General features: G+C 61.2%; 63 protein-coding genes, 1 tRNA gene and 2 pseudogenes (1 of these 66 running past the window's edge). 40 read left to right on the top strand and 26 right to left on the bottom strand.

From position 1 onward, the window contains the following. Positions 1–277: the final stretch of a phosphoribosylformylglycinamidine synthase I gene (gene purQ / locus AArcS_RS05870; protein ID WP_238479551.1), read on the top strand. The gene continues 404 nt to the left of window position 1, outside the view; only the last 277 of its 681 coding nucleotides appear in the window; its start codon lies beyond the left edge, outside the window; the stop codon is at positions 275–277. 18 nt (positions 278–295) lie between these two features. Here the strand turns inward: purQ and AArcS_RS05865 are convergent, their stop codons facing one another. The 7 genes from AArcS_RS05865 to AArcS_RS05835 all read right to left on the bottom strand — a co-directional run bounded on the left by AArcS_RS05865 (position 296) and on the right by AArcS_RS05835 (position 7206). Further along, positions 296–688 carry an SHOCT domain-containing protein gene (locus AArcS_RS05865; RefSeq protein WP_238479550.1) on the bottom strand — a complete coding sequence of 131 codons (393 nt, stop codon included), beginning with the start codon at positions 686–688 and terminating at the stop codon, positions 296–298. Between the two features lie 50 nt (positions 689–738). Then, on the bottom strand, positions 739–930 hold the full coding sequence (locus AArcS_RS05860; RefSeq protein ID WP_238479549.1) for a hypothetical protein: 192 nt from the start codon (positions 928–930) through the stop codon (positions 739–741). A gap of 80 nt (positions 931–1010) precedes the next feature. After that, on the bottom strand, positions 1011–2387 hold the full coding sequence (locus tag AArcS_RS05855; protein WP_238479548.1) for an ABC transporter ATP-binding protein: 1377 nt from the start codon (positions 2385–2387) through the stop codon (positions 1011–1013). Continuing rightward, complete coding sequence (locus AArcS_RS05850) at positions 2384–3601, bottom strand: ABC transporter ATP-binding protein (protein ID WP_238479547.1); 1218 nt, start codon at positions 3599–3601, stop codon at positions 2384–2386. The genes AArcS_RS05855 and AArcS_RS05850 overlap by 4 nt, the downstream gene beginning before the upstream one ends. Next, positions 3598–4584, bottom strand: coding sequence for an ABC transporter permease (locus AArcS_RS05845; protein WP_238479546.1), 987 nt, complete (start codon positions 4582–4584; stop codon positions 3598–3600). The genes AArcS_RS05850 and AArcS_RS05845 overlap by 4 nt, the downstream gene beginning before the upstream one ends. Then, on the bottom strand, positions 4581–5570 hold the full coding sequence (locus tag AArcS_RS05840) for an ABC transporter permease (protein WP_238479545.1): 990 nt from the start codon (positions 5568–5570) through the stop codon (positions 4581–4583). The genes AArcS_RS05845 and AArcS_RS05840 overlap by 4 nt, the downstream gene beginning before the upstream one ends. Before the next feature lie 61 nt (positions 5571–5631). Continuing rightward, the gene (locus AArcS_RS05835; protein WP_238479544.1) at positions 5632–7206 is read right to left on the bottom strand and encodes an ABC transporter substrate-binding protein; all 1575 of its coding nucleotides are present in this window, start codon (positions 7204–7206) and stop codon (positions 5632–5634) included. Positions 7207–7371: 165 nt separating this feature from the next. On the opposite strand from AArcS_RS05835, the gene AArcS_RS05830 reads away from it, so the two are divergent. Next, positions 7372–9636: a PAS domain-containing sensor histidine kinase gene (locus tag AArcS_RS05830; protein WP_238479543.1), complete on the top strand. Its 2265-nt coding sequence runs from the start codon at positions 7372–7374 to the stop codon at positions 9634–9636. 2 nt (positions 9637–9638) lie between these two features. Here the strand turns inward: AArcS_RS05830 and AArcS_RS15850 are convergent, their stop codons facing one another. Beyond that, entirely contained in the window at positions 9639–9770 is a 132-nt protein-coding gene (locus tag AArcS_RS15850) for a hypothetical protein (RefSeq protein ID WP_259372678.1), read from the bottom strand. A gap of 136 nt (positions 9771–9906) precedes the next feature. Next, positions 9907–10977 carry an archaeosine biosynthesis radical SAM protein RaSEA gene (locus tag AArcS_RS05825; RefSeq protein ID WP_238479542.1) on the bottom strand — a complete coding sequence of 357 codons (1071 nt, stop codon included), beginning with the start codon at positions 10975–10977 and terminating at the stop codon, positions 9907–9909. Positions 10978–11263: 286 nt separating this feature from the next. Here AArcS_RS05825 and AArcS_RS05820 point away from each other — a divergent pair, with 286 nt between their 5' ends. The 4 genes from AArcS_RS05820 to AArcS_RS05805 all read left to right on the top strand — a co-directional run bounded on the left by AArcS_RS05820 (position 11264) and on the right by AArcS_RS05805 (position 14552). Continuing rightward, positions 11264–11416, top strand: coding sequence for a C2H2-type zinc finger protein (locus tag AArcS_RS05820; protein WP_238479541.1), 153 nt, complete (start codon positions 11264–11266; stop codon positions 11414–11416). A gap of 89 nt (positions 11417–11505) precedes the next feature. Continuing rightward, the gene (locus AArcS_RS05815) at positions 11506–12789 is read left to right on the top strand and encodes a glycoside hydrolase family 68 protein (RefSeq protein WP_238479540.1); all 1284 of its coding nucleotides are present in this window, start codon (positions 11506–11508) and stop codon (positions 12787–12789) included. Positions 12790–12861: 72 nt separating this feature from the next. Continuing rightward, on the top strand, positions 12862–13767 hold the full coding sequence (locus AArcS_RS05810; protein WP_238479539.1) for an ABC transporter ATP-binding protein: 906 nt from the start codon (positions 12862–12864) through the stop codon (positions 13765–13767). Continuing rightward, the gene (locus AArcS_RS05805; protein WP_238479538.1) at positions 13767–14552 is read left to right on the top strand and encodes an ABC transporter permease subunit; all 786 of its coding nucleotides are present in this window, start codon (positions 13767–13769) and stop codon (positions 14550–14552) included. Before AArcS_RS05810 ends, AArcS_RS05805 begins: the two co-directional genes overlap by 1 nt. Here AArcS_RS05805 and AArcS_RS05800 read toward each other — a convergent pair. From AArcS_RS05800 to AArcS_RS05770, 7 genes are all read right to left on the bottom strand, one after another. After that, positions 14549–16732 carry a GH32 C-terminal domain-containing protein gene (locus tag AArcS_RS05800; RefSeq protein WP_238479537.1) on the bottom strand — a complete coding sequence of 728 codons (2184 nt, stop codon included), beginning with the start codon at positions 16730–16732 and terminating at the stop codon, positions 14549–14551. The genes AArcS_RS05805 and AArcS_RS05800 overlap by 4 nt on opposite strands. A 359-nt stretch (positions 16733–17091) precedes the next feature. After that, positions 17092–18843 carry an archaeosine synthase subunit alpha gene (gene arcS, locus AArcS_RS05795; RefSeq protein ID WP_238479536.1) on the bottom strand — a complete coding sequence of 584 codons (1752 nt, stop codon included), beginning with the start codon at positions 18841–18843 and terminating at the stop codon, positions 17092–17094. 218 nt (positions 18844–19061) lie between these two features. Further along, positions 19062–20531 carry a tRNA guanosine(15) transglycosylase TgtA gene (tgtA, locus tag AArcS_RS05790; RefSeq protein ID WP_238479535.1) on the bottom strand — a complete coding sequence of 490 codons (1470 nt, stop codon included), beginning with the start codon at positions 20529–20531 and terminating at the stop codon, positions 19062–19064. A 25-nt stretch (positions 20532–20556) separates the two neighbouring features. Further along, positions 20557–21114, bottom strand: a complete 558-nt coding sequence (locus tag AArcS_RS05785) for an NUDIX hydrolase (RefSeq protein ID WP_238479534.1) — start codon at positions 21112–21114, stop codon at positions 20557–20559. 66 nt (positions 21115–21180) lie between these two features. Next, entirely contained in the window at positions 21181–22377 is a 1197-nt protein-coding gene (locus AArcS_RS05780; RefSeq protein ID WP_238479533.1) for a carboxylate--amine ligase, read from the bottom strand. Between the two features lie 479 nt (positions 22378–22856). Further along, positions 22857–22927: transfer RNA gene (locus tag AArcS_RS05775), tRNA-Gly, on the bottom strand. A gap of 140 nt (positions 22928–23067) precedes the next feature. Further along, positions 23068–23472: a YccF domain-containing protein gene (locus AArcS_RS05770; RefSeq protein ID WP_238479532.1), complete on the bottom strand. Its 405-nt coding sequence runs from the start codon at positions 23470–23472 to the stop codon at positions 23068–23070. Positions 23473–23698: 226 nt separating this feature from the next. Here AArcS_RS05770 and AArcS_RS05765 point away from each other — a divergent pair, with 226 nt between their 5' ends. The 25 genes and pseudogenes from AArcS_RS05765 (at position 23699) to secY (ending at position 38115) form a co-directional block, all read left to right on the top strand. Then, entirely contained in the window at positions 23699–24604 is a 906-nt protein-coding gene (locus AArcS_RS05765; RefSeq protein WP_238479531.1) for a putative RNA uridine N3 methyltransferase, read from the top strand. A 7-nt stretch (positions 24605–24611) separates the two neighbouring features. Further along, the gene (locus AArcS_RS05760; RefSeq protein ID WP_238479530.1) at positions 24612–25625 is read left to right on the top strand and encodes a 50S ribosomal protein L3; all 1014 of its coding nucleotides are present in this window, start codon (positions 24612–24614) and stop codon (positions 25623–25625) included. Between the two features lie 3 nt (positions 25626–25628). Then, on the top strand, positions 25629–26381 hold the full coding sequence (rpl4p, locus tag AArcS_RS05755; protein ID WP_238479529.1) for a 50S ribosomal protein L4: 753 nt from the start codon (positions 25629–25631) through the stop codon (positions 26379–26381). After that, complete coding sequence (locus AArcS_RS05750) at positions 26378–26641, top strand: 50S ribosomal protein L23 (RefSeq protein ID WP_238479528.1); 264 nt, start codon at positions 26378–26380, stop codon at positions 26639–26641. The genes rpl4p and AArcS_RS05750 overlap by 4 nt, the downstream gene beginning before the upstream one ends. Before the next feature lie 2 nt (positions 26642–26643). Then, positions 26644–27366, top strand: coding sequence for a 50S ribosomal protein L2 (locus AArcS_RS05745; RefSeq protein ID WP_238479527.1), 723 nt, complete (start codon positions 26644–26646; stop codon positions 27364–27366). Beyond that, complete coding sequence (locus AArcS_RS05740; protein WP_238479526.1) at positions 27363–27788, top strand: 30S ribosomal protein S19; 426 nt, start codon at positions 27363–27365, stop codon at positions 27786–27788. The genes AArcS_RS05745 and AArcS_RS05740 overlap by 4 nt, the downstream gene beginning before the upstream one ends. A gap of 3 nt (positions 27789–27791) precedes the next feature. Beyond that, a complete protein-coding gene (locus AArcS_RS05735) occupies positions 27792–28265 on the top strand; it encodes a 50S ribosomal protein L22 (protein ID WP_238479525.1) in 474 nt (157 codons plus the stop codon). Beyond that, a complete protein-coding gene (locus AArcS_RS05730; protein WP_238479524.1) occupies positions 28265–29185 on the top strand; it encodes a 30S ribosomal protein S3 in 921 nt (306 codons plus the stop codon). The genes AArcS_RS05735 and AArcS_RS05730 overlap by 1 nt, the downstream gene beginning before the upstream one ends. Beyond that, a complete protein-coding gene (rpmC, locus tag AArcS_RS05725) occupies positions 29185–29400 on the top strand; it encodes a 50S ribosomal protein L29 (RefSeq protein ID WP_238479523.1) in 216 nt (71 codons plus the stop codon). Before AArcS_RS05730 ends, rpmC begins: the two co-directional genes overlap by 1 nt. Positions 29401–29402: 2 nt before the next feature. After that, positions 29403–29837: a ribonuclease P protein component 1 gene (locus AArcS_RS05720; RefSeq protein WP_238479522.1), complete on the top strand. Its 435-nt coding sequence runs from the start codon at positions 29403–29405 to the stop codon at positions 29835–29837. Then, positions 29822–30169, top strand: a pseudogene (locus AArcS_RS05715) (30S ribosomal protein S17); the annotation flags it as partial. The gene AArcS_RS05720 and the pseudogene AArcS_RS05715, both read left to right, overlap by 16 nt. 20 nt (positions 30170–30189) lie before the next feature. Further along, on the top strand, positions 30190–30588 hold the full coding sequence (locus AArcS_RS05710; RefSeq protein WP_238479520.1) for a 50S ribosomal protein L14: 399 nt from the start codon (positions 30190–30192) through the stop codon (positions 30586–30588). Between the two features lies 1 nt (position 30589). Then, positions 30590–30946 (top strand): 50S ribosomal protein L24, encoded by a 357-nt coding sequence (gene rplX / locus AArcS_RS05705; RefSeq protein WP_238479519.1) that lies wholly within the window; start codon positions 30590–30592, stop codon positions 30944–30946. After that, complete coding sequence (locus AArcS_RS05700) at positions 30943–31701, top strand: 30S ribosomal protein S4e (RefSeq protein ID WP_238479518.1); 759 nt, start codon at positions 30943–30945, stop codon at positions 31699–31701. The genes rplX and AArcS_RS05700 overlap by 4 nt, the downstream gene beginning before the upstream one ends. Next, complete coding sequence (locus tag AArcS_RS05695; RefSeq protein WP_238479517.1) at positions 31694–32218, top strand: 50S ribosomal protein L5; 525 nt, start codon at positions 31694–31696, stop codon at positions 32216–32218. Before AArcS_RS05700 ends, AArcS_RS05695 begins: the two co-directional genes overlap by 8 nt. Then, positions 32215–32391, top strand: a complete 177-nt coding sequence (locus AArcS_RS05690; protein ID WP_238479516.1) for a 30S ribosomal protein S14 — start codon at positions 32215–32217, stop codon at positions 32389–32391. The genes AArcS_RS05695 and AArcS_RS05690 overlap by 4 nt, the downstream gene beginning before the upstream one ends. 1 nt (position 32392) lies before the next feature. After that, entirely contained in the window at positions 32393–32785 is a 393-nt protein-coding gene (locus tag AArcS_RS05685) for a 30S ribosomal protein S8 (RefSeq protein ID WP_238479515.1), read from the top strand. Next, on the top strand, positions 32785–33321 hold the full coding sequence (locus AArcS_RS05680; RefSeq protein ID WP_238479514.1) for a 50S ribosomal protein L6: 537 nt from the start codon (positions 32785–32787) through the stop codon (positions 33319–33321). The genes AArcS_RS05685 and AArcS_RS05680 overlap by 1 nt, the downstream gene beginning before the upstream one ends. Before the next feature lie 3 nt (positions 33322–33324). Then, on the top strand, positions 33325–34029 hold the full coding sequence (locus AArcS_RS05675; protein WP_238479513.1) for a 50S ribosomal protein L32e: 705 nt from the start codon (positions 33325–33327) through the stop codon (positions 34027–34029). Beyond that, on the top strand, positions 34026–34496 hold the full coding sequence (locus AArcS_RS05670; RefSeq protein ID WP_238479512.1) for a 50S ribosomal protein L19e: 471 nt from the start codon (positions 34026–34028) through the stop codon (positions 34494–34496). Before AArcS_RS05675 ends, AArcS_RS05670 begins: the two co-directional genes overlap by 4 nt. After that, positions 34496–35047 carry a 50S ribosomal protein L18 gene (locus AArcS_RS05665; RefSeq protein WP_238479511.1) on the top strand — a complete coding sequence of 184 codons (552 nt, stop codon included), beginning with the start codon at positions 34496–34498 and terminating at the stop codon, positions 35045–35047. The genes AArcS_RS05670 and AArcS_RS05665 overlap by 1 nt, the downstream gene beginning before the upstream one ends. Then, complete coding sequence (locus AArcS_RS05660) at positions 35044–35691, top strand: 30S ribosomal protein S5 (RefSeq protein WP_238479510.1); 648 nt, start codon at positions 35044–35046, stop codon at positions 35689–35691. Before AArcS_RS05665 ends, AArcS_RS05660 begins: the two co-directional genes overlap by 4 nt. Continuing rightward, positions 35688–36155 carry a 50S ribosomal protein L30 gene (gene rpmD / locus AArcS_RS05655; protein WP_238479509.1) on the top strand — a complete coding sequence of 156 codons (468 nt, stop codon included), beginning with the start codon at positions 35688–35690 and terminating at the stop codon, positions 36153–36155. The genes AArcS_RS05660 and rpmD overlap by 4 nt, the downstream gene beginning before the upstream one ends. A 4-nt stretch (positions 36156–36159) precedes the next feature. After that, a complete protein-coding gene (locus AArcS_RS05650) occupies positions 36160–36657 on the top strand; it encodes an uL15m family ribosomal protein (RefSeq protein ID WP_238479508.1) in 498 nt (165 codons plus the stop codon). Between the two features lie 3 nt (positions 36658–36660). Beyond that, on the top strand, positions 36661–38115 hold the full coding sequence (secY, locus tag AArcS_RS05645) for a preprotein translocase subunit SecY (protein ID WP_238479507.1): 1455 nt from the start codon (positions 36661–36663) through the stop codon (positions 38113–38115). Positions 38116–38250: 135 nt separating this feature from the next. Here secY and AArcS_RS15915 read toward each other — a convergent pair. The 4 genes and pseudogenes from AArcS_RS15915 to AArcS_RS05630 form a co-directional block, all read right to left on the bottom strand. Continuing rightward, a pseudogene (locus AArcS_RS15915) lies at positions 38251–38352 on the bottom strand (helix-turn-helix transcriptional regulator); the annotation flags it as partial. A gap of 93 nt (positions 38353–38445) precedes the next feature. Beyond that, positions 38446–39102 carry a class I SAM-dependent methyltransferase gene (locus AArcS_RS05640; protein WP_238479506.1) on the bottom strand — a complete coding sequence of 219 codons (657 nt, stop codon included), beginning with the start codon at positions 39100–39102 and terminating at the stop codon, positions 38446–38448. 74 nt (positions 39103–39176) lie between these two features. Then, positions 39177–41459, bottom strand: coding sequence for a heavy metal translocating P-type ATPase (locus tag AArcS_RS05635; protein ID WP_238479505.1), 2283 nt, complete (start codon positions 41457–41459; stop codon positions 39177–39179). A 230-nt stretch (positions 41460–41689) separates the two neighbouring features. Beyond that, on the bottom strand, positions 41690–42283 hold the full coding sequence (locus AArcS_RS05630; protein ID WP_238479504.1) for an AsnC family transcriptional regulator: 594 nt from the start codon (positions 42281–42283) through the stop codon (positions 41690–41692). Positions 42284–42412: 129 nt separating this feature from the next. Here AArcS_RS05630 and AArcS_RS05625 point away from each other — a divergent pair, with 129 nt between their 5' ends. Next, entirely contained in the window at positions 42413–42613 is a 201-nt protein-coding gene (locus tag AArcS_RS05625; protein WP_238479503.1) for a heavy-metal-associated domain-containing protein, read from the top strand. A 45-nt stretch (positions 42614–42658) separates the two neighbouring features. On the opposite strand, the gene AArcS_RS05620 is transcribed toward AArcS_RS05625, so the two are convergent. From AArcS_RS05620 to AArcS_RS05610, 3 genes are all read right to left on the bottom strand, one after another. Then, entirely contained in the window at positions 42659–43006 is a 348-nt protein-coding gene (locus AArcS_RS05620; protein WP_238479502.1) for a hypothetical protein, read from the bottom strand. A 90-nt stretch (positions 43007–43096) separates the two neighbouring features. Then, a complete protein-coding gene (locus tag AArcS_RS05615) occupies positions 43097–43633 on the bottom strand; it encodes a hypothetical protein (protein WP_238479501.1) in 537 nt (178 codons plus the stop codon). Further along, positions 43630–44109 carry a DUF411 domain-containing protein gene (locus AArcS_RS05610; protein ID WP_238479500.1) on the bottom strand — a complete coding sequence of 160 codons (480 nt, stop codon included), beginning with the start codon at positions 44107–44109 and terminating at the stop codon, positions 43630–43632. Before AArcS_RS05610 ends, AArcS_RS05615 begins: the two co-directional genes overlap by 4 nt. 354 nt (positions 44110–44463) lie before the next feature. Here AArcS_RS05610 and AArcS_RS05605 point away from each other — a divergent pair, with 354 nt between their 5' ends. Both AArcS_RS05605 and AArcS_RS05600 read left to right on the top strand, forming a co-directional pair. After that, positions 44464–45960, top strand: a complete 1497-nt coding sequence (locus AArcS_RS05605; protein WP_238479499.1) for a ribonuclease H-like domain-containing protein — start codon at positions 44464–44466, stop codon at positions 45958–45960. Positions 45961–45983: 23 nt separating this feature from the next. Then, positions 45984–48653 carry a DEAD/DEAH box helicase gene (locus AArcS_RS05600; protein ID WP_238479498.1) on the top strand — a complete coding sequence of 890 codons (2670 nt, stop codon included), beginning with the start codon at positions 45984–45986 and terminating at the stop codon, positions 48651–48653. A gap of 7 nt (positions 48654–48660) precedes the next feature. On the opposite strand, the gene AArcS_RS05595 is transcribed toward AArcS_RS05600, so the two are convergent. After that, positions 48661–49077: a VOC family protein gene (locus tag AArcS_RS05595; RefSeq protein ID WP_238479497.1), complete on the bottom strand. Its 417-nt coding sequence runs from the start codon at positions 49075–49077 to the stop codon at positions 48661–48663. A gap of 66 nt (positions 49078–49143) precedes the next feature. Beyond that, entirely contained in the window at positions 49144–49539 is a 396-nt protein-coding gene (locus AArcS_RS05590; RefSeq protein ID WP_238479496.1) for a DUF7975 family protein, read from the bottom strand. Positions 49540–49616: 77 nt separating this feature from the next. On the opposite strand from AArcS_RS05590, the gene AArcS_RS05585 reads away from it, so the two are divergent. From AArcS_RS05585 to AArcS_RS05560, 6 genes are all read left to right on the top strand, one after another. After that, positions 49617–50252, top strand: coding sequence for an adenylate kinase (locus AArcS_RS05585; RefSeq protein WP_238479495.1), 636 nt, complete (start codon positions 49617–49619; stop codon positions 50250–50252). Positions 50253–50339: 87 nt separating this feature from the next. Further along, a complete protein-coding gene (locus AArcS_RS05580) occupies positions 50340–51242 on the top strand; it encodes a DUF106 domain-containing protein (RefSeq protein ID WP_238479494.1) in 903 nt (300 codons plus the stop codon). A 61-nt stretch (positions 51243–51303) separates the two neighbouring features. Continuing rightward, positions 51304–51879: a (d)CMP kinase gene (gene cmk / locus AArcS_RS05575; protein ID WP_238479493.1), complete on the top strand. Its 576-nt coding sequence runs from the start codon at positions 51304–51306 to the stop codon at positions 51877–51879. Positions 51880–51882: 3 nt separating this feature from the next. Continuing rightward, the gene (locus AArcS_RS05570; RefSeq protein ID WP_238479492.1) at positions 51883–52785 is read left to right on the top strand and encodes an RNA-guided pseudouridylation complex pseudouridine synthase subunit Cbf5; all 903 of its coding nucleotides are present in this window, start codon (positions 51883–51885) and stop codon (positions 52783–52785) included. 85 nt (positions 52786–52870) lie between these two features. After that, positions 52871–53593, top strand: a complete 723-nt coding sequence (locus tag AArcS_RS05565) for a YqjF family protein (protein ID WP_238479491.1) — start codon at positions 52871–52873, stop codon at positions 53591–53593. A 42-nt stretch (positions 53594–53635) separates the two neighbouring features. After that, positions 53636–54412 carry an endonuclease/exonuclease/phosphatase family protein gene (locus AArcS_RS05560; RefSeq protein ID WP_238479490.1) on the top strand — a complete coding sequence of 259 codons (777 nt, stop codon included), beginning with the start codon at positions 53636–53638 and terminating at the stop codon, positions 54410–54412. Here the strand turns inward: AArcS_RS05560 and AArcS_RS05555 are convergent, their stop codons facing one another. Continuing rightward, complete coding sequence (locus AArcS_RS05555) at positions 54413–54643, bottom strand: DUF7573 domain-containing protein (protein ID WP_238479489.1); 231 nt, start codon at positions 54641–54643, stop codon at positions 54413–54415. Positions 54644–54754 lie beyond the last annotated feature (111 nt).

The raw sequence follows: 54754 nt of genomic DNA, 5'->3' as shown, positions 1-54754 counted from the left end.
CGAAATCCCCATCGCCCACGGCGAAGGGCGCTTCGAGATCACTGACGAGAAACTCGCGGAACTGCGTGACAGCGACCGCGTGCTCTTCCGGTACTGTGACGCCGAGGGGAACGTGACGAACGAAGCGAATCCGAACGGCTCGAAGGACAACGTTGCGGGGATTCTCGGTGAAAACGACCACGTCGCCGTGCTGATGCCCCACCCCGAGCGCGCGACGCTTCCGGACGTCGGCGCGACCGAGGGCCAGGGCGTGCTCGAAGGGTTTGCCGCGGAGTAGTCGGTTCGAGCGAAGGGGTTAGTGCTCGGACCCACCGGCTGACTGCTCGCGTTGTCCCCGCTCCGTGACCTCGTCCCGACCGACGGCGTCGCCTGCGTTCTGATCGTCTATCACGGTCTCCAGTTTCGTTTCGAACTCGTCTTCGGTGAGCTCGCCGCTTGCGTACCTGCCTTTGAGTTCCTTCACGGGGTCTGCCTCGGTCGTCTCGGCCGTCCTAAGCGCCCACCACCGGTAGCCGATCCAGGCGGCGTACCAGCCGACGATTAGTACTGTACCGCCGAGAAACGCGGTAAACGGGACGAATCCGGCGATCCAGAATACTCCAAGGAGCAGGATGATGTCGAACCCGAACGCGACCATCAGCCCGAGCATCAGATCGGTGACGAGGCCTTCGTCGGGATCCGCGACCATGCGCCATCGTTCGGGTGTCCGGCGCAAACTTGTTTCGGACTGGGGAACCGTCAGCGAACGTCGTCGAGGGCGACTGCGGTACGTACGTCAGCCGTGATCCACTCCGTTGCGATGCTGTCGTCGCCGGGCGTGAACAGCGTCACCTCGTTCGGGTCGACTCGGTCATCATGCAGAAACTCGACTGATTGATCCTCCATGCCGTTCGAGCGCCCCGATTCCGCGTCGTGTTCCGTCGTACTCATGCATGTTACAGAGACTCACTGGTAGATAAGCGTTCTGTCCTTATATCCATATATTCCTAAAATATTCCGCCGGCAGTATATTAATCACTATCAGGCTTCGCCCCCTCGTAGAGATGACAGGCGACGGGATGCCGTTCGGCCTGTAACTGCGGGGTCGTCGTCTCGCAGACACTCTCGTAGTGCTCGCGCAGCAGCGTCTCGGCAGCCTCCCACTCCTCGTCGGCGATGTGAGAGAAGGTCTCCTCGACGCGCGAGCGGTGTGGTTCCGACAGCGACGTGTCGAGCAGGCGATCGGCGAGGCGATCAAGGAACTCGGCCCGATGCCGGTCGCGGGAGGCTTCGTCCTCGTTCGCATCCCCATCACTGACTTGCTCCCAGAGCTCCTCGATCTCAACCGAGCGACTCTCAACCCGCTCGCGGACGTTCATGATTGCCCGGAACTCCGCTTGCTCGATGTCGACGTCGTCCGGCGGGATGACCTGCGGACACCGTGTACGGAAACGACAGCCACTCGGCGGGTTTCGTGGTGATGGGACGTCTCCCTTGAGCGTCCGGATATCGCGTTCTTGCTCGTCAGTGCTGGCTCGTGGAACGCTCTCCAGCAGCGCTTGCGTGTACGGATGTTTCGGGTCCTCGAAGATCTGTTCGGCGGGTCCGACCTCGACGAGTTCGCCGAGATACATCACCGCGACCCGGTCGGAAACGTGCCGTATCACCGAGAGGTCGTGGGAGACGAGCAGATAGGTAAGATCGAAGTCATCCTGCAGGTCGTCGAGCAGGTTCAGCACCTGCGCCTGCACCGAGACGTCGAGGGCGCTTGTCGGCTCGTCCAGCACGAGGAAGTCGGGTTCGAGTGCAAGTGAACGAGCGATTCCGATACGCTGGCGCTGGCCACCGGAGAACTCGTGGGGGTAGCGATCCAGTTGGTCGGCCGACAGGCCCACTCGCTCCAGCAGGTCACGGACCCGCTCGCGGCGCTCGTCGGCGGTCCCGACCTCGTGGATGTCGAGGGGCTCCCGGACAGTATCACCGATCGTCATTCGCGGATCGAGACTGGAGAAGGGGTCCTGAAAGACGATCTGTGCGTCCTGTCGGAACGCATCGAGGTTCTCACCCGAGAGTTCGTAGACGTTCTCGCCCGCGAACTCGACGCGACCGTCGCTCGGCTCCTGAAGCCGGAGCAACGTCTCGCCGGTAGTCGATTTCCCACAGCCGGACTCGCCGACCAGCCCGAGAGTCTCGCCGCGGTAGACGTCGAAATCGATGCCGTCGACGGCACGAACCGGCACCGGTTCGTCGCCGAACAGTCGGTCCAGCAGGGAGTCTTGCTCCCAGAAGTACTTGGTGAGGTTTCGGACCCGGACGAGCGGTTCCGGTACCTGATCGTCGGCCGCGGAGGCCGCGTTGAGGGTGTCGGTCTCGGCGGACACAGAGGGGTCGGCATCGTCGGAACTCATTCGTCAGCCTCCATCTGTACGGGGTCGTCCGTATCTCCGGTGGCATCGAAGTAGTCCTGTGGTAGTGCATCAGCCTCGTCGTAGTCCCGTGTGGCGAGGACACATCGAGCAGTGTGGTAATCGGCACCCTCAGCGTCGTATTCGGGCGGGTGTGAGAGACAGTCGTCCATTGCCTTCGGACACCGGTCCGCGAAGTGGCAGCGGTCGGCCATCTCGGCATCGAGCAGGCTCGGGACGTTCCCCTCAATCGGGGTCAGCGCCCCGCCTGCCGAGTCGAGTTCGGGGACACTCCCGAGCAGGCCAGCAGTGTAGGGATGGATGTGCCCGTCGAAGACGTCTTCGAGCGTCCCCCGCTCAACGATCTCCCCAGCGTACATCACGCCCACCCGGTCACACATCCGGGCTATCACGCCCAGATCGTGGGTGATTAGCAGAATAGTCATCCCAGTTTCGGCCTGGAGATCGTCGAGCAGGTTCAGCACCTGCGCCTGAATCGTCACGTCGAGTGCGGTCGTTGGCTCGTCGGCGATCAACACGTCGGGCTCGCCCGCGATGGCCTGTGCGATCATCGCGCGCTGGAGCATCCCGCCGGAGTACTCGTGGGGGTACTCCTCGGCGCGTTTGCCCGGATCAGGGATCCCGACCAGCTCCAGTAACTCGACGGCACGGTCGTGACTCTCGGGGGAGACGTACCGTTTCGACGGCATCACGGTCGACAGCGCGTACGACCCCAGCGAGTACTCCGCCGATTTCGTTCGGGCACGCGTGGATCGGGGATTCGGGCTCGCTCGGCGCTGGACCTCGACCGCCTCCGCGAGCTGTTCGCCCACGGTCAGGCTCGGGTTGAAACTGCTCTCGGGGTCCTGAAAGATCATGCTAAACGACGTCCCACGCAGGGAGTCTCTAATCCCCTCGGGGATCCCCCGAAGGTCGACGAACGAACCATCAACTGCGTCGGGGTGGTCCCCTCGAACCCCATCCGCGAGGTCGTCGTTACGGTACCAGATCTCACCCCCGGTAATCCGTCCGGGCGGATTGATCAGGTCGACGAGCGAACGGGCGGTGACGCTTTTCCCGCTCCCGCTCTCGCCGACGATCCCGAATACCTCGCCGCCCTCGATCCGTAGATCGAGATCCGAGACGGCGTTTACCTGTCCCTCCTGTGTGAAATACCGCGTCGAGAGGTCGGAGACGCGAAGCAGATCTCGTGTCAATGTCCTTCACCTTCGATGTTCGGGTCCAGCGCGTCGCGGAACCAGTCGCCGAGCAGATTAACGCTAATGACCGCCAGTACGATCCCGATTCCGGGGAACATCGCGACCCACGGACGGGTTCGGAGGACGTCCTGCCCGCGTTCGATCTCGTAGCCCCACGAGAGCGTCGTGCCCGAGAAGCCGAGATATGCGAGCGAAGCCTCCAGTAGGATGATCACTGCGACCTGGATCGTCGCGAGGACGATGATCGGCGTGAGGCTGTTTGGCAGGACGTGATCGATCAGTATCCGCCGGTTGCTAGCGCCGAAACTCCGTGCAGCTTTCACATAGCCTTCGGACCGGATCGACATCGCTTCGCCGCGCGCAACGCGAGCGAACCACACCCAGATGACGAGCGCGGCGACAATCGTCACTGTCCCGGGTATCGGTATCGATTCGGGCATCCCCGGAGCCAGACCGGCGACTACGATCGGATCGGGCACCCATATCGGGGATTCGCCGAAGATTCCGATCAGCGCCAGCGCAAGCACGAGTGCGGGGAACGCGAGCATCGTGTCCGCAACCCGCATCAGCACGTCGTCGACGCGGCCGCCGTAGTAGCCTGCGACGAGCCCGACCGGTACGCCGATAAAGAGGGCAAGCACCGTCGCCGTAAACCCGACCAGCAACGAGACGCGCGCGCCGTAGACGAACCGCGAGTAGACGTCCTGTCCGGCAGTGTTCGTCCCCAGATAGTGCTCACTCGTCGGTTCGACCTCAATCTCACCGTCCTGTGAGATCTGGGTGGTGTAGTCGAACCCCGGCGGCGGGTACGGCGCGCCCTGATCGCTGTAGTGGCCGGTCCGCGTCGGGTCGTGGGTCGCCAGCATCGGTGCGAACACCGCCATGAGGACGATCGAAACCAGCAACAGGAGTCCGAGCTTGGGGAGCAGGCTCTCCGAAAACGTCGATGTGAGGTTCGATCGAACACGATCGGAGATCATTCGTCTCCCACCCGTGGATCCAGCGACGCGTAGATGGCGTCGACGAAGATGTTGATCGAGACGAACGCGATCGCAATAAACACCACGATCCCCTGCATGAGTGGCCAGTCGCGGATGCGCAAGGCGTCGATGAGTCGGAGTCCCAGTCCCGGCCAGTTGAAGACGGTCTCGGTAATGACCGCCCCGCCCATCAGCGTCCCGAGCTGGAGGCCGAGGACGGTGATGATCGGAATCATCGTGTTCCGTAACACGTGTTTGTACCGGACCAGCACGTTGGGGAGTCCCTTCGCCCGACTGGCCGTGACGTAGGGTTTGCCCAGTTCGTCGACCATCCCGCTCCGCGTGAGCCGGGTGATAAGCGCCGTAAAGTAGGTTCCAAGTGTAATCGCCGGAAGCGTGATGTATCTAACCCAGGTGACCAGATCACCCGCGTACCCGTACTGGACGAACGTCATGATCGCCTCGGCGAGGCCGACGGGTCGGCGACCGGTCGGAAGGATACCGGCCCAGACGCCGAGGACGAGGATCAGCATCAACCCGAGCCAGAAGTTCGGCGTCGAGATACCGAGCAACGAGAACAGCGTCGCACCGTAGTCTGCCGGCTCATTACGGCGCGTCGCCGAGATCACGCCGAGCGGGATGGCGATGACGATCGCCACGATCGTCGCGGCGACTGCCAGTTCCAGCGTCGCCGGGATCCGCTCGATGACCATGGCTTCGACCTCCCTGTTCGAGCGCCACGAGTAGCCAAAGTCGCCGACGAGTAGTCCCTGTACGTAATCGAAGTACTGGACGTAGATCGGCTGGTCAAGCCCCTCCTCCTGTCGGACCTGCTGGATGAGGGCATCGCTGGCACCCTCTGCGAGCATCAGGTTCGCCGGATCGCCGGGCGACACGGCCCGTAGTCCGAACATGATCGTCACCACTCCCCAGATGACGACGATACCCTGCAGTAGCCGTCGGACGAGGAACTTCGCGCTCGTCATGGGTACACCGCTGGTGCTGTCATTGCGGGAACGGGATGTCGATGTGGGAACGCCGCGTCACTTACTGCTCCATCTCCCAGAGGTAGACAGTCTCGTCCTCGCGGGGATCCCACTGGATCTCCTCTTTGATGCCGTAGATACTCTCCTGTGTGTGGAGATACACGAACGGCGCTTTCTCGTGTGCGAGTCGGTTGACCTCCTCGAGCTGGGCGCGACGCTCGTCCGGATCGTCGATCTGCTGGCTCTCCAGAATCGCGTCGCTCAGTTCTTCGTCTTCGAAGGTCCGGTTGGGGTTGTCCGGGATCCTGAAGAATCCCTGCACTCCGTAATCGGTGTCGCCCGTGATGACGCCCCAGCCGATCATGTAGAACGGGATCTCGAACTCGTCAGGATCGACGCCCGCCTGATTCGCGTCGGAGACGACCTCGAAGTCGCCGATGTTCACGTCACAGCTAACGTTGTCGAGCTGGTCGATCTGGTCGGCGACCTGTTCGGCGATCTGGGCGTCGTTGAGATAGCGACCCTGTGGTGCCTGAAGCTCGATCTCCGCGCCGCCGTATCCGCTTTCTTCGACGAGACTCTCTGCCATTCCTACGTCCTGGGCGTACGGCTCGATCTCGTCGTTAAACCCGTTGATCCCCGGTGAGACAGGCTGTCCTCTGGCCTCGCCGAAACCGCTCAGGACTGTATCGACGATCCCCTGATTGTCGACGGCGTAGTTCATTGCCTGCCGGAACTCCTGGCTATCGAACGGCTCGACCGTGTTCTTCATCGGGCAGAAGACCGTCCGGAAGCTCGTGACGTCCCGGATCTCGACGCCATCGGCGGCGTCGACCGTATCGACGTCCTCAGGGAGGATGTTGATCGTGAGATCGGTCTCCTGCGTTTCGAGCGCGGCCGCTCGCCCACTGGATTCCCCGTCGGCGTTGAATACCACGCGCTCGAACGGTGGTTCGTCGCCCCAGTAGTCGTCGAACCGTTCCAGAACGATCTCTTCGCCCGAGGTGAAATCGACGACCTCGTACGGACCAGTTCCGTTGAAGTCCTCGGCATCGGAGCCGCTAATCGCCTCGTTTTCTGCGTCGTGGTTATCGATCGCCCAGTCTCTGGGGATCGCTCGCGCGTAGTTTCCGTACTCGAACTCCGCGAGACCCGCCGACGCGGAGTGCATCACTTGGAGTGTCGTCTCGTCGACGGCCTCCGCGCCCGTGATCGAGCCGAGTCCGAAGGTACCGATCGGGCTCGGAACACCCAGATCAGGGTCGACCGTTCGGTTGATCGTCCAGGCGACGTCTTCGGCAGTCAGTTCGTCGCCGTTGTGAAACACCACGTCGTCTATAAGCTGGAGTTCGGTGACGCCGTCCTCCGTCGCTTCCCAGCTATCGACGACGCGGGGGAAGATCCCTTCTCCCGGCTCGAAGTCGAATAGCGGCTCGTAGATGTGGTCGTACACGTCGAAGTAGTCGCCGGTGATGTGATCCAGCGGGTCGATCGTATCAGGGAACTGTGAAAGTGTGACGGTGAACTCGTCCTGGTCCGGGTCCTCTCCTAGACACCCTGCAACGGTTACGAGCGTCCCCGCGGCGACCCCCGATTTCATAAACGTCCGCCGGTCTGTATTGATACCGTGTGGCATATGAACAAGTCGCGAGCTACATATACATATAGTTTTGTACTTACACTAGTGATGTGAAGTCATAAACAACCTAAATAATATGTACTGTATTAATCAGCCTCCTGCGGCCAGCTCAAAGATTAAAGGTAATTGGGTGTCTTGACAGAGCCAGAGCAGAATTGTCGCATGTTAGCTGAACTTACTGTGTCGATGGTCGGAGCGTCCTCACCGCTGCGTGATCGAGTCGTTCGGACGCTCGAAGACGTCGGTGCCACCACTGTTGCCGCCGAGGATTCGGGAACTTCCATGTCAGACGCCCGGTCGTACGCCGACTGTATCGTGTACGTCTCGACCGAAGGTGGTGAGCTGTGGCAAGAGACGGTCGACAAAGAGAGTTCGCTCCCGATCGTACTCTGTGGGCCTCGGGATGAAACTCACCTCGCAGCTGCGATCAACGCCGGTGTCGACGCCTACGTCGGTCCCGAAGAGATCGAGTCTCAACTCGTCGAGCGAATCGGTACCGTCGTCTCTGCCGACTCGACACGGCTGTCGGATGAACGGCGGGAGCTTGAACAGCGAGACCTGATCATCGAAACCGTCGCGGATGGCGTTTATTCGCTTGACACCGACGGGTGTTACACGATGGTCAACGACGCGGTTGCCTCGATGACGGGTTACTCTCGCGAGGAACTACTCGGCAAGCACGTCTCGGCGATTATGACCGACGAGGATGTCGTACAGGGACGAACGCTCATCAAGCAGATGCTCGATGAGGGGGGCCCGAGCGTAACGACCTACGAGATCGAGCTGGTCACGCGAAGCGACAACCGAGTCCCCTGCGAAGTCGTCATGTCCCTGTTACCCGGTGAGAAGCCCTTCAACGGGACGGTGGGCTCAGTCAGAGACATCAGAGACCAAAAACAACTGGAGAGGGAACTGCGAGAACGAAAGCGCAACGTCGAGAGCGTCCACAGGGTCGCGACACAACTGGAGAACACGCGGGCGATCGAAACGATCGACGATATCGCGCTCGACGCAGTGATCGATGTTCTGGACATCGACGTATGCTGTCTCAAGACTACTCACGACGGCCAGCCACGCTGGCACGTCACCGATCCACGGATCGATATCGAGGCGTTTCCGATCTGCTGTCTCGACGAACAGATCCACCAGCGGACGGTACGTGGAGATAGGACGTTCGTCGTCAACGATCTCCACGAGCGTAGAGACGAGACTCGACAGACGAATATCCGTTCCCTGCTCAGCGTGCCCGTTGGCGAAAACGGGCTCTTCCAGGCTGGCGTTCTCGACTCCGATGGGTTCGGGTACGACGACGCCGAGATCGCGGAGCTGCTGTTCGCTCACGTCGCGAACGCCATCGAACGGATCGAAGCGGAAGCACAACTCGTCGACGAGCGCGACCGCTTTGCCGCCCTGTTCGAAAACGTCCCCGATCCCGTCGCGAGTATCAGGTACGAGGGCGACCAGCCGATCGTCCTCGATACGAACCCCGCCTTCGAGCGGACGTTCGGCTACGATGTGGACCAACTTCGGGGCGAATCGATCGATCGGTTCGTTGTGCCACCAGAGGGTACCGATCGGGCGGACGAACTCAACGAGCGTGGGCGACGTGGAGAACTGATCGAAACCGAAGTCGAGCGCCAGACATCGAGTGGGCGACGCGAGTTCCTGCTCACCGTTGTGCCGGTCGAGCTGGGTGAGGATAGTCCGCTGACCTACGCCGTCTACACCGATATCACCGAGCGGAAACGCCAGCAACAACGGGTCGAGGTGCTAAATCGGGTGCTCAGACACGACCTGCGAAACGGAATGAACATCGTCAAAGGCTGTGCCGAGATGCTCGAATCGTCCACAGGAGACGAGTACGGCTACGCCGAAACGATCAAACGACGTGCCGACGAGTTGATATCGCTTGCAGAGAAGACCCGTGCCGTCGAGCAGACGCTCGAACACGACGAGCGGGACCTCGGATCGGTCGATGTCGTCGAGGGCGTCCAGTCGATGGTCGATAGAGTCGACAACGAACACGAGGACGTAGAGTTCACCGTGTCGACGCCTGACAGCGCACACGCCCGGTCGGACAACATGCTCAGGACGGCTATCTATCACGTCCTCGATAACGCTGTGGTCCACAATGATACCGATGAGCCCGCGGTCGATGTCACGGTCAGCGTCAACGACGCTCAGCAAGTGACAGTGACAGTCGAGGACGACGGGCCGGGGATTCCACGGGAAGAGCGAGAACTACTCGAAGAGGATCGCGAGATTACACAGTTACGCCACGCCAGCGGACTGGGACTGTGGCTGGTAAACTGGGTGGTCACGCAGTCCGGCGGGACGCTCTCGTTCGAGACCGAGGGGATCGACGGAACTCGCGTTCACCTGACGGTACCGAAGGCGCTGACCGAGGACGACCTCGAACCGAAGTAGCACTACTGTCGCACTTCGACTGGTGAGTCGGTCGCGATCCACCGATCCGTATCGACGCCGTCGCGGAGTTCGAGACCGCCATCTGCATGATAGACGAGTTCGACTTCCGCGTGTTCCGGTTCCGATTGTGTCACCGCAGTTCACCTCGTAGCACAGTAGCCACTCGACGAAGAGCTGTATTCAGTACACGCCCCATACCGGATCGAACGAAACGCGTACTGCTCGGAAAAGAGTCGACAGCAATCCGTAGCCACTGGATACTCTGAGTAGCTATCGCGTGAGTGGACCGTTGAAGGTCGTTTCCCGTTCGACAACAGCCTCCCACGTGCGCTCGCATTCGCAGGTCACTTGCCCGAAGACGCTCGGGTCCTGGCGCAGGTCGAAATCCTTGATGGCACGCTGGACGCGGTCGTCACAGTCCCCACAGTTGTGTGGCCCGCGGTCGCTCCCGTGGCCGACCGGGTCGGAGACGACGATGGCGTCGGCGTCTGCTGTCTCTTCGAGAACGTGTGCGACGCTCCAGAGCCACGGCGGGCGGTAGCCACCACGGAAGTGGAGCTCGTCGACCATCGTGTATCGCTGGACGTTACAGGGATTCATCGAGACGGTATGGGCGTACTCCGCACACTTCTCGATCGAGCGGATCATATCCTCGATCGCCTCGGACTCCGAGAGGAACGGTGGCTTCATCAGCAAGTAGGCCTTGATTCCCGCGCCTGCGGCGTCGGCCTCTTCGCTCGCCGCGATGAAGTCCTCGAACTCGAAATACTTGTTTACGCAGTCCCGCCGGACACGGTCGGTCCCGGTTTCGAGCCCTACTGCGATATCGGTCTCCAGTCCCTGCCCGGTGAAGTCCTCGATCTTTCCCTGCTCGACGAAGTCTGGGAGGCTCTCGACGACGATCCTGTCGCGGTCGGCGAACGTCTCGGCGATGGCCCGACGCGTCTCCGCGGGGACTTCGCGCTCGTCGAGGAAGGAGCCGCTGGTGTAGATTTTGATCAGGCCGGATCGCTCCTCGGCCTCGCTGTCCTCGTGATCGAGACAGACGTCGATCTGATCCATCAGCGCCTCGTGGCTCACGCTCCCGCCCTCAACACTTTCGGCGACGTAGCCACACATCGTACAGCCGCCGGCCCGCGCCCAGCGACAGCCGCCTGTGTTCAGGATGATCGTCAGGCTCTGGTAGACGCCGTCGGGCGTGTTGTCCTCGTCGATCCAGACCCGCGTCGGCTCGTGTGGGTCGTAGGTCGCGTCTTTCTCCGAGCGGATCTCCCGCATCACCTTGTTGTGGGCGTCCATACCCTTTCCCTGCTCGTAGACTTCGGGGCTCGGCTTGCTCATTGATCCACCGTAGCGGTGCGGGCGGTAAAGCGGCTTCGGCTTGGCGAGTCGAGAGATGTAGTGATCACTGCAGACTGCCTGTGAGCGCGAGATATGCCACCGGTGACCGGTACGTAGTTTGGAGAACAGCCGGAGTCAAATTATGAACGGAACAGCGGGGCCAGATAGCTCAGATAGATGTCCGTGTTATTAACGCACCACCCGGAGAGATAGCCTCGGATAACAACGTTCGGCAGTAGTTTCCTAGCAACTCTTTTTAAGCTCCTCTTCTTGAGTTAATAACGTAATGGCATATACCTGTTCCACCTGCGATTCGGAGTTCAGTTCGGCAGCCGGCGTCACCCAGCACGTCGCACTGCACCACAACACCTGTGCGGAATGTGACACATCGTTCGACGAGGCGGACGCGCTTCGCGATCACATCCACGAACAGCACTGACCCGGACTGGATAGATCATTTACAACGCCAGTTGTTATCGATAGCCAAAAAACGGAATCGTTTTTTCACCCCTCCACCCATATGTGGGTATGACTGACGAGACGACCGACGGGTCAACACCGCGCTGGACACGTGAACAGGCGGCGACGATCGAGCGGACCGATGCAACGGTCGGCCCCATCGTCTACCCGCCCGAGGAGGAGACCGATGACGAAGTCCATATCTGGGATACGTGGCTCCTGCGGAACCGCGACGGATCGATCGCGGAGATAGACGGCTATCGCGTCATCTTCTCGCTGAGTGCGCCCAAAGAGCTACTGCCGGGCAAGCGCCACGACGTCGCGACGATCCGCTATTTCTACTCGGTCGACGGAAAGAACTGGACATGCGGTGGGACGGCGTTCGACGACAACGCCTTCGGCTCTCGACAGTGGGCTGGCTCCGCACTGTACGACGACGGTACCGTCTACCTCTACTACACAGCCGCGGGCTACCGCGACGAGGAGGAGTTGAGCTACCACCAACGCATCGCGGTCGGCGCTGGGGGTACGATCGACACTGACGAAGACGGCCTCTCAATTGACGGCCCGTGGTCCCACGAAATCATCCTCGAACCGGACGGCGAGTACTACGAGCGCGAAGCACAGTCCCGCGGAATGATCTACACCTTTCGAGATCCGTGGTTCTTCGAGGACCCCGCAACCGGCGAAACCTGTCTACTCTTCGAGGCCAACACACCCGTCCCGGAGGGGGACAACCCCTATGACTGCGACCCGGTCCACGAGGAATTCAACGGCAGTGTCGGCCTCGCCGTCTCGGAAACCGGTGATCCGACTGACTGGGACCTGCGCGAACCGCTGCTCGAAGGCGTCTGTACGAACCAGGAGCTCGAACGACCGCACATGATCGTCCGGGATAGCTCGTACTACCTCTTCATCTCCAGTCACGAACATACATTCGCCCCAGGGCTCGAAGGGTACGACGCTCTCTATGGCTTCGTCGCTGACTCCCTGCGCGGTGAGTACGAGCCACTGAACGGGAGCGGACTGGTCGCGACCAACCCCGCGAGCGCACCGTTCCAGACCTACTCCTGGCTCGCCTATCCCCACCGCGAGGAGATTCTGGTCAGTAGCTTCTTCAACTACTACGATCTCCGGGGACTGTCCCTCGACGACGTCGCCGGGCTCCCACCCGAAGAACAGCAACGGCGCTTCGGCGGGACGCTCGCGCCCACCCTCCGGATCGAACTCTCGGGAGCCGAGACGCGGATCATCGGCACACTCGAACACGGGCATCTCCCGCTCCCCGAGGAGGACCTCCCCAAACTCCTCTCCGAGTACCGCCTGACTGGCGAAGACGGCGGCGAGTACTGAAATCCACCAGGCCCCATCGCGTTCTATCAGTTCACCCTCACAATCAAATACTCGCCGGGAGTAGCCACCGGTATGGCAGCTATCGAACTCGATGGGTTGACGAAGGACTACGGCGACGTCCTCGCCAACGACGATCTCACCTTCGAGGTCGAGACTGGCGAGATCTTCGGCTATCTCGGTCCGAACGGAGCCGGAAAGACCACGACGATCCGGACCCTGCTTGGCTTTATTTCTCCGACGAGTGGCTCCGCCCGAGTCCTCGGCCATGACGCCACCGACGAGCGCGCACTCATCGAGGCCAAACGCCGGATCGGCTACCTCTCGGACGAGCCGGGATTTGATGAGGACGCGACGGGGACGAAGATCCTTGATCTGCACGCCGCAGTGAAAGGCGACGAACGCCGTGACGAACTGCTCAACCTGTTCGAGCCTCCGCTCGACCGACCAGTGCGGGACTACTCTCGTGGAAACGTCCAGAAGCTCGGCATCGTGACGACGTTCATGCACGACCCCGATCTCGTCGTACTTGACGAGCCGACCAGCGGCCTCGACCCGCTCCTCCAGCAACGCTTTGCGGAGTTCCTCCGCGCCGAACAGCGGGACGGCGTCACAGTGTTTTTTTCTTCTCACGTGTTGAGCGAGGTTCGCCGGCTCTGTGACCGGGTCGGAATCATCCGCGATGGGCAGCTGGCGGCGATCGAACCGATCGACAGCCTCCTCGAGCGGACCGGAAAATCGGTGAGAGTCAATGCGGATGCGCCGATTCCGATCGGTACGCTCGATATCGACGGCGTTCACGATCCGGAGTTCGGTGAGGTCGACGGTGACCGGCCCGACACGTTCACCGAGTGTACGTTCACGTTTACCGGGGATATCAACGCGCTGTTGACTCGCCTTGGCGAGTACGAACTTCTCGATCTATCGATCGAAGAGGCCCCGCTCGAAGACGTCTTCCTGAAATTCTACGGTGAAAACTGATGTTCGAGTTCCTGCGCTACGACGGACGGAAACGAATCAAAGGCAGTGTCTATCTCTCCGCTGGGATGGCCATACTCGCCGCGGTCGTGATCTGGGTGTACCCCTCCTTTAGCGACTCCTTCGACGAGGACGAACTGCTGGAGGCGTACCCACCCCAGCTCATTCAGCTGTTCGACATCGAGACGATGGCCTCGATCGAGGGATTTCTGGCCTTTGAGCTGTACGTTTTCGGCTGGACTATTCTGCTTGGACTGTATCTGGCCTACAGCGCGGCCGGAATCATCGCCGATGACATCGATCGGGGGCGGATGGACACGCTACTGGCCATGCCAGTTACCAGACGACGGCTTCTCACCGAGAAGTTCGCGTCGCTTGCCGTACCGATCCTCCTCGTCAACGTGCTCGTTCCGCCTGTCGTCCTCGCAAGCGTCGAGTTGATCGGCGAGTCGATATCGATTGCCGATCTGGCAGCGATTCATCTGCTCTCGATTCCGTACCTGTTCGCCTGCGCGGGAATCGGCATTCTCTGTTCGGTCGCGTTCGACCGAACCAGTATTGCCCAGCGGGTCGCGCTCGGTGGAACCTTCGCGCTGTTCCTGTTCGAATCGTTGCTCAACGGAACTGACTACGAGGCTATCGGGGCAGTCGCACCAATGCGGTACTTCGATCCGAACGAAATCCTGCTGGAGAGTTCCTACGACCTCGCTGGAGCTGCAACATTGATGCTGATGACGTTCGTCCTCGTCGGGGTCAGCGCAGTCTGGTTCACCAGAAAAGACGTCTAGTCGGTTTGACCGGGGGCCTGTTCGCCCGACAATTCTTCGCTTTCGGTCCACGCCCGGCCGAGTTCCCAGACGTCGAGATCGAGTAGCTCTACCGTTCCACCCTTCGCGTGGAGCGACAGGTTGTCGCTGTCTGACCGTGTGGGATAGATTCGCGTCGTCAGGCAGTGGCGTTCGTTCGCGAATAGTTCTACAACCGAGCCGTCTACGAACAGCCGGAGCGAAAGCGGTTCGTCGACCGGTGCGATCGGCATACGATCCGGTGCCTTCGAGGCACGCTCATCGTGGCTGGAGTGGCTTCGGTCGACGACGAGTTCGCTATCCCGGGTATACCGAATCGGCGTCCGCTCCTCACCATCAGGAGACTCGCCGATCACGATTTCGAAGGCTTCGGCATCGTCGAGCTTTATTTCGGCCGATAGCTCGTAGCTCAGTCCGTCCGTATCGAGGTCAAGCCACTGGTCGTGGAGGGAGCAACCCCCCTCGTGGACGTGGCGTTCACGAAGGGATTCGAGTTCGTTTGCCGGGCGCTGGCGAAGCCGCCCACGGTCGTCGAGGTCGAGTTCACGGGGGAGCGAAAGTGCCCCCGACCAGCCCGCATCCCACTGAGCGCTCTCGTCTCTGGCCTCCCAGATCCAGCCCCAGGTCAGTATCCTGCCGTCGTCGGCCCGGAGCGACTGCGGGGCGTAGAAGTCACCGTAATCGAGCTGGGCGGTTCGTTCGGTCTCGAACTCGCCGTTCTCGTACGAGCCCAGATAGTACCGGACCTCGTCGTAGTTAGAGATGTGCAACAGCTGTTTCTCGCCGAGATCCAGCAGTTCGGGACACTCCCACATCGCGCCGTCCTGTTCGGGATCGCCCGTGAGGATCGGCCCCTCGTAGTACCACTGACGTAGTTCGTCATCCGTCGAGGAGTACAACAGCGCGGTTCCACCACCTCCTTCGACACCGGAGCCGATTAGTTGATACCAGGTGTCGTCCTCTCGCCAGACGTTGTGATCCCGGAACTCGGCTTTCCAGTGTTCCGTCGACCGGAGCGGAGGATCCACCGGGAGCGTATCGATGATCGGGTTCTCGGGATCTTTCTGCCAGGCGTTCAGGTCGTCGTCCGCGGCGGTCGCCAGGCAGGGTAGCTGCAGTTCATCACGACCGCCGGTGTACATGATCCGGGGCGTACCATCATCGTCGAACGCACAGCCGGACCAGCAGCCGTCCCGATCCGGGCCATCAGGGGAGGGGGTAAGCGCGACCGGACGATCCTCCCAGTGTACGAGATCGTCGCTGACCGCGTGCCCCCAGTGGATCGTGTCGTGGTACGGGCCGCCGGGGTTGTACTGATAGAATACGTGGAACTCGCCGTTCCAGTGAATGAGGCCATTCGGATCGTTCAGCCAGTTCGCGGGGGCAGTGATATGATACTGTGGACGGTGGCGGTCATCCGACAGATTCTCGCGCATCGTCTCCAGTTGATTGACGTCTTTTGGCCGACCATCAGTAAGTCGCTGTTCGCAGGCCAGAACCGATAGCAAATTACGGAACAGCCGTGTCCGGTTGTGAACGCAGCGATCGTTCGTCGCGCCCGCAAAGGTCACCGCGGTCCCGAGGCCGGCGACGTCACCATCCCCGTACTGCCAGCCGATCAGTGCAGGCTGGTCTGGGACATCTTCGCCAGCACGGATCGTGCTCGCTAGCACCTCCCCGTGTTCGGGTAACACCGCATCGTATCGCGCGAACTGCTGAGTTCCGTGTGCGGCACGGGTTGGGATGCGGAGTGCGTCGAACTCCTCGAACACTGGGCTGTTAGCGTGGATCGATTTGCAGAGCAGACCGAGCTCGTGTTCCGGTTCGATGTTCCCGGTTGCATCTGGTGCGACAGGATCGATACCAAGTGGTTCGATCGCTTCGAGGGCTCGGAGCGAGAGCAACAATCCACCTCCATCAGCGACCCATTGAGAGAGCTGGTCCCGACAGTCATTCAACTGTTCGGCGGTGTCGGTCGGTTCGTCACGGTGCCACCAGAGGACCTCGTAGCGTGACAGGGAGTCAGAGCCCTCTAAAAGCTCGTCGAGTTCGACCCGGTCGGTATTGATTCCGGCATCGGTCGCCCAGTTCAGCGCGGCGCGCTGTTCGGGTGACGGTTCGTCCGCCAGCAGGAACCCGACGGAATCCGGAAGATCGGTCATCTAGTGGTTCTCTCTACCAGAGGCTAATAGATGTAACGACACGAACTCCGGTTTCAGGCCCTCTACCCGCTTATTTTACGGTTATCGACATACATCGGTCAGAGCCAATCGTATCTGAGCACCCGTGTTCCGGCCCATCTCCACCGGGCAAAATCCTTAACAACAGGTGTAATAAACTACGAGTCACTGTCCTTCGATCCTCGATTACGGTCGGCGTCACATCCCGCATCTGAGCGTTTCACCGTGGATGACAGAAAGATCGTGCAGAAACAGTTATATTACAGTCCCGGTCACTCACCTACACAAAGAACCGGACTCCCACGGGCGTAATCCGTCGAGTATCCTCGGTGGCCTCCCTGCTACTGCTCTTCGACGTGCCGCACTGATGTCGCGATCCCGCGTGTGCTCTCTGCCATCTCCGGGCCGTTCATCTCTGCGCGGCCGACACCGAACGCCTTGGGCCCCTCGATGACGACTTCGTCACCTACCCGGATATCGTCGTCCGCGTCGACGATACCGGGGGCGAGCACGTCCCCGTGAGGAACGAACGCGTCGATCTCGACGCGTTTGGTCGGTGCGTCACTTTCAACCCACCGGCGCGCGCCCGCGAGTGTGAACGAAAGGACACCGTACTGCGGGACCATCGCAGCGAGTTGGTCGCCCTCAGAGTTATGCACACGGAGTTTCGGGTAGCGACTCTGCATCGAGATATCCTCGAACAGCGCGTCGCCAGCGCCGTCACCGAACTGGTAGTCGGCGATCGCTCTCACAGTATTCTGTTCGCGCTCGCGTTTGGAGTACTTGAGTTCCCCCTCGAGTGCGCCCGCGAGATTGGCAAGCGAGTCGGTGTCCGTCGGATGCTCCTCGACGGTATACTCGAACTCCAGTCCGAGCGCCGTTTCGACGCGTTCGCAGATGTCTCGATACCCCTCGCCAGGAACGTGTGCGATTACCGATGGATACTCGTTGCGTTCGAGGTAGGCCTGCAGGACGTCCGCGACGAATTGCTTTTCGTCTTCGGACCAGCGTCCAGTAACAACGGAGTCGTAGTGCTGGGCTGGATAGGTACACTCTAGCTCCTGGGGGACGACGCCGATCGGGCTAGTCATAGAGACGACGTGTCCCCGGAAGCCGATCGCCTCGTGGAACTGACCGTGGCTCTGTGACTCGCTGTAGGGCTTTGTCGCCGAACACGGGACGAGTACGAGCGGGTTCGAAAAGCGGTTCCGGTACCGACTTGTCACGCGATCAGCGAAGCGCTGGATCTCGACGCGGCGGATCGTATCCTCAGTGGCCGAAACCAGTTCGGAGCGCCTGAGGACCGGCGTTCGCTGTTCGAGATACGACCACTGCTGATCAAACTCTCGGAGTGCGGCAGTACACCACTGCTCGTGGCGGGCCTGTCCTTCGATGTAGTCGCGCAAGCGGCCAGCGCGGATCCGCTCGCGGACGCGGGCGATCTCGGCCCGGAGTACGTGGACGTTGTGCTCGGCACAGTCCTCGCGGTCGAACTCCTCTGCGGACTGTTGACAGGCCGAACAGGCACAGGGGAGTTCCTCGAGATCTTCGAGGAAGTGTTCGCCTTCGGTGGTGAGATACTTGCCTTCGAGTCCTTTCACGACTGCCCGATGCTCGTCGATCAGATCGACGCCCGCGTAGACGAGCGTGGCGACGTTGACCGGCGTGGCGACGCCGGAGAGATACAGCGCACTGTCGGCGGGGATCGCTGCTTTCGTCTCGACGATCGCGTCGCGGAACGCGCTCCCGTGGCCGATCGAACCCTGTGCGTCCGAGAGGACGTACGCGTCGGCACCGTAATCGGCGGCTGTACCGGGCGTCACGACAGCTGCGCTTGGGTAGTCGACCTCGGGATAGTCGACGGCAAACGAATCTTTCACCTCGTCGGCGGTCCCGGCTGGAAGGCCACGGTGGGGAAGGATTGTGAGGGCGTTCTCGTCACCGTCGGGTAGTTCCCGCTCCTCGGGCCAGAGGCTTCCGGCGTCCTCGACGACGTCGTCGACGAGGGCTGGCGTCGTTACCGGATCGGAAAGACGGAGCCGGGCGATCCGGGCAGCCCCATCACGCTCCAGCACCTCGAAATAGTCGGTCATACCTAGCCCTATCCCGGTGCGTGAAAGAGGCTATCGGTCCCGGATCGCCGCGGCGCTGGGAAGCGAGGACGTTCTGGCGAACAGGCGACACCGGCTGTTCTCGGAGCGTGATGTCGCACACCCGCGAACCGCTCCGAGGCGAATGTCAGTGCATGGGTACCGCTGGCCGCTCGATGGTTGATAAGGATGTGGACAGCTGGCAGGGATATAAGCGTGTGCTACTTTTCGCCGAGTACGAACGAGTCGACCCGGTCGGGGACGCGGTCGAGCGCCGACGCGGGCCAGTCCCAGTGACCGAGTACGAACTCCGTATCGGGGTTCGACTCGACGACCCGAGTGACGCCGTCGGCTGCGGCCTCGTACGCGCTCACATCAAGTCGGTCGGGTACTTCAGCAGTTAGCGGATACGTTTCCGAGAGTGCGCGGGGAAACGGGCCAAAGGGTGGGACGATCCGCCACGATTCGTCGTAGTTGTTCGAACTGTCGCCTTCGGTTAGAAGGACCGTCCCCTCGGGGTCGAGTCGGTCAAGACGACGGTGATGACGCCGGACTTCCGGTCGTCGAGCGCTCTCGTGGGAGAGATAGAAGAACGTGCTCTTCGAAGCAGGGTCCTCACGTTCGAGCTGGTCTGTGTGATCACATAGTGCGCGATAGCCATCGAGCATGGCAGGGTGGCTCCGGGCACGCTCCTCGACGAGTTCGAGTAGGTTACCGCTTCGGATCGCCTGCTTGATACGACGGATCTCCGCGAAGGTAACGTGGAGATTGTGCGCCGCGAGCGCTTCCTCGCGCGCCTGATCGTCGAGCGAGCGCAGGTCGGCGGGCGTATGTTCGATACAGACTGGACACGAGCAGGGAAGATAGTCCAACTCGTCGAGGTGCTCGGTGCCCCGAACGGTCAGGTAGCGGTCGTCGCGGGCGTACAGGGCGTAGGCGGCGGAGTCAAACAGGTCACAGCCCATCGCGACGGCGAGCGCGAACATCATCGGATGCCCGGCCCCAAACAGGTGGACTGGAGCATCGATGCCAAGCCCACGTTTGGCTCCCGCCACGACGTCGACCATATCCCCGTAGCGATACTCGTTCATCAGAGGTACAACCGCGCCGATCGGGAAGACATCGTGGCCGGTGGCGTCTGCGTGTGCACCCGCTTGCTCGCGCAGATCGGGGTACGTCGATCCCTGTACAGGAGCCGTTACGAGCATCTCACCGGTGTCGATCGACTCGGCCGCCTCGATACGTTCCTGTGTGGTAGCAAGTTCGGATTCCGCACGCTCGCGTGAGACGTCAGGCGGCGTGGGGATGTCGACCGGTGTCCCGATGTCGGAGCCGATCTCGTGTTGAAACCGGAGGATCTCATCGGTCCTGACGTCGATTTCGCCGTATTCGGAAAGCTGGAAGGAGCCGGAATCGGTCATAATTGCGCCGTCGAAATCGAGCAGGTCGTGCAACCCCTCCTCGCGGGCGCGTTCGCGGAGGTCCTCGTTGTTGTGGATGATGTAGGAGTTTGTGATGAGGATCTCCGCGCCGAACTCCTCCTGGAGACGGGCTGGCGATATCGTCTGGAGGTTCGGGTTGATCACCGGCAGCAGCGCCGGGGTTTCGACGGTGACGCCAGCCCGCGGGACGGTTAGCTCTCCGATCCGTCCCGCAGCGTCAGTGTCGCGTGACTCGAAGTGATCGCGCATGCTCGGGACGAGGGCAGGTGTCGGCCTAAGGATTCCGTTCGTCGGCGATCAGATATCGAAGGACGGCGAGCACCGTCCGCCCGTCACGGATTTCGTCGTTGGCGACAGCGTCGTGGAGTGCCTCGAACGTCGTCGTGTCGACACGGATACTCTCGTTGTGATCGAGGTCCTGCTCGGCAGTCGGCTCGCAGCCTCGGGCGACGAACAGATGATAGACGCTGTTTGCGGCCCCGTTCATCGGTTCGACCGTGGTCAGCTGCTCGAACTCATCGCCCTCGTAGCCAGTCTCCTCACGAAGTTCCCGGCGGGCGGCTGCTATCAGCGACCTGTCGTCCGGTTCGACGCTTCCGACCGGTAGCCCACGATTGATGCGGCCGACAGCCTGTCGCCACTCCTCGATGACGACGACATCGTCGTCCGAGGTAAACGGTAGTACGATCACTGCTGGTGGTTCCGAAAGATAATCGAACGTCGTTTCGGTGCCATCTGGCAGTCGGACATCGTCGGTTTCGACGTCGAAGCCGGGACACGTGTAGGAAGTCTGGGAGTCGATGGTCTCCCACGAGAGGCTATCGTCGGTCACAACATACGGTTGCGACGGGGAGGGCAAAAACCCCGCGTTGAATGTCTATTTCGGCGGCAGGCGCGGTCACTTGCCCTTTTTCAGGACGTGTCCGAGCCCACGAACGAAGGGTCGTGGATCGTCGAAGCGAAGGTTATCGAAGTGTGGATCATCGTAACATGACTGGACGATCTCCCAGACCGCTCCCCGCGCGGAGGGACGGGAAACGATCGGCGAGTCATCGGTGAAGACGCTACGGAGATGTCCGAACTCGCCGTACAGCAGGTGAGACCCGACGCCGACCTCGTAGTGTGGATCGATCATATCGGATTGGCCTGTCGCCAGTAGCCAGTAGTACCACGGGAAATCAGCACCACCGCGGACCGCACAGGGCAGGGACTGCCAGAGCCGGGGATTGATCTCCGTGAGGACGAACTCGTCGGTCTCCTCGTGACGCATATACTCGATGCAGGCGAGGCCGTGATACTCAATGCTGTCGAGGATCTGCCGTCCGACACGTTCGAGTTCGGGGATATCGACCGATTTGCGGTAGACACCACCGCCGCCGGTGTAGGAGTCCCCGCGAATTTGGCGGTGCTGGAAGGTCGCAACTGCCTGCCCGTGATCGTAGAGCGCCCCGAAGACGTACTCGTCACTTGAGGGAATGTACTCCTGGACGATCGGGTCGTGGCCCATTTCCTCGGTGAGCGACTCTCGGTCGAACTCGTCGCCCGGTCGGTAGTGGCTCACGGCCTTTGCGGTCGCCGATTCCCGTTCGGAGTACGAATCGAGGTATTCGCTCGCGAGCAGGTTGTACCGTGATTTGACGATCAGCTTACGGTCGACGCGTTCGACATCGGAGAGAAGACAGGTTTCGGGGACTGGGACACCCGCCGATTCCGCCGCCTCGACGAGCAACACTCGGTCGTGGACAGTTCTGAGCGTCTCCATTGGTGGCGTCACCAGGGAAACGTGTTCTTCGAACAATGACTCGTACAGTGAGAACAGGTACGTGTCCTGTGGCCTGAGCGGGAGGATCGTCGTCACGTCCTTACGGGCCGCCAGTTGTAGCAATGCATCTCGATACGCGAGTAAATCGTCGTTTGGCGCAGGGATACGGACAAACTCGTCACAAAAACGCGATCCAGCTGCAGGAACTGAATCGTACTGGGAGGCAACGAGCGTCCGGATCCCGCGACGAGACAGTGACCGGACACACGAGTAACTGCCGGGATCGAACCCCGTTGGTATCAGTACGCCATCCACCCCCACGTCCGTTGACATACTCGCTACTCCTCTCACTCCCTGATTAGTATGATGAGATTACCCGTCGAACCAGGCGCTGTATAGCCACCCGCCATCTTCAGACCGACGCTGTAGGAAAGTGTGATGCGTCGAGCAAACGGCAGCCGTTCTCGACGGCGCGAACCACTTCGGAACTCAGAGATATCTCAGCAAGATCAATACTGGCCGGTGCGTTCCTCAACCGTGATGAGAGATTGTAGTATCTCCTCCGTGCACTCCCCTTTGTGCTGCGGTTTGCTATCATGATACAGCGAGAGAATCCCGTCTGTTTTCTGAGTGACGAGTGTTCCGATGGTCTGGCTGAACCGAGGAGCGAACTGGCCGGGGGTGAAACCACCGCAAGAATGCGTCGGCGGGGATCTGAACCCGATTGCAAATCCTCACGCGTTCGGATTTGCGTGGTTCAAATCCCCTCGTACCGCATACACAGCGCTCACGGAATTGTGAGCGCTGAGAAATGCGTCGGCGGGGATTTGAACCCCGGTTGTGACCATGGCAAGGTCACGTGATACCACTACACTACCGACGCGCCCTGTCTGCATTCACAGATAACGAGAGACTGTTGTATAAGAGTTGCGAAAGCGAGGCGGTTCGAGAGGAAGAACCACGGCACGGAGCCACGATCTGGACCGGCTCACCCCCAGAACATCCGCAACCACTCTCGACGCCTCAGTATTTGTACAGCGAGACGATGAAAGGAAGCTTGTTGTACATGATCACCGCGAGCGGGATACCGACGATCGACAGCGTCAACAGGTAGGCGACCCCGGTCCAGATGGCGCTGGCCCACCAGCCGACGAAGACGAACCAGACGCCACGGAGCAGGAGGCTGGGCTGTTTCGGTCCCGACTCGACGACGCTCCCGTCCGGCCCGGCCATGAGCTGTCGCTGTGACGACTTCAGTGAGAGTACTTTCGGGACGCGGTTAATCATCTTGATCCCGATCGGAATCCCGATGATCGTGATGTTCAGGAACCAGGCGACCGAGAGCCAGAGACCGGTGAGCCACCAGCCGACGAAGACAAACCATAGCGCTCGGATTACGAGCGATGGGGACGATGCGTTAGCTGACATCCTACAGAGTCAAAGCAGGCACCGGACTGTAAGTCTTTCAGGTGCGCGCACGCGAGGGACCATTGCATTCGACAACTGTCTCTGGACAGCCCGTAACAAAACCACGGTAACCCTTCACAACACGGGTGTGAACGGCTCTCAGTGGCGAAAACGATCCGGCACCCTTTTAGGGCCGGACGGGAAAAGATCGGCACAGTCTAGTGGCGAGGCGTCGAAGCGTCACGGCATGACAGTCAGCGTACTCGTGCCGTCGTCTCTCGTCCGGGAAGCCGAAGACAAACGCGAGGCAACTCGCAAGATCGGCTACGTTGCCCGTGCGGCAACGGTCTTCCGGGCGGACCGTCTGATCGTCTTCCCTGATCGGGACGGCGAACGCAGATGGGGCGGCGGGTTCGTCGAAACCGTGCTGCGGTACGCCGCGACTCCGCCGCACCTCCGAAAGGAGGCGTGGGGAACGCGGAGCGAACTGGAGTACGCGGGCGTCCTGCCGCCGCTCCGCGCACCGTCACAGACCGGCTCCGAATCCGACGATTCGGGGTCGACAAGACAGGGAATCGTGACCGAGGTCGGACCTGACGGGCGCGTACGGGTCAATTGCGGCTTGCAACACCCGATCTCGCTTGTCGTTCCTCCGAAAATGGAGGTCGACGAGGGAGAGCGCGTAACAGTCAGGATCTCTTCGCGAGAGCCGGTCCGTGCGAAGTTGGTCGACGAGCCCGTTTCGGGGCTATCGATCCATCGCATGGACCTTTCGGAAGCGCTCGGCCGTGAGGACGCCGGTGTCCGGATCGCGACGTCGAGGTTCGGCGAGAACCTCAGCGTCTCGCGACTCGGAACGCTGGCCGGACGAATCGAGGCCGACGGGATGACCGTCGCCTTCGGCTCGCCCGAGAGAGGGCTTCCGGAGATGCTCGATGGGGTATCCATCGAGCAACGAGCGGACGGGGACGGAGTCCCCGGGAACGGAGACGAGACACGCGATGGGACGGTCCCGTCGCGGATCGACGTCGAACCGGGCGCACCCAGCCGGTTCGACCTCTGGCTCAATACGGTTCCAAACCAGGGCAGCCAGGTGGTGCGAACTGAAGAAGCGATGTTCGCCTCGCTTGCCTGCCTAACACTCCCAGAGTGAGAACACAATGCCACAACCAAGCAGACCACGCAAAGGCTCGTTGGGATTCGGCCCACGCAAGCGTGCGACCAGCGAGGTCCCACGCTTCAACTCGTGGCCGAGTGACGACGGACAGCCGACGCTTCAGGGTTTTGCCGGCTACAAGGCTGGCATGACCCACGTGGTGATGATCAACGACGAAGCCGACTCGCCCACCGAGGGAATGGAGGAGACGGTTCCGGTCACCATCGTGGAGACGCCGCCCATGCGGGCGGTCGCCCTGCGAGCGTACGAGGACACGCCCTACGGTCAGAAACCGCTGACCGAAGTCTGGGCCACCGAGTTCCACGAGGAACTCGATCGCACACTTGACCTTCCCGAGGAACACGACGCGGACGCCGCGGAGACGGAGATCCGCGACGCAGTTGCCGAGGGTCGGATCGCCGACCTCCGGATGATCACGCATACGGTTCCGAGCGAGGTCAAGAGCGTTCCGAAAAAGAAACCCGATGTCATGGAGACTCGGATCGGCGGCGGCTCCATCGAGGACCGCCTCGAGTACGGTCTCGAACTGCTGGAAGACGGCGGCGAACACGACGCCGACCAGATCTTCCGGCCCGGCGAGTACATGGACGTCGCCGGTGTGACGAAAGGGAAAGGAACGCAGGGCCCAGTCAAGCGATGGGGCGTTCAGAAACGAAAAGGAAAGCACGCACGTCAGGGCTGGCGGCGCCGGATCGGTAACCTCGGCCCGTGGAACCCGTCCCGAGTTCGCTCGACGGTTCCACAGCAGGGTCAGACCGGCTACCACCAGCGAACGGAGCTGAACAAACGCCTGATCGATCTCGGCGACGACGACGTCACCCCCGCGGGTGGCCTCGTCAACTACGGCGAGATCGACGGCGAGTACGCGCTCGTGAAAGGGTCCCTTCCAGGGCCCTCCCAGCGCGTCCTTCGGTTCCGCCAGGCCGTGCGACCGAACGACCAGCCGCGCCTCGATCCCGAGGTGCGCTACGTATCTACGGAATCGAATCAAGGATAATCTATGCAGGCAACAGTACGTGACCTCGACGGTGAGGACGCGGGCACGATCGACCTTCCGGACGTCTTCGAGACGCCGATCCGGACGGATCTGATCGAGCGCGCAGTGCTCGCCGCTCAGGCAAACCGGAAACAGGACTACGGCTCGGACGAGTACGCTGGGCTTCGCACACCTGCGGAGTCACAGGGTAGCGGTCGCGGCATGGCACACGTGCCACGGGAGAACGGTACCGCACGCCGTGTCCCGCAGGCCGTCAGTGGCCGCCGCGCACACCCGCCGAAGGCCGAGAAAGATCAGGGCCTCGACATCAACGACAAGGAGCGAAAGCTCGCGACCCGCGCCGCGATCGCCGCAACGGCGGACGCGGAAGCAGTCGCCGAACGCGGTCACGAGTTCGACGAGGATCTCGAACTCCCGCTCGTCGTCGACGACGAGTTCGAGGAGCTTGAGAAGACCCAGGAGGTCGTCTCCCTGCTCGAAGCCCTCGGCGTCCACGAGGACATCGAACGCGCCGACGAGAACCGATCGGTCCGCGCTGGTCGAGGGACGACCCGCGGACGGAAGTACACGAACCCGCGGTCGATCCTCTTTGTCACGTCGAGCGAGGCTGGCCCGTCCCGAGCGGCCCGCAACCTCGCCGGCGCAGACGTCGCGACGGCGAGCGAGGTCAACACGGAAGACCTCGCGCCCGGCGCGAACGGAGGCCGACTGACGGTGTTTACCGAGAGCGCCATCGAGGAGGTGGCAGACCGATGACGCAGGATCGAGACGTCATCGTTCATCCGCTCGTCACCGAGAAGGCGATGAACGACATGGACTTCGAGAACAAGCTGCAGTTCGTCGTCGACGTCGATGCCGCGAAGCCGGAGATCGCCGACGCGGTTTCCCATCGCTTCGACGTCGAAGTCGTCGACGTGAACACACAGATCACCATGGACGGAACCAAGAAAGCGACAGTCGAACTCGGCCCCGACGACGCGGCCGACGAAGTCGCATCCAGAATCGGGGTGTTCTGATAATGGGACGACGAATTCAGGGACAGCGACGCGGTCGCGGTGGCTCGACGTTCCGGGCTCCCTCGCACCGATACAAGTCCGACAAGCAGCACAAGACCCCCGAAGAGAGCGATCTCGTCTCCGGGACGGTCGTCGATATCGAACACGACCCAGCGCGCAGTGCGCCGATTGCGGTCGTCGAGTTCGAGGACGGCGATCAGCGGATGATCCTTACCCCCGAAGGTGTCGCAGTCGGCGATACCATTCAGGTTGGGATCTCCGCGGAGATCCAGCCGGGCAACACGCTTCCGCTCGCCGAGATTCCGGAAGGTGTCCCCGTCTGTAACGTCGAGTCCAGCCCCGGAGACGGTGGCAAGTTCGCCCGATCCTCGGGCGTCAGCGCCGACCTCATCACGCACGACCGCGACGCGGCTGTCGTCCAGCTGCCAAGCGGCGAGGTCAAGCGACTCGATCCCGAGTGCCGAGCGACCATCGGGGTCGTCGCCGGTGGTGGCCGAACGGAGAAACCGTTCGTCAAAGCCGGTAACAAGTATCACAAAATGAAAGCCCGGGGCACGAAGTACCCACGCGTCCGTGGCGTTGCCATGAACGCGGTCGACCACCCCTTCGGTGGCGGTGGCCGCCAGCACCCCGGCAAGCCGAAATCCGTCTCGCGGGATACACCGCCGGGCCGGAAGGTCGGTGACATCGCGTCCAGCCGAACCGGACGAGGTGGAAAAGAATGAGTGGATCAGAATACAGAACCGGTCGCGAAGGCGAGTTCACCTATCGCGGCCATACGCTCGACGAGTTGCAGGACATGGACGTAGACGAAGTCGCGGAACTGCTTCCCGCACGACAGCGGCGAACCATCGAACGCGGACTCGGTGTCGAGCACGAGAAACTGCTCGAACGGGCCCGCGAGACGAGCGAAGACGAGTCCACGAACAACCCGATCCGAACCCACCTTCGTGACATGCCGGTACTGCCGGAGTTCGTTGGTCTTACCTTCGCGGTCCACAACGGTCAGGGCTTCGAGCGCGTGGAAATCGAGCCCGAGATGATCGGACATTATCTCGGCGAGTTCCAGTTGACCCGAAATTCGGTCGAACACGGACAGGCCGGGATCGGAGCGACCCGCTCGTCGAAGTTCGTACCGCTCAAATAAACCATGGGAATCAACTACAGCGTCGACGCCGACCCGGAGACCACCGCGAAAGCGATGCTTCGGGAGCGTCATATGAGCCACAAGCACAGCAGGGCGATCGCCCGAGAGATCAAGGGCAAGACGGCCGCCGAGGCCGTCGAGTACCTCGAAGCGGTCATCGACGAGGAACAGCCCGTTCCGTTCCGACAGCACAACAGCGGCGTTGGTCACCGCTCGGGTATCGACGGCTGGGACGCCGGTCGATACCCCGAGAAGGCCAGCAAGGCCTTCATCGATCTGCTGCAGAACGGCATGAACAACGCGGAGCAGCAGGGATTCGAGCCCGAGGAGATGCTCATCGAACACGTCGCCGCCCACAAGGTCGGCGAAGTTCAGGGTCGCAAACCCCGCGCGATGGGTCGTGCGAGCCCCTGGAACACGATGGAGGTCGACGTCGAGCTGATCCTCGCAGAACCCGAAGAGGGAGGTGACGAATAATGGCAGACGAACACGAGTTCATCGAAGACGGCCTTCAACTGTCCCAGATCGACGAGTTCTTCGAAGAGGAGCTCGGCCGAGCCGGCTACGGTGGCATGGACGTCGCCAAGACGCCGATGGGCACACAGATCGTCCTGGAAGCCGAGAAACCCGGTATGGTGATCGGCAAGGGCGGAGAGAACATCCGCAAGATCACGACGGCCCTCGAAGATCGGTTCAACCTCGAGGATCCCCAGATCGACGTTCAGGAGGTCGAAGAGCCCGACCTGAACGCACGGATCGTCGCCGACCGACTCGCCAATGCGCTCGAACGCGGCTGGTACTTCCGAAAGGCGGGCCACACCACGCTCGAACGCATCATGGATGCTGGCGCGCTGGGTGCCGAGATCGTGCTCTCCGGGAAGGTCACCGGTGCTCGCTCACGCGTCGAGAAGTTCAACGACGGCTACATCAAGCACAACGGCGAGCCCGCCGAAACCATCGTGGATCACGGTCAGGGCGTCGCAGTGATGAAGCTCGGAACGATCGGCGTTGACGTCAAGATCATCCCGCCGGGAGCCGAGCTCCCCGACGACTTCCGCATCGAGGAAGACGCCGACGTCTCCGAGCTCGCAGCAGAGGTCGAGACCGACGAGGGCGTCGAGGAGCTGCTCGAAGAGCCCGAAGACGAGGAGCTCGAAGAGCTCGAAGCCGAAGCGGCCGACTCCGAGGCTGCCGCCGATGTCGCCGACGAGGAAGTCGTCGAGGAAGTCATCGAGACCGACGAGCCTGCAGAGGAGTTCGAGGAGGTCGAGGTTCCCGAAGGCGACGACGAGATCGCCGAGGAGCTCGACGAACTCGACGAGGAAGTCGAGGAGGAGGCTGACGAACTGCTCGACGAGATGGAAGAGGAGATCGACGACGAGGAGGGTGATGCCTGATGGGGATCCTCCACGTCGAAGAGATCCGCGATATGACGGCGGCCGAGCGTGAGGCCGAACTCGACGAACTCAAGACCGAACTGCTGAACGCGAAAGCAGTGCAGGCCGCTGGTGGCGCCCCGGACGATCCGGGTCGCATCAGCGAACTGCGTCGGACCATCGCCCGGATCAAGACGATCCAGAGCGAAGAAGGCGACTTCGAAGACGACGAATAACGATGCCACTGACACCCGAGACACTCCCACGACACGAACTCAATGGCCTGTACGTACGGGTCGTTGACGCCCCAAACCCCGATCTGATCGGGATAGCGGGGCGTGTCGTGGTCGAGACCGCAAACACGCTCCATGTGAGCGACGTGGCGGCCGAGGAGTCTCGGGTGCGGCAGGTGCCAAAGCAGGGATCGACGTTCGAGTTCGCGCTCGAACACGCAGACACAGATGAAGCCGCCGCCCCAGTGAATGGGGCGGGGATCATGTCCAAACTGGAGGCCGAGTCGACGGCGGACCCGTCGGAAGACGGTCGGGAAACCGACGCTGACGGCCCCTCCGGCGAGGGCGTGACCTACGTTACGGTGGATGGCTCACGACTGCTCTCACGACCCGCAGAACGCACCGAAACACGAGGTACATCACCATGGCAATTGGATTAGACGTAGAACAACCACCAGAGCCGGACGACCCGGCCACATACGATTACGAGAAGTGTCCGTTTTACGGCGATCTCGCTGTTCGAGGGCAGGTCCTCGAAGGCGAAGTCGTCTCGACGGACATGGAAAAGACCGTGATCGTCGAACGAGAGTACGACGTGAACGTTCCGAAGTACGACCGATTGATGAAGCGACGCTCCCGCATCCCGGCACACGTGCCGGGCGTGCTGGACCACATCGAGGTCGGCGACACGGTCAAGATAGCAGAGACACGACCGCTCTCGAAGACGAAAAGTCACGTCGTCGTCGAGCAGGTTGCCGACGAGGCAGCCGCGACGACGGGGGGGCAGTAACGATGGAAGCGATGAAAGCTGACGTGACCCAGGGCCTCGAAAAGGGGTCCCTGATCACGTGTGCCGACAACACTGGTGCACGCGAACTGCGCGTCATCAGCGTATCCGGCTACTCGGGGACGAAGAACCGTCACCCGAAAGCCGGCATCGGCGACAAGATCACCGTCTCGGTCACCAAGGGGACGCCCGAAATGCGTCGTCAGGTGCTCGAAGCGGTGGTCATCCGCCAGCGAAAGCCCATCCGACGCCCCGACGGCACGCGCCTCAAGTTCGAGGACAACGCGGCCGTCATCATCGACGAGAACGAGGAACCGCGCGGGACCGAGATCAAGGGTCCGATCGCGCGGGAAGTCGCAGAGCGGTTCGGAAGTATCGCAAGCACGGCTACGATGATTGTATAGTATGTCACGACAACCACACAAACAACGAAACGAAGTGGAGAACGCCTCCCTGCACGAGCTTCACAGGTACGTGCAGGCGACGCTCTCTTCGGAACTCCGTGAGGAGTACGACACTCGACGGACCCGCGTCAACGCGGGCGACACTGTCGAGGTCATGCGCGGCGACCACGCCGGGCAGGAAGGCGAAGTCGTTCAGGTCGACCTGAAAGACTCCGTCCTCCACGTCGAGGACGTCACGGTCGAGACCGCTGACGGCGAAGAGGTCCCACGGCCGCTGGATCCCAGCAACGTGCGGATCATCGACCTCGACCTCTCCGACGACCGTCGCGAGGAGCGACTCCAGGGTGATACCCAATGACGAACCACCAGAAACGACTATCCGCACCGGATTCCTGGCCGGTCGAGCGCAAGACGGAAACGTTCACCGTCAAGGCCGACGACGGCCCCCACGGCGACGCAGGGGTTCCCCTCGTCGTCCTGCTGCGGGACGTGCTCGGCTACGCCGACTCCAAGAAGGAAGCACGGTACGCGCTCGAATCGGGGAACGTCCTGATCAACGGCGACGAGGTACGCGATTACCGCCGTCCCGTCGGGATGTTCGATATCCTCGCATTCGTCGAGCGCGAAGAGTACTACCGCGTCTTCCCCGACGAGGGAGGACGCCTCGCACTGACCGAGATCGACGCCGAATCCGCGGGCAGCAAGCTCGGAAAGATCATCGGCAAGCGTCAGGTCGCCGGCGGCGACACCCAGCTCAACCTCCACGACGGGCAGAACCTGCTCGTCGAGGACGCGAGCGAATACGGCGGGGACGACTCGCTGGTCGTCGACAACGAGACCGACGAAATCGTCGCCCACTTCCCGTACGAGGAAGGCGCACTCGTCACGGCGGTCAGCGGACAGCACGCCGGCGAGATCGGCGAGGCGACGACGATCGAAGTGACGCCCGGCAGCGGTGAGAACCGCGTCGAAGTCGAAGGCGTCGCGGGAAGCCCCGACTTCGAGACCGTCGAGGAGTACGTCGTCGTTATCGACGAGAACTTCGTCGAGGGAGGTCTCGACGACGATGCGGCTGAAGACGCCGACGATGAGGAGGTGAGCGACGATGAGTGAAGCAGAAGCCGACTTCCACGATATGCGTGAGCCTCAGGTCGAGAAGGTCGTCGTCCACATGGGCGTCGGTCAGGGTGGCCGCGAACTCGCCAACGGGGAAGAGATCCTCGAAGAGGTCACGGGCCAGCAGAGCGTCCGGACGCAGGCCAAAGCGACCAAACCCGACTTCGGGATCCGTCAGGGCGATCCGATCGGCGCGAAGGTCACCCTTCGTGACGACGAAGCCCACGAGTTCCTTGAGACGGCGCTCCCGATCGCGGACGTGTCGCCGACGCAGTTCGACGACACCGGCAACTTCAGCTTCGGTATCGAGGAACACACGGACTTCCCGAGTCAGGAGTACGATCCGAGTATCGGGATCTTCGGACTGGACGTCACGGTCAACCTCGTCCGTCCCGGCTATCGCGTTACGAAACGCAAGAAAGCAAGCCGCTCGATCCCCTCGAACCACCGACTCGATCCCGACGACGCAGTCGCGTTCGTCGAATCGGCGTTCGACGTGGAGGTAGAACAATGAGCGAAAGTGAAAACGACCAGACGGGCGAGCACGCCACCAAGCGCACCGGCCAGCTAGAGGAGTGCCAGCGCTGTGGCCGCAAGCAAGGTCTCGTCGGGAAGTACAACATCTGGCTGTGCCGACAGTGCTTCCGAGAGATCGCCCGAGACATGGGATTCAGGAAGTACCGATAATATGACGGCAAACGATCCGCTTAGCAACGCCCTCTCGGGGATCAGTAACGCCGAGAGTGTGGGTCACCTGACCCACGAGGTATCGCCCGCCTCGAACGAGATCGGACAGGTGCTCGAGGTCTTTTACGACCGCGGGTACGTCGACGGCTTCGAGTTCGTCGATGACGGCCGATCCGGACAGTTCGAGGTCGAATTGAAAGGTGCCATCAACGAGTGTGGCCCCGTCAAGCCCCGCTACTCCGCGGGTGCTGACGAGTTCGAGAAGTGGGAGAAACGGTTCCTCCCCGCTCGGGACTACGGGACGCTCGTTGTGACGACCAGTCACGGCATCATGAGCCACTACGAGGCCCGCGAGCAGGGCATCGGTGGCCAGGTCATCGCGTACGTGTACTAATGACGAGAGTAGCAATCGAACTATCGGACGAAGTCAGCGCAGAGGTCGACCACCTCGAACTGACGATCGAAGGACCGAACGGCAGCGTCACGCGACGCCTCTGGTACCCCGACGTCACTGTCGAGGTCGAAGACAACGAGGTCGTCATCGAAAGCGACGCCGAGGACGCGAAGACGCTCTCGACGGTTGGCACGTTCCAGAGCCACGTCGAGAACATGATCCACGGCGTCACCGAAGGCTGGGAGTACACCATGGAGGTGTTTTACTCCCACTTCCCGATGCAGGTTCGGGTCGAGGATGGCGACGTCGTCATCGAGAACTTCCTTGGCGAGAAAGCGGCCCGTCGGACGACGATCCACGGCGACACGCAGGTCGACGTCGACGAAGAGATCGTGACGGTCAGTGGCCCCGACAAGGAGGCCGTTGGACAGACTGCTGCCGATATCGAACAGCTAACCCGGGTTTCGGGCAAAGACGTTCGTGTCTTCCAGGACGGCGTCTACATCACCCAGAAACCCAGCAAAGGAGGTGCCTGATAGATGGCAGACGAACCCGAAGAACTCGAAGACATCAGCGGTGTCGGCGCGAGCAAAGCCGAAGCGCTCGAAGAAGCAGGCATCGAATCCGTCGAGGACGTCAAGGCGGCGAGCCAGGACGACCTCTCGGACGTCGACGGTATCGGGAACGCCCTCGCTGCGCGTATCAAGGCCGATGTCGGTGATCTCGAACTCGACGAAGAGGCCGATTCGGAGGCCGAAATCGAAGACGAGGACGTCGAAGAGGACGCCGAGGAGGACGTCGAGACCGAACTCCAGCCACGCGGGCTGGCCGACAAGACGCCCGACCTCAGCGACGATGAGGCACGTCTGATCGCCGAGCGACGTTCGGCGAGCAAGCCCGCGTTCAGGGCACAGGACTACCACAAGAAAAAGCGGATCCCCGAGAACTGGCGCGCACCACGCGGCGCACTCTCGAAGCAGCGCCGTGGCATCAAGGGGAAAGGCGCAATGGTCGAGGCGGGCTACCGAACGCCCAAACCGGTCCGTGGCAAGCACCCGAGCGGCTTCGAGGAGGTCCGTGTACACAACACGGACGACCTCGAGGGCGTTGACGGTGATCGTGAAGCTGTCCGGATCGCCTCGACGGTCGGTGCTCGCAAGCGCGAGCGCATCGAAGAGATGGCAGAGGAACAGGGCGTTCGCGTCCTCAACCCGACCTACGTCGAAGTGGAGGTCGAAGAATGACTGATCTGAAAGCACAGAAACGACTCGCAGCGGACGTCCTCGATGTCGGGAAGAACCGCGTCTGGTTCGACCCCGAAGCACAGGGCGAGATCGTCGACGCGATCACGCGCGAGGATATCCGAGAACTCGTCGATCAGGGCATCATCACGGCAACGGAGAAGAAAGGCAACTCCCGCGGTCGCGCTCGCGAGCGCGCCGACAAGCGTGCCTACGGCCACCAGAAAGGCCCCGGCAAGCGCAAAGGGAAGGCCGGTGCTCGACAGAACAAGAAAAAAGAGTGGTCGGCGAAGGTTCGTGCCCAGCGACAGCTGCTCCGCGAACTCCGCGACGACGGGACCATCGACCCCGGTCAGTACCGGGAGCTGTACAACAAGTCCCGTGGTGGCGAGTTCCGCGACGTAGCACGGCTGGTGAACTACATCGAAAACAACTACGGCGTCGACGTCGACGCCGAAGGTGATCAGTAATGGCAACTGGACCACGATACAAGGTGCCGATGCGGCGCCGTCGTGAGGTTCGGACCGATTACCATCAGAGGTTGCGCCTGCTCAAATCCGGCAAACCACGGCTGGTCGCTCGCAAGAGCAACAAGCACGTGACGGCGCAGCTGATCGTTCCGGGTCCGAACGGCGACGAGACCATCGCGAGTGCACACTCCAGCGATCTGGCCGAGTACGGCTGGGAAGCCCCAACGGGCAACATCCCTGCAGCGTACTTGACTGGACTGCTCGCTGGCAAACGCGCGCTCGATGATGGCACCGAGCAGGCGGTGCTCGACATCGGCCTTAACACGGCGACAGAAGGGAGTAAAGTATTCGCAGTACAGGAGGGAGCGATCGACGCGGGCCTCGAAATCCCGCACAACGACAGCGTCCTTCCCGACTGGGAGCGTAACCGCGGCGAGCATATCGCCGAGTACGACGAACAGCTCGACGAGCCGCTGTACAGCGGCGAGTTCGATGCCACAGACCTACCCGAGCACTTCGATACGGTGCGAGAGGAGATCCTCGAACAATGAGCGGAAACAACTACAACGACGGCTGGGAGCCAGTAACACGGCTCGGTCGAAAGGTACAGGAGGGCGACATCGATACGATGGAAGACGCCCTCAACTCCGGACTCCCGCTGAAGGAGGCCGAAGTCGTCGACCAGCTCCTCCCGGGGCTGGAAGACGAAGTGCTCGACATCAACATGGTACAGCGGATGACCGACTCGGGTCGCCGAGTCAAGTTCCGCTGTGTCGTCGCGATCGGTAACCGCGACGGCTACGTCGGCTACGCGGAAGGCCGCGACGATCAGGTCGGTGCCGCGATCCAGAAGGCGATCGACATCGCCAAGCTGAACATCATCGACGTTCCCCGCGGGAGCGGTTCCTGGGAGGACCGCGCCGGTGGTGACCACTCGCTCGCCCGCAAAGCGACGGGCAAGGCAGGCAGCGTAAAAGTCGAAGTCAAACCCGCACCGAAAGGTCTCGGACTTGCAGCGGCGGAGACGCCCCGCAAGGTCCTGGAACTCGCTGGTGTCGAGGACGCCTGGACGAAGAGCCACGGCAACACCCGCACTACGGTGAACTTCGCAAAAGCGACGTACAACGCGCTGCGTAACGCCGCAGAGTCACGCGTCCCGGAGTACACCCAGGAACAGCGTGAGGTGGTAGAATGACGCAGGCGATCGTTCAGCTTCGTGGCGAGGTCAACATGCTCGGCGACGTGAAAGACACCATGGATATGCTGAATCTCCACGGCGTCAATCACTGTACGCTCGTGCCCGAGACCGAGACTTACCGCGGAATGATCACGAAGGTCCACGACCACGTCGCACACGGCGAGCCGAGCCAGGACGTCGTCGAGGAGCTGATCCGCCGCCGCGCCGAGCCGCTCGAGGGCAGCGCGGACATCGACGACGAGTGGATCGCCGAGAACACCGACTACGACGACGTAACGGCATTCACCGAGGCGCTACTGGACGAGGAGACGAAGCTGCGAGACGAAGGGCTTTCGCCGGTCCTCCGTCTGCACCCGCCACGCGGTGGTCACGAGGGTATCAAACACCCGACCAAGGAGGGCGGCCAGCTCGGAAAGCACACGACAGAGGAGATCGACGAACTCCTCACCGCAATGCGATAGAACAATGACTAGTAAGAAACGACGACAGCGCGGCTCGCGCACGCACAGCGGGGGTTCCCACAAGAACCGACGCGGTGCCGGTCATCGCGGTGGCCGAGGTGCGGCCGGGCGTGACAAACACGAGTTCCACAACTACGAACCGCTCGGCAAACACGGCTTCACCCGCCCGGAATCAGCGCAAGACGAGGTTCTGACGATCGACGTCCAGAAGCTCGATGAAGACGCAACGCTGTACGTCGCTGACGGCGACGCCGAGGAGGTCGACGGTCGCTATCGTATCGACGCACGCGATATCGTCGAGGACGGCTACGAGGCCGACGCGGTCAAGGTACTGGGTGGCGGACAGGTTCGGAATCAGCTCGAAATCGTCGCTGACGCCTTCTCCGCGAGTGCTCGCGCGCTTATCGAGGAGGCAGACGGTGAAGCGGTCCTCTCGGAACGCGGAGAAGAAGACGAGGACGAACCACAAGACGTATCCCAGACTGACGAAGACGAGGAATAAGACATGGGATGGAAGGAGGCTGCTGAACCGGTCCTCACGCGGATGCCCGTAGTCCGTAGACCGAGAAGCCACGTGCCGTTCAAGCGCAAGCTACTGTGGTCCGGTGGGATCCTGATGCTGTACTTCTTCCTGACGAACATCGTACTGTGGGGTGTTCCTCGGGAAGGAGAGCAAGCGGACGTATTCGGCCAGTTTGGGTCGATTCTCGCCGTTGAACAGGGGACACTGATGCAGGTCGGGATCGCCCCGATCGTCACCGCGAGTATCGTCCTCCAGCTACTGGGCGGGGCGAACCTGCTCGGGCTGGATACGAACGACCCGCGGGATCAGGTACTCTACCAGGGACTCCAGAAGCTACTGGTCGTCGTGATGACCGTGCTGATGGCGGTGCCGCTGGTCTGGGCAGGCTTCCTGCAGGCGAGTCAGGGCGTTGCCACACAGCTTGGCATCCCGCTCGAAGGACTTCGCGTGATCATCTTCGCCCAGATCGTGCTCGGCGGCATCCTCATCCTGTACATGGACGAGATCGTCTCCAAGTGGGGCGTCGGCAGCGGTGTTGGGCTGTTCATCATCGCTGGTGTGAGCCAGAAGCTCGTCGCCGGATTCATTAGCCCCGGCGAAGGAGGGTTCTTCCCGACCTGGGTCAACATCGCGCTCGGGCGGGAGGGTCCCACTGGCTCGCTGGCAAGTGGTAGCGGCCTCGACTTCCTGATCTTCGGTGACGGACAGATACTCGCGCTGATCACGACGGTGCTGATCTTCGCCATCGTCGTCTACGCCGAGAGCGTCCGGGTCGAGATCCCGCTGAGTCACAGCCGGGTCAAGGGCGCCCGTGGTCGCTTCCCCGTGAAGCTCATCTACGCCAGCGTCCTGCCGATGATCCTCGTTCGCGCGCTGCAGGCGAACGTTCAGTTCATCGGTCGGATCCTCGACCGGACGACGGAAATGCCAGCGTGGCTCGGTGTCTACTCTGACGGACAACCCACGGCAGGGTTCTTCTACTACACCGCACCGATCTACAGTCCGGACGACTGGATGTGGTGGACAGAAGCCGTCGCACAGGCCCCGGCGGACATCATGATACGGGTCAGTGTCGACCTGTTCGTGATGGTCGTCGGCGGGGCGATCTTCGCGATCTTCTGGGTCGAGACGACGAACATGGGTCCGGAGGCGACTGCAAAGCAAATTCAGAACTCGGGGATGCAGATCCCCGGCTTCCGCCAGAACGTCGGCGTCGTCGAGAAAGTCATGGAGCGGTACATCCCGCAAGTGACGGTTATCGGCGGTGCACTCGTCGGCGTCCTCGCGGTCGGCGCGAACATGCTCGGCACCATCGGTGAAGTCACCGGTACCGGGCTGCTGCTGACAGTCTCCATTACGTACAAACTGTACGAGGAGATCGCAGAGGAGCAGCTCATGGAGATGCACCCGATGATGCGGGACATGTTCGGGAAATAAGGACCCAGCGTGGTTCCACATTTTATTTATTGAGTTTGCATAGCCGTGGGCATGTCCAACGGTTCGCGCAGCAAAGTCAATCTCAACGTTCGTGTACCCGCGTTTTTCAAGTGATGTGACTGTTTGGCTGACCTAGCTCTTCGAGAAATTGGACCGATCCCTGCGTTCGATTGGCGTTAAACCGGATGATTCGATGATCGGTTCGAGGATCCGGCGTTCGTCGTCGAAAAGTAGATTCTCCTATCTGGCATGCTTGGATGCCGTCACATCTTCGTCCCGTTGCTTGGCAACCGGCCACTGAGAGGAAATTTTTGTGTCGACGGTTCCTGCTCAGTGATCATCTGTCACTCGCCGATGGCACAGTCGCCCACGAACGAATGGTCGAACGGGTGTAATACCAATTGACATTCGTTCAATCTCGATGACATCAAGCATTTCTTGATTAGTGAACACTGATGTTGTCCGACGTGTCAGGTGACACCCGCCAGCAGTCCGGTACCATAGTGGTGCAATCAATCCTTGCACCCGCCGTCGCCATCCGTCAGCGGCGACGTGTTCGAGAAACCGGAATTCCCCACCGGGTTTTAGCACGCGTACGACTTCGCTGATTGCTGTCTCGACATCTGGAATTGTGCAGAAGACCATCGATCCGATGACGATATCGAATGAATCGTTTGGATACGGAAGCGATTCCGCGCGTGCTGACCGAATCTCGATATCCCGGTCTAGTTTCTCCGCTCGCCGTTGTGCCCGCTTTCTCATGTGAGTGTCCGGCTCAACCGCGTGCAATTCGACTGTCTGGCTCGAAGCAGGTTCCTCAGTGAAATACGGAAACATCGCCCCGGTACCAGTACCAAGATCCAGCACTCTTCCATCAAGATCTCGCGTCAAGTATGCCCTATGGGGATGCAGTATGGTGCGTTCTGCTAGCCACGTCACTGGATCATAGATCGCCGCAAACAGCGGATGTGACGGTTCTTCAGTCATGAGCCATCAGTATCATTGGTTATCTGTTAACGTAGCCCCTGTTTCAATAGCAGAGCGGGTGGGGATGACCCGCCCTACAGCTCGATCTTCCCCAGCCGCGTCGAGTTCGTGATGACCGAAATACTCGACGTGATCATCGCAGCGACGGCGATTACCGGGTGAAGCAGCCCGAAGAACGCAATCGGGATCGCCACCGTATTGTAGATAAACGCCCAGAAGAGGTTCTGCTTGATCTTCTGGAAGATCTTCTCCGACAGCGTGAACGAGTCAACGAGCGCGTCGAGCGACCCCCGGACGAGGCTGACGTCGCTGGACTGGATGGCGATGTCGGTCCCCGTACCGATGGCGACGCCGATATTCGCCTGTTTGAGAGCCGGTGCGTCGTTGATGCCGTCACCAACCATCCCAACGTTGTAGCCCTCGTCTTGCAGTTGGCTGACCTTGTCGATCTTGTCCTGCGGGAGGACTCCCGCCATGACGCGGCCGGGGTCGATATCGACTTTGTCAGCGATCGCGCGGGCAGTCCGCTCGTTGTCACCGGTGATCATCCAGGTTTCGAGCCCCCGCTCGTGCAGCTCCTGGATCGCCGCCTCGGATTCGTCTTTGATCGTGTCGGCCGTGGCGATAACCCCGACGTTTTCGCCGTCGACTGCGACGAGTACCGTCGTCTTTCCGTCCTGCTCCAGGGCGTGTAACGCGTCCTCGTAGGCGAGGGGAATACCGGCGTCTTCGAACAGCTTCGTGTTTCCGACGTGGACCGTCCGTCCGTCGATCTCCGCTTCGATTCCCTTTCCGGCGACGTTGTCGAACGCCGCCGGCTCGGTGAGTTCGATACCCTCCTCGTCGGCGTAGTCGATGATGGCCTGTCCGATCGGGTGCTCGCTGCCCCGTTCGGCGGAGGCGGCGAGTCTGACCACTTCGCGTTCGGACAGACCTGGCTCTTCTAGACTGCCACCGTCAGCACTGACCGCAGGGTCGTCACCGCCCACGACGTCCGTCACGGAGTGGTTACCCTCCGTGATCGTCCCCGTCTTGTCCAGCACCACGACATCGAGATCCTTCATCGTCTGGATGGCCTCGCCGTCGCGGAACAGGATGCCGTTCTCGGCGGCCTTCCCGGTACCGGCCATCAGCGCCGTCGGCGTCGCCAGTCCGAGCGCACACGGACAGGAGATCACCAGAACGGCAACGGCCGCGAAGATCCCAAGCGTCAATGGATCAAGCGCGAGATCGACCCAGGGGAGGTATGGCTCGGCAAGGCCGGCGACGGCCCCCATTTCACCCGGGAACACGAACCACAGGACGAACGAGAGTGCTGCGAGTATCAGGACGGTCGGAACGAAGTAGTTGGTGATCCGGTCGGTGAATGCCTGGATCGGGACTTTGGTCCCCTGGGCCTCTTCAACGAGTTCGACGACTTGCGATAGGAAGGTGTCGTCGCCGACTTTCTCGGCTCGCACCTTGATCATCCCGGCCTGATTGACGGTTGCGCCAATCACCTCGTCGCCTTCCGCTTTCGTCACCGGATCGGACTCGCCAGTCACCATCGACTCGTCGACACTGCTCCGGCCCTCGACAACGGTTCCGTCGAGCGGCACCTTCTCGCCCGGACGGACGACCATCACGTCCCCGACCTCGACGTCTTCGACGGGGATTTCGACTTCTTCACCGTCCTTCCGGATCGCTGCCGTCTCCGCCTGCATGGACATCAGCCCCTCGATAGCCGAGCTCGCCCGACCTTTGGCTCGGTGTTCGAGGTAGGTTCCGACGTTGTGCGAGGCCATGATCATCGCCCCGACGCCGGCATAGTTCTCCATCGGCGTGACGAAGACCATGACGCCTGTTACCCACGCGACGACCGTACCGATCGATATCAGCGAATCCATGTTGAACGTCCCATTCTGGATGCCCCTGATCGCAGATGTGTGGGTCGGAATACCGTAGTAGAAGACGACGATCGTGGCGAAGACGAACATGGCGACGTCGATCTGGAAGCCTGTCAGGACCTCCAGTGGCGTCCACATGAACACCATCAGGAGGACGATCGGCGAGGTGACGATCCACGAGCGGATCGCCAGCTGGCGCATCTCCTGGAGTTCTTCTTCGCCCTCCATCTCGTCTTCGAGCAACTCATCACGGACACCGTATCCAGCGGCTTCCACGGCTTCGACGAGGTCTTCGACGGAGACAGATTCGTCGTGATCGATGTCCGCTCGCTCTGTGGCGAAGTTGACCGAGGCGTCTTCTACACCGTCGATGTCTTCGAGACTGTCCTCAATTGTCGAAGCGCATGTGGTACACGACATCCCTGTCAGGGAAATGTCGGTTCGTTCGGTGTTTGTTTTGTCAGTTGTCATTGTCGGATCACCTCCTTGCGGTACTCTTACCCAGTCGATTCGCCCAGGTCTGGAAACTACTCACCGTAGCCTGTGACGTGCTCGCTCCCTGCGAACGCCTGAATTGTGGGATTGAGTTGCTCATGAGTTCACAGTTAGACGTACGGGTGGCTTTGTTAAGCGATTTGTTGTAATAATAACTCTACTGAACGGGATGCCAAATTTAAAAATCGAAAGAGGATCTGCCGGTTTCAGTTGACTCCCTCCTGTAGTGATTCGTACTGTTGTTCGTATTTCTTTTTGCACGACGGACAACAGAAGACCTTGACATCACCGTTGATTCGGGCAGTCTCTCCGTCGCTTTTGACCGTATTGTCACACACGGCACACGAAATGGTGAAATCGGAGGGAGTGATTCCGACACTCCATTCGTATCTGGCAAGCGGGATGAGTTCGTATGTGTCGATATCGTCCATTTCGAGGGTATCTCGGAACCACGCGTGAGCCTCTTGGTCCGGTGCGTTTACGTGTGCCACGATGCCCCCATCGAACTGCTGAAAGACGTGTTCGGTTTCATCCAGCTCATACAACCGATTGAAAACGCGTTCGACAGCTTCGGGTTTTACTGTCAGGTGAATCATGATCGGAACGCGGTTCTGCAGCTTCGTTCGATCTACGTCAAGCGTAAAGTCACGAATCACTCCTAACTCCTCCAACCGTGCAACGCGATCGGAAACCGCAGGAGGAGTGAGACCGACGTGATCAGCTATTTCGCTGAACGGACGCCGGGCATCATCAATCAGCAGCCGGATGATTTCGAGGTCAACCTCATCTGGGTTTCTCATGTACCCAGCTACCACCCCGAGGTGCATTAGTATTCTCCGATTTTGGCTTTGCTTTCAAAAGTCAAGCCGGTGGATGGCCATACAATCGAAACACAAACTGCAATAAGAGAATAGCTCTTCTACTACAACATGGTGCGAACGATCACCGTCACTGGGATGAGTTGTGAAGGGTGCGAACAGAACATCGAGGAGTCGCTCCAAGAACTTGATGGGGTAATACAAGTAAGTGCTGACCACGAGAGCGAATCTGTCGAAGTCGGCACTGATGATGACGTTCGAGAGAATGACATACACGCCGCGATCAAAGACGCAGGGTATCAAGTTGCGTAGCATCCACCCGGCCGTTTCATCGCCCCTGAACGTCGCCAGTAGGCCCTACCAATCACGACAACACGCAATCATCTCGTCAAACGCGCTTTCGACCCGCTCGTTTGTTCTGTAGGTATAGAGCAAGACGGTACCTAGCCAGACGGAAATCAGGAGGGCGAGCAAATATTGTAGTTCCTCGGCGGCCAGCAGTAGATATCCGGCAGCCGTCGCTGTGAGGACGTATGGTAGCGTAAAGACGGAGAGTCGATCGGGGAGCGTACCCTTCAAACGATACATCGCGCCGACGATCGACTGGCCAAGGAGGATGGCGATGGCGAGTTGGTTTCCGTAGTAGCCAGCGTATAGTAATCCCAGAAGCACAAGCCAAGTTCCGCTGACCGAGGCACAAATCACACAGAACTCGGCATTCGAGATGGACTTGACGACTAACAGTGTTCCGAAAAGAACCGTGATCGTGAGCAGTGCGATTATCATCTGTGCCTCTCAAAGAATCGTATGCAGGCTGGCGGCGATAACGCCGAGCAAGAGGAACGTAGTTGCCAGTCCCTGAAACGGGACCGTCGAACCACGAATTTTGCTCACGGTTCTGCTGATACGAGGCGTGACCGACGTGATCGCGCCACCGAGTATCGCACCGACCAGATAGTCGTTGAGCATGTACGTCCGGTTCAACAGCGACCCATACTCACCGGTCATTGAGAGATATATCGGCGTGTATTCGGTCATCATCGGGAGGATCGGAGCAACGATCGAGAGATAGATCCCGCCAGCCACGAGATACTCCTGATTGCGAACATACTGTGTACTGATATATTTAGTTGTCCAGAATCCTGTTGCCGCGGCGAACGCGCCGATGAAGACGCCAACTACTTCGAGACCGACACCCAGCGCCGATGCGCCGCCGGCGACGCCGCCGGCACCGGCACTGCATAACGGACAGTGTGCCCGGACAGACGTCGAGAGGATCACTGGAACGGCCACGAGTGCAACCAGAACCGACGTGATCCGTGTCACTCTCATTTTCGAGTGAACTCCTCGATATTCCCATCGTCGTCGATCGCGTAGAACACCCATTCCTCTTCTTTTGAGCCGGGCATCCCCGGCGACCCCGACGGCATATCGGGGAGGGTGATGACGTCCGCGGACGGTTCCGCTTCGAGGATTTCGTTGATCACGCCGACTGGAACGTGTCCAGCAATAGCATAGTTTTCGACTTCGGTCACGTGGCAGCTCCGGTAGTCCGACGGAATTCCCAGTTCTCGATTCAGTTCGTCAAGCTCTTCGTTCGACAGTTCGACGGCATTGATCTCTGCGTCAGTTTCGTCGAGATACTCCGCGTGAACCACGCAACATTCACAGCTCGGTTCCATATACGACGTGGCCTGCGTAAAGGAGGCCTCCTCGTCCGGGCTCGCCGACCCATCAAGACATCCGGCAAGCGCGGCTCCCGCGGCAGCAACTCCGGTTATCAGTAGCGATCGTCTGGTCCGACTCATCGGTTCACCGGTACTACCTCCATGGTGCATAGTAAGTAGATGTCGTTCGTTTAAGGGAGTTATTGTTAACATCATGTACCCTGTCCCCGCCATTGATTTTCGTTTTCTGGTGGTAGAGGCGTCGAACATCTAGCTTTTGAAGTTCTAGCGCCTACTTGCTCGTTATTTTTGGCTGGTGTATATTTCTCCACGAGGAAGTGAGTGAACGTGAGTGATTTGCCCATTACCCCGCCGTGAGACGGGTCAGTTAGTCCAGCGCCAGTATTTCAGAGCCCATATTTCTCTATCCGGATCAATACTACCGATACGGTCCACAGATTTAATTCGTCCCCTCCCTTCCATCAGAGCGACGCAATGGCTCCCGGAACGTCGCTCGATCTCCTCTCGATTCCCGGAGCGAACAGCAAACTCTCCCCCAGAGCGATCGAGGATGCACTGGAGTATTTCGATCCGGAGGCTGTCTGTCTTGTCGACGGGTTCGATCCCTCGCTGTACGGTGGCATCCGCACTGCCACGGACGTCCCAGTGATCGCGCCATCGGCAGGGATTGGTACCATTTCACACCATCGGCGGCGGGACGACGGAGCAGTCCTCGAGGCAGCCACTGTCGACAGCTCCGAGACAACACACGATCTCTTGACAGTTCGAGATCGAACCGCCCTCGATGAGCTTTCGGTGGCGTTCTCAGATAACCAGTACTCGACATGCGAAACTGTCACTGTTCTCGTGGTCCCCGATCTCGGGGTCGAGTACGATACGACAACCCTGAGTGCTCGATTGCCGGGAGCGGATGCACTGGCAACGATTCAGGAGTCGGTTGCCGGGCCGCTGCTTGTCCTCGCGGGACGCCAGCCTGCGAACTATCATCACGTCTGGGAGAGTGACCACGGCGTACCGGAAGTGACCGTGCACGGAATGGCGGCGGCGGAGAACCCGGCCGAGTTGACGCTGATTTGCTGTACGGAAACCGGCGCGGCTGCCGGTGAGTCCGTCGGGGCCGACAGTCTCGGTCTCCGTTCGATCCAGGGAATCGGATCGAAGACGGAGGAAACACTCCACCGCCGCGGTATTGCGACACGAGCAGACCTTGTCGAAACGTCGATCTCAACGCTCGCCGAACTCCCCGGCATCGGACGGGAATCGGCTGAGACGATGCACGCCCATGCTGACGTGATCGAGACCGGCGATCCGCTACGGCTGACGAACGAGTCCCTTCCTGTACTGCGGAATGGGCGGCCGCCGATCTGTCTCGATATCGAGACTGACGGGCTCTCGCCGACGGTCGTCTGGCAGTTCGGTCTCTACGACCCGGAAGCGGACGAGTACACGGCGTTCATCGAGGACGAGACGCCCACCGATCCCGAAGCGAACGTCCGGCGGTTCTGTGACTACCTCTTTGGCACGCACGCCGGGCGAACGCTTCTGACCTGGAACGGCGACGGCTTCGATTATCCAGTCATCGAGCGATTCCTGCGCCAGCACGCTCCTAAATACGTCGACGCGTGGGCCGATCTCTGGAAACACGATCTGTACTCGTGGGGCGTCAGAGAGAGCAACGCCCTCTTTCCGGGCCGGACGAATCGGCTCGACGATGTGGCCCGCGCGCTCGGGTACGAGGGCGTGGAGACGGGACTGACAGGTGCTCAGACCGCCGCGGCTTACCAGCGGTTCATGCGTGCTCCCGACGATCCGGCCGCAGAACCTGATTGGAATCGGCATCGCCGATACTGCGAGGACGACTGCCGAGCGCTCTGGCATGTCTGGCAGGCGATCGAAGACGCCAGACGCCGCGACCCGACCGACAGTGCAACCGACACCGGGGGCCAGCAGACCGGACTCACCGACTTCTGAGATGATCGACGAGACGTGCTACTATGACCACCGATTCACACACTACGACGATCGATATCGAACACCTGATCGAGACGTTCCCCCGAGAGGGCGTCTCACTCGACTCGCAGTCGATCACGTACCGGCCACTTTCGCCCCGTGAAGCCGAAACGATCCCGGCAAGCGAGGTGCTCCGCCCTGGTCTCGACGAGCGATATCCCTATGACCCGTTCAGTCATCAGGCGGACGCGCTTGCCGCGCTGGCTCAGGGCAAGAACGTCACTGTCGCCACGTCCACCTCCTCGGGAAAGACCGACATCTACGCACTGCAGATCGCCCGGAACCTGCTCGACGCGGAGGTGCTCGCGCCCGATGGCTCCCGGACCGGCGAGGACGGCGCGACGGCACTGTGCATCTACCCGACGAAGGCGCTGGCGGCCGACCAGCACGAGGCGCTGGACGACCTCTACGACGAGATGGGCCTCGATGTCCGTGTTGCCCGGTACGACGGCGACACCCCACGGGCCGATCGACGGGAGATCCGTGAGCGCGCCGACGTGATCCTGACGAACCCGATGGGCGTGAGCACGTATTTGCACGACCACGACCGCTGGAGCCGGTTCTACTCGGGACTCGACCTCGTGGTACTCGACGAATCCCACACTCACACCGGCGTTCAGGGGATGCACGTTGCCTGGATACTCCGGCGACTCCGCCGGGTCGTCGACCACTGGGGCGGCAACCCACAGTACGTCCTGACCTCTGCGACGATCGGCAACCCGGCCGAGCATTCCGAACAACTGCTCGATGAGGCCGTGACGGTGGTCGACGATGACGGCTCGCCGCGCGGGCCGCGCGACCTGCTGCTGTGGAACCCGCCGCCGACCGATGGCGACGACACGCACAGCGACGGGGCGGTCTTCGCCGCGGATGAACCGCCGACCGCACCGGGTGTCGACGGCGGAATCACTGCACGACTCCCTGCGTCGGTCGATGCGCCACGGGTCTGGAACCACCTCACCTACCATGGCGTCGACTCGCTGTTGTTCTGCCCGAGCCGAAAGCTCACCGAGATTGCAGTCCAGCGAGCCAATGAGCATCGAGAATCAGCCGGGAGTCAGTACCCGCCGCCACGGCCAGAACTTGCGGCGTACAACGCGGGGATGGGCCGGGTTACCCGCCAGGATCGGGAGAGGTCGTTCAAAGACGGCTCGATAGCTGGTCTCGCTACCACCTCCGCGCTCGAACTCGGTATCGACATTGGGGACCTCGACGGCGTGGTCCTGCTGGGCTACCCAGGCCAGCGCCAGCGGTTCTGGCAGCGGATCGGCCGGGCGGGACGTGGAGGTTCGCGGAGCGTCGGCGTACTCGTCGCAGACCACCGCACTCTCGACCAGTACGTCATCGACAACCCCGAGTACCTCCTCGATACCGACGTCGAGGACGCGGTCGTCGACACCGGCAACGACGCCGTCTTCGCCCAGCATCTACTCTGTGCGGCCGACGAGATCGCCCTGGATGAGTCTGATATCGACACGTTCGCGGGGGAAAAGCGACTCCGCGCTGGCGTCGAGATGTGGCGACGCACCGGGCGGCTGACCGGCTATCTCGACGCCGTCGTCCATTACGCAGGTGCGCGCCGTCCGCAGACCGGGGTGAGTATCTACGGTACTGGCGGCGACGAGTACGAACTCCGGCTCGCTGACGGAGTCGATGAGTCGGCTGTCGGCGAGTTCGACGCCGAGAACGTGGCCCAAAACCGCGCGTACCGGGACTACCACGAGGGCGCAGTGCGGCTGTTCGATGGCGAGCAATTCGAGGTCACGGGTGTCCACGATGACCGCCCCCAGCCCACCATCGAACTCGAACCGGTGGACCGGGAGTACTACACTCGGACGCTCACCGACGTGAACGTCGTCGACGCCGAATCCGAACAATCCCGCGAGGTCAACGGTTTTCGGCTTCACTTCGGCACCGGGACCGTCCTCGTACATCACCACTCCTACGATCAGGTCTATATCGAATCGAACGAGCCCAAAGAGCGAATGCTCCCGACCGGTCGCCCGCCGATCCAGATGGACACCCAGCTTTGCTGGGTCGAAGTCCCCGAGGACGTCGAGCGTAGCCTCCTCGCGAAGTACCGCGAACACGGCACCGAAACCGGCATCGACCCCGAGCGGGCGGATGCGCCACAGATGGGCTACGTCGCGGGCCTGCACGCCGCCGAGCACGCGATGATCAAGACCGCACCGCTGGAACTGCTGGTCGACCAGAACGACCTCGGGGGCCTCTCGACGCTCGTGCTCGACAGCCACTACGCGAGCCCCGAACACGACGAACTTGGAGCGACCGCGTCCCAGTCCATGGATGCGGTCGAAGCGGTGATCGCCAACCGGGCCGCCGAGTCGGATGGAACCGCCTCCGGCTGGTTCCTCTACGACGGCGTCGAGGGAGGGATCGGCTTCGCGCGAGCGATCTACGAGGAGTTCGAGACGCTGTCTGCCCACGCCCGGGATCGGCTCGAAGACTGCGAGTGTGGCCGCCCTGACGGCTGTCCAGCCTGCACGTACTCGGAGAACTGCGGCAACGATAACGCGCCGCTGCTACGTGGGTCGGCCATTGACGTCTTCGAGTATTTGCTGGGCGAGCGATCGAGAGGGGAACTCGACGAGGGGAGTGAGTCGCAGCGACGCCCCGCACTGTTTTACGCCTGAACGAACCCTATTGCTCCAGAACCTCGACGAGGTTCTTCTCCGGATCCCGGAGGAAACAGATCCGCGTCCCGCTCTCGGTCGTCTGCGGCTCGCTGATCGTCTCGACATCCTCGGGAAGGGCCTCGTAGAATGCGTCGATATCATCTACGTCGAGTCCGAGATGAATCGCGCCAGGGCGATTGAGGGACGGCTCCTCGATATCCGCCCCTTCTGGATCGTACTCGACGAGTTCAATGCGGGTTCCATCGCCATCCAGGTGGGCAAAGGAGCCAGTAGCATTTTCGACGCCGACGCCAGTCGCGAACGCCTCCCCGGAGACGGAAAATCGGGTGATGACATCCAGTCCTAGCACGTCCCGGTAGAACGGCAGGACCTCTTCGAGCGACGAGACGGTGATGCCGACATGGTGTGCGGTTGCGGGCATACCCAAAGGAGCGCCTGCCGGTCGCAAAAGCCCATCGGAGCAAGCGAGTGAGGTCTGCGATCCGGGCTACACTTCCGCGGCCCAGAGCCGGTAGTCCGCCTCGCGCTCGTAGACCTGTCGGAAGACGTCCTCGACGAACTGTGCGATCCGCTCGTCGTCGGTTCGGGCAAGCACGCGCGCGTTCGTTCCTTCAGCTTCCTCGGGACGGACGAGCTCGTCGACGCTGAACGCACCGTACGAATCGAGCAGGGACTTGAGTCGATCGAGTTCGGCGTCGGTGCAATCGAGGTTCAGCGTGTGATCGGAAAGCTGTACCCACGGTGGGACGGCATCCTCGCCCGCGTTGTCGGGAAGCTCCGCTTCGAGTGTGAGGAACGGACTCGCCCGCTCGCGGTGTGCGGCGATAGCGTCCTCGGCGAGCGCTCGGCGTTCTTCGGTGGTCTCGGCGTCGAATCGGGTCATGGTCGTAGGTTTTCGCCCTGCGCTCAAAGTCGGACCGGTTTCTTCAAAGCTTTAACTCGGGAGGCTAACCTCCCAGTATGGCCAGTCCAAACGTACTGCTACTCGGAGCCCCCGGAGCAGGGAAAGGCACACAGAGCGCACGCATCAGCGAGCAGTTCGACGTCGAGCACGTCACTACGGGTGACGCGCTGCGCGCGAACAAGGGGATGGATATCAGCCATCTCGATACGGAGTACGACACGCCCGGCGAGTACATGGATCAGGGCGAACTCGTCCCCGACGAAGTCGTCAACGAGATCGTCAAGACGGCACTCCAGGAAGCGGACGGCTACGTCCTCGACGGCTATCCGCGCAATCTCGATCAGGCCGAGTATCTCGACGAGATCACCGATCTCGACGCCGTTTTGCTGCTCGACGTCGGCACCGAGGAGCTACTTCGCAGACTGACCGGTCGTCGTGTCGACCCAGAGACCGGCGACACCTACCATACCGAATTCGACATGCCGGACGACGAGGAGGTCCGGGAGCGGCTCGTCCAGCGCGAGGACGACACGGAGGAGACGGCTCGCGAACGGCTGAGCGTCTTCGAGGAGAACACCCAGCCGGTAGTCGATCACTTCGAGACGGAAGGAACGCTGGTCCGGATCGACGGCGAACAGTCCCCCGACGAGGTCTGGGCGGACGTCGAAGCTGCGATCGAGAACGCGGTCTAGAGAGCTCTGTTTCGCGTCGAACGCGAGGCCCGTACGGCCAACTGGATCACAACTGTTGAATACCCCGCCCCGCCTAGTTGCGAGCAAATGGTTCGGACAGCGGAGAAAGTAGAGTCTCTCGTCGAGGAAGACGAGAGCTTCGCGGACGCGATCACGGCGATCAAATCCGTCGCCGACGAGAACGGCGGCCACGTCGAGTGGACCGACGTCGAGAACGAGGTCACCAGCGGCCAGTGGGGTCGTCTGATCGAAAAGGGTGTTCTCCGGAGTAGTGACGACGGGTTCGAGTTCTCCGACCCCGACGGCGTCGAGGATGTCATCGATGAAGATGGCGGCGTCACGTTCCCGGATCCGGACACTCCCGAAATCGAGGAGGAAAGCTCCTGGACACAGTGGGACAAGATGGCCGGTCTGGCAACGATCGCGATGATGGTCGGCTACTACTTCGATCCCGTACGAGACATTATCGGTGGGACGATCAACCTCTTTCTGGGCCCGATCGACGCCGTGTTGCCGTTCTATGCAGTGATCCTGATCGCTGCGATGCTGACCGGGATGTACTCGACGCTGCTGCAGGCCAACCTGATGGACATGGAGAAGATGTCCAAGTACCAGGAACAGATGAAGGCCCTGCAGGACCGTCGTGAGGAGGCCAAAGAGCGCGGTGACGACGAGGCACTCGAACGCATTCAGGAAGAACAGATGGAGGCGATGGGCGACCAGATCGGGATGTTTAAAGAGCAGTTCCGGCCGATGGTCTGGATCATGGTCCTTACCATCCCGATCTTCCTGTGGATCTACTGGGCGGTCAACGCAGGGCAGCTCACGGCGGCCGAGGAAACGATGGTCATGCCCTTCGCTGGCGAAGTGACGCTCGCTTCGGGAATCGTCGGGCCCATGCAGTCCTGGATCGTCTGGTACTTCCTGTGCTCGCTCGGGTTCACCCAGTTGATCCGGAAGGCGCTGAATATCAACACGACGCCGTCCTGATCGTCCGGCGGAACCGACCCAAGTTCAAAACCTCTTTTACCGGCAGTCACCGAGATGGCATATGTTACTAACAGTCTCCGGCCCGCCGGGCAGCGGGAAGAGCACTACTGCGGCGGCGCTGGCCGACGAGTTCGGCATCGAGCACGTGAGCGGCGGCGATATCTTCCGCTCGCTGGCAGAAGAGCGGGACTACTCACTCGCCCAATTCAATGAACTCGCGGAGGAAGACGACCAGATTGATCGGGATCTCGACCGACGACTCCAGACGATCGCTCGCGAACGCGACGACATCGTGCTCGAATCTCGACTGTCGGGCTGGCTTGCTGCCGACGAGGCCGATGTCCGGATCTGGCTCGACGCACCACTCCATGTTCGTGCTGCCCGGATCGCCGACCGTGAGGACAAATCGGTCGACCAGGCCAAACGCGAGACTGAAGAACGGGAGGCAAGCGAGCGCGACCGGTATCTCGACTACTACGATATCGACATCGCCGATCTATCGATCTACGACCTGAGTATCAACACCGCTCGCTGGGACGAGGCGACGGTGTTCGACCTCCTCGTCGAATCCGTCGAGGGGTATGACGCCGCGAGCGACGAAGGCAAGCTACAAATCACCGCCGACTACGAGTTCTAACCCATGCGTGGCCCGCCAGCGGAACGATCGCCCGCCGAGTTACTTAGCTTCGGCGTCATTAATCTCGATAAACCCCCTGGCCCCTCCGCACATCAGGTGACGGGCGACCTCCGGGATGCGGTCGGCGAACACGTTCCGGAGGACGCGTACGCCGGTGAGTGGGGCGCGGCCCATTCCGGGACGCTCGATCCGAAGGTAACCGGCTGTCTGCCAGTCCTGCTCGGTGACGCGACCCGGCTCGCACAGGTGTTTCTCGAGGGAAGCAAGGAGTATGTCGCGGTCCTTGAGCTTCACGACGATCCGCCCAGCGATATCGAAGCGGTTGTGGCCGAATTCGAGGGACGGCTCTACCAGAAGCCGCCCAAAAAGAGCGCCGTCTCCCGTCGTCTGAGAGTTCGTGAGGTCTATGATCTCGATCTCCTTGAGGTGCGAGAACGGCAGGCACTCCTGCGGATCCGGTGTGAGAGCGGAACGTACATCCGCAAGCTCTGTCACGATATCGGCCTTGCGCTGGGAACCGGCGGACATATGGGCCATCTTCGCCGCACAGCCACCGACCCGTTCGACGACACGGATCTGCAGACTATGCACGATCTCGTCGACGCGCTTGCGGTACTCGACGATGGCGAGGAGGGTCCGCTACGGGATGTCGTCTCGCCAGCAGAACGCGCCCTCACTCACATTCCACGTGTAACGATTGCCCATTCTGCCGCTCAGGAAGTCGCCGAGGGGGCACCGGTGTACGCGCCGGGCGTGATCGATGTCGACGGTGTAGACGAGAACGTCACAGAGCCACTGGTCGCGTGTTACACGCCGGACGATGCGGCGGTCTGTCTCGGACGGCTGGTCGGTGATCCCGACACCGAACGCGGGACCGCGGTCGAACTCGAACGCGTTCTCGTTTGACCTCCCCGACGACTGAAGTCGTGGACTCTCTCCTGCGTCCTCGCGTAGGCGACAGGTTTCAGTACGTCGGGTCCTGAATTCCAGCATGATCAACCGTCCGACTGCGCTGTCGATGCGCTGGGAAGACGTGCTCTTCGCCCACTGGCCAGTCGATCCCGAGCTCGTCCAGTCGACACTCCCGGACGGCCTCGACGTCGACGAGTTCGAGGGACAGGCATATTTGAGCGTCGTTGCGTTCGTGATGAGTAACATCAGCCCGCGCGGTGTCCCGTTCGGGCTCTCGTTTCCCGAGCTGAACCTGCGTACCTACGTTACCCACGGGGATGGACCGCCGGGAATCTACTTCTACAACCTCGATGCGGACGACCGGATCGGCGTCCCGGTTGCCCGCACACTGTTCGGGCTCCCGTACTACAGAGCCGAGATGGACGTCGCTCGATTTCACGAGGGGATCCGATTCCGAAGTCGGCGAACTCACGACGGCGTTCCGCCTGCATCTTTCGACGCGACATACCGTCCGACTGGAGAACCGTATCAGCCAGAGCCGGGAACGCTGGAGGGATTCCTGACCGAACGCTACCGGTTCTACGCGGTTGGCCACGACCGACTGCCAGCGGTCGACCTCGGCGGTGATCAACTGTACGCCGGGGATATTGCACACGACCCCTGGACGCTGCGCGATGCCGACGTCGAGATCGATCGAAACGACCTGTTCGAGGCCGCCGGGTTCGACGTTCCGGAAAGCGAGCCGATCTACCAGTACGGTCCCGAAATCGACGTTACAGCCGGTCGAGTGCGGCGGCTGTAAGGGATCGGGAGACTCTTGGCATGACCGAACTCACTGCAAGCTATGAACACGCTGTGGATCATGAGCTACAACGTCCGGTACGATACGTCGGAGGATGGTGAGGATTCGTGGTCCGAGCGCCGGGACGGCGTCGCGGACATCGTCCGTACGCGCCGTCCAGATCTCGTGGGGTTCCAGGAGGCGCTCCCCCACCAACTCGCCGACCTCCGTGATCGGCTTCCGGAGTACGAGATCCTCGGTCAGGGACGACGGGCGGACGGTGGCGGCGAGCACACGCCAATCGGATTCAGGCGTGATCGATTCTCGCTACTGGATCGAGAGACGTTCTGGCTCTCCGAGACGCCCGATCAGCCCGGTAGCGTCGGCTGGGACGCCGAACTGCCCCGGATCGCGACCCGTTTCTGGTTACGCGATGAGGTGGCCGGAGAGACACTCACCCACTGTAACACGCATCTCGACCACGCGGGAGAGCAGGCGCGACGTGAAGCAGCAGCGCTGCTCGTACGTGAACTCGACAGCGACGGGCCGACGATTCTGACCGGCGATTGGAATTGTGAACCTGACTCTCCGCCGCATCGACTACTCGCAGACTCCCCGTTGCGTGACGCTCGTGCCGTGAGTACCACGCCACCGTTCGGCCCCCCGACCACCCGGACCGACTTCGAATCGCTGCACGACGAGTGGATTATCGATCACGTCTTCGTCGACACTGCGTTCTCCGTTCGACAGTCTGGCACCTGCTCGGAAACGGATCAACGACAGCGTTACCCGTCAGATCATCTTCCGGTACTCGCAGAGCTACAATACGGCAACCATTGATTACCACTCTTTGCAGTCAGTACAGACGAGTTGGCCGGCACTGGTCCAACGACGCGCGACCGTTTCCTTGCACTCCGCACAGTACCCGCCGTCACCGCTCCACGTGAATGTGACTGTTAGCGTGTCTCCGACCGCGTCCGTCGACTGCTGGTCCGTTTCGTCCTCGGGAGACGCCTGCGACTGATCGTCAGCCATCTCCGTGAATTCGGTCAGCGACGAGTCTTCTGGCACAGGAACTGCTATTCGGTGATACTACAAATTCGTTTCGCGGCTTTGCGATCATATCTGGACACCTACGTCTTTGCACGGGTCCGCGGTCTGTCGTCGTGATAGTCTCGACGC

This window comes from Natranaeroarchaeum sulfidigenes, from assembly GCF_017094485.1.
In the GTDB taxonomy this organism is placed as follows: domain Archaea; phylum Halobacteriota; class Halobacteria; order Halobacteriales; family Natronoarchaeaceae; genus Natranaeroarchaeum; species Natranaeroarchaeum sulfidigenes.
This window is presented reverse-complemented; position numbering and strand designations above follow the sequence as displayed.

Bases quoted from the DNA above. Each gene is read 5' to 3' on its own strand.
- AArcS_RS05865 (WP_238479550.1), bottom strand. From the start codon at position 688: ATGGTCGCGGATCCCGACGAAGGCCTCGTCACCGATCTGATGCTCGGG.
- AArcS_RS05860 (WP_238479549.1), bottom strand. From the start codon at position 930: ATGAGTACGACGGAACACGACGCGGAATCGGGGCGCTCGAACGGCATG.
- AArcS_RS05855 (WP_238479548.1), bottom strand. From the start codon at position 2,387: ATGAGTTCCGACGATGCCGACCCCTCTGTGTCCGCCGAGACCGACACC.
- AArcS_RS05845 (WP_238479546.1), bottom strand. From the start codon at position 4,584: ATGATCTCCGATCGTGTTCGATCGAACCTCACATCGACGTTTTCGGAG.
- AArcS_RS05840 (WP_238479545.1), bottom strand. From the start codon at position 5,570: ATGACGAGCGCGAAGTTCCTCGTCCGACGGCTACTGCAGGGTATCGTC.
- AArcS_RS05835 (WP_238479544.1), bottom strand. From the start codon at position 7,206: ATGCCACACGGTATCAATACAGACCGGCGGACGTTTATGAAATCGGGG.
- AArcS_RS05830 (WP_238479543.1), top strand. From the start codon at position 7,372: ATGTTAGCTGAACTTACTGTGTCGATGGTCGGAGCGTCCTCACCGCTG.
- AArcS_RS05825 (WP_238479542.1), bottom strand. From the start codon at position 10,977: ATGAGCAAGCCGAGCCCCGAAGTCTACGAGCAGGGAAAGGGTATGGAC.
- AArcS_RS05820 (WP_238479541.1), top strand. From the start codon at position 11,264: ATGGCATATACCTGTTCCACCTGCGATTCGGAGTTCAGTTCGGCAGCC.
- AArcS_RS05815 (WP_238479540.1), top strand. From the start codon at position 11,506: ATGACTGACGAGACGACCGACGGGTCAACACCGCGCTGGACACGTGAA.
- AArcS_RS05810 (WP_238479539.1), top strand. From the start codon at position 12,862: ATGGCAGCTATCGAACTCGATGGGTTGACGAAGGACTACGGCGACGTC.
- AArcS_RS05805 (WP_238479538.1), top strand. From the start codon at position 13,767: ATGTTCGAGTTCCTGCGCTACGACGGACGGAAACGAATCAAAGGCAGT.
- AArcS_RS05800 (WP_238479537.1), bottom strand. From the start codon at position 16,732: ATGACCGATCTTCCGGATTCCGTCGGGTTCCTGCTGGCGGACGAACCG.
- arcS (WP_238479536.1), bottom strand. From the start codon at position 18,843: ATGACCGACTATTTCGAGGTGCTGGAGCGTGATGGGGCTGCCCGGATC.
- tgtA (WP_238479535.1), bottom strand. From the start codon at position 20,531: ATGCGCGATCACTTCGAGTCACGCGACACTGACGCTGCGGGACGGATC.
- AArcS_RS05780 (WP_238479533.1), bottom strand. From the start codon at position 22,377: ATGTCAACGGACGTGGGGGTGGATGGCGTACTGATACCAACGGGGTTC.
- AArcS_RS05770 (WP_238479532.1), bottom strand. From the start codon at position 23,472: ATGTCAGCTAACGCATCGTCCCCATCGCTCGTAATCCGAGCGCTATGG.
- AArcS_RS05765 (WP_238479531.1), top strand. From the start codon at position 23,699: ATGACAGTCAGCGTACTCGTGCCGTCGTCTCTCGTCCGGGAAGCCGAA.
- AArcS_RS05760 (WP_238479530.1), top strand. From the start codon at position 24,612: ATGCCACAACCAAGCAGACCACGCAAAGGCTCGTTGGGATTCGGCCCA.
- rpl4p (WP_238479529.1), top strand. From the start codon at position 25,629: ATGCAGGCAACAGTACGTGACCTCGACGGTGAGGACGCGGGCACGATC.
- AArcS_RS05750 (WP_238479528.1), top strand. From the start codon at position 26,378: ATGACGCAGGATCGAGACGTCATCGTTCATCCGCTCGTCACCGAGAAG.
- AArcS_RS05745 (WP_238479527.1), top strand. From the start codon at position 26,644: ATGGGACGACGAATTCAGGGACAGCGACGCGGTCGCGGTGGCTCGACG.
- AArcS_RS05740 (WP_238479526.1), top strand. From the start codon at position 27,363: ATGAGTGGATCAGAATACAGAACCGGTCGCGAAGGCGAGTTCACCTAT.
- AArcS_RS05735 (WP_238479525.1), top strand. From the start codon at position 27,792: ATGGGAATCAACTACAGCGTCGACGCCGACCCGGAGACCACCGCGAAA.
- AArcS_RS05730 (WP_238479524.1), top strand. From the start codon at position 28,265: ATGGCAGACGAACACGAGTTCATCGAAGACGGCCTTCAACTGTCCCAG.
- rpmC (WP_238479523.1), top strand. From the start codon at position 29,185: ATGGGGATCCTCCACGTCGAAGAGATCCGCGATATGACGGCGGCCGAG.
- AArcS_RS05720 (WP_238479522.1), top strand. From the start codon at position 29,403: ATGCCACTGACACCCGAGACACTCCCACGACACGAACTCAATGGCCTG.
- AArcS_RS05710 (WP_238479520.1), top strand. From the start codon at position 30,190: ATGGAAGCGATGAAAGCTGACGTGACCCAGGGCCTCGAAAAGGGGTCC.
- rplX (WP_238479519.1), top strand. From the start codon at position 30,590: ATGTCACGACAACCACACAAACAACGAAACGAAGTGGAGAACGCCTCC.
- AArcS_RS05700 (WP_238479518.1), top strand. From the start codon at position 30,943: ATGACGAACCACCAGAAACGACTATCCGCACCGGATTCCTGGCCGGTC.
- AArcS_RS05695 (WP_238479517.1), top strand. From the start codon at position 31,694: ATGAGTGAAGCAGAAGCCGACTTCCACGATATGCGTGAGCCTCAGGTC.
- AArcS_RS05690 (WP_238479516.1), top strand. From the start codon at position 32,215: ATGAGCGAAAGTGAAAACGACCAGACGGGCGAGCACGCCACCAAGCGC.
- AArcS_RS05685 (WP_238479515.1), top strand. From the start codon at position 32,393: ATGACGGCAAACGATCCGCTTAGCAACGCCCTCTCGGGGATCAGTAAC.
- AArcS_RS05680 (WP_238479514.1), top strand. From the start codon at position 32,785: ATGACGAGAGTAGCAATCGAACTATCGGACGAAGTCAGCGCAGAGGTC.
- AArcS_RS05675 (WP_238479513.1), top strand. From the start codon at position 33,325: ATGGCAGACGAACCCGAAGAACTCGAAGACATCAGCGGTGTCGGCGCG.
- AArcS_RS05670 (WP_238479512.1), top strand. From the start codon at position 34,026: ATGACTGATCTGAAAGCACAGAAACGACTCGCAGCGGACGTCCTCGAT.
- AArcS_RS05665 (WP_238479511.1), top strand. From the start codon at position 34,496: ATGGCAACTGGACCACGATACAAGGTGCCGATGCGGCGCCGTCGTGAG.
- AArcS_RS05660 (WP_238479510.1), top strand. From the start codon at position 35,044: ATGAGCGGAAACAACTACAACGACGGCTGGGAGCCAGTAACACGGCTC.
- rpmD (WP_238479509.1), top strand. From the start codon at position 35,688: ATGACGCAGGCGATCGTTCAGCTTCGTGGCGAGGTCAACATGCTCGGC.
- AArcS_RS05650 (WP_238479508.1), top strand. From the start codon at position 36,160: ATGACTAGTAAGAAACGACGACAGCGCGGCTCGCGCACGCACAGCGGG.
- secY (WP_238479507.1), top strand. From the start codon at position 36,661: ATGGGATGGAAGGAGGCTGCTGAACCGGTCCTCACGCGGATGCCCGTA.
- AArcS_RS05640 (WP_238479506.1), bottom strand. From the start codon at position 39,102: ATGACTGAAGAACCGTCACATCCGCTGTTTGCGGCGATCTATGATCCA.
- AArcS_RS05635 (WP_238479505.1), bottom strand. From the start codon at position 41,459: ATGACAACTGACAAAACAAACACCGAACGAACCGACATTTCCCTGACA.
- AArcS_RS05630 (WP_238479504.1), bottom strand. From the start codon at position 42,283: ATGAGAAACCCAGATGAGGTTGACCTCGAAATCATCCGGCTGCTGATT.
- AArcS_RS05625 (WP_238479503.1), top strand. From the start codon at position 42,413: ATGGTGCGAACGATCACCGTCACTGGGATGAGTTGTGAAGGGTGCGAA.
- AArcS_RS05615 (WP_238479501.1), bottom strand. From the start codon at position 43,633: ATGAGAGTGACACGGATCACGTCGGTTCTGGTTGCACTCGTGGCCGTT.
- AArcS_RS05610 (WP_238479500.1), bottom strand. From the start codon at position 44,109: ATGAGTCGGACCAGACGATCGCTACTGATAACCGGAGTTGCTGCCGCG.
- AArcS_RS05605 (WP_238479499.1), top strand. From the start codon at position 44,464: ATGGCTCCCGGAACGTCGCTCGATCTCCTCTCGATTCCCGGAGCGAAC.
- AArcS_RS05600 (WP_238479498.1), top strand. From the start codon at position 45,984: ATGACCACCGATTCACACACTACGACGATCGATATCGAACACCTGATC.
- AArcS_RS05595 (WP_238479497.1), bottom strand. From the start codon at position 49,077: ATGCCCGCAACCGCACACCATGTCGGCATCACCGTCTCGTCGCTCGAA.
- AArcS_RS05590 (WP_238479496.1), bottom strand. From the start codon at position 49,539: ATGACCCGATTCGACGCCGAGACCACCGAAGAACGCCGAGCGCTCGCC.
- AArcS_RS05585 (WP_238479495.1), top strand. From the start codon at position 49,617: ATGGCCAGTCCAAACGTACTGCTACTCGGAGCCCCCGGAGCAGGGAAA.
- AArcS_RS05580 (WP_238479494.1), top strand. From the start codon at position 50,340: ATGGTTCGGACAGCGGAGAAAGTAGAGTCTCTCGTCGAGGAAGACGAG.
- cmk (WP_238479493.1), top strand. From the start codon at position 51,304: ATGTTACTAACAGTCTCCGGCCCGCCGGGCAGCGGGAAGAGCACTACT.
- AArcS_RS05570 (WP_238479492.1), top strand. From the start codon at position 51,883: ATGCGTGGCCCGCCAGCGGAACGATCGCCCGCCGAGTTACTTAGCTTC.
- AArcS_RS05565 (WP_238479491.1), top strand. From the start codon at position 52,871: ATGATCAACCGTCCGACTGCGCTGTCGATGCGCTGGGAAGACGTGCTC.
- AArcS_RS05560 (WP_238479490.1), top strand. From the start codon at position 53,636: ATGAACACGCTGTGGATCATGAGCTACAACGTCCGGTACGATACGTCG.